Origin of the sequence: Bradyrhizobium sp. SZCCHNR2028, assembly GCF_032380995.1 — a bacterium.
Taxonomy (GTDB): domain Bacteria; phylum Pseudomonadota; class Alphaproteobacteria; order Rhizobiales; family Xanthobacteraceae; genus Bradyrhizobium.
Window position 1 is genome coordinate 1 of sequence record NZ_JAUHJF010000010.1, and the last position, 57,671, is coordinate 57,671.

The following is a 57,671-nucleotide window of genomic DNA, read 5'->3' on the forward strand; positions in this document are numbered from 1 at the left end:
CCGCCATCAGGCTGGATAGAGGACTTCCACCTCCAAGCTGTCGTTCATACTCGGCACACCACCCATGGCCCGCCTGCTGAAAAAAATGCAGGCGGCAGGTACCACAGGCAAAGCCGATCAACCGGCATTCCCTGCGCGGCGGTCTTAACGCTTCTTTCGCGCTCTCCTCGGGGACCGGCTGATTGACCCCGTCGCTCGCGCGAGGGCATGAGCCCTCGCCGCGCGCTTGACCTCGGCACCGGGAGGCCAGGACCACACGACTTCGCGTCCGTGATGCATCGTTCGTCCACATGCGCCAAGCGCACGCTGCGACATCTCACGGCCACCGCATCCCTGCCTCACGTGTCGTGACGATCGCGCGCAACGCCCCTCTCGGCGAGACAGGATGCACGCATCATGCATGATTTCTGAAAAATGGAAAGCAATTTCTTGGCTTCGCAGCGATGTGCGCGAGATCAGCTTGATTTCATGGACGAATTCGATTCGTCCGATGCGACGTGCCGTAGCCCTGGCGGCGCGCGTTTCAACCACGTGCGTACAAAGTGCCCAGACTGATTTGCCCGACGAGCGCGCAACCCTTGTTCTTCGGATCGCTTCTGGCCCGTCACGACCTTCCCGGTCGATGGCGGCGATGTCTGCGCTGGAGGCCATATCGAAGCTAATCGTGGAATGGTCGGCAGACAGCTCTTGACCAAAGCGGAACCGGCAGCCGTTATTGCGCAAGGCGATGGAGTTCGGTTGATCGGACGATGGACAGATGAAGCTGGTGAGGGTGACGCTGGTCGCGGCGTTCATGCTTGGGAGCATGCAACCGAGTCAGGCTGCCGTGCGCATTGTTTTTGATCAGGGCGGACGGATCGGAACCTATATCGACAGGTTCAAACTTTTGCGCGACTTCGGCGCGTCCGTCATCATCGACGGCATCTGCGCCGGCGCCTGCACGCTCGTGCTGGCGTACATTCCCCACGACAGCATCTGCGTGACCCCAAGAGCCGTATTCGGCTTCAGGGTCGCGGACAATCCTGGGCCCGATGGGAAGGCAATTCCCAACCCTGAAGCCACGCAGATGCTCTATGATCGTTACCCACCCGCGGTCAGGCAATGGATTACGCGGCACGGCGGCATGACCGCGCGCGCGATCTACCTTCGCGGCCGGCAACTCCAAGCGCTGTACCGGCCCTGCACCACCGATGTCGAAGGTGGACGCGGCCAGCAACGGTAGCCATGGCCAACGGATAATGCTGCGCCCGGGTCACCATGACGAGGCGATCTTACAGTGGCCGGGCTCGAGGCCACTGAAGAGTTCTTGGGTTCAAGTACCGACCCTGAAGCCGAGCCGCTTCTTGAATTGCTTGAGGACTGTAAGCGCGCCGGCGATTTTGACGGCTTTACGCCTCAACGGCAGCTTGCGCTTTATCGGCGATATTACGGGCTCACCTCGTGAGGCTGCCATGTCTGCTTTTGACCCGAAGCCGACATTAGCCGTGCTCCTCATGGACGCTCGCAAATAGCCTGCGATCTCCCGCCCTGCTATAGACCGTGACGTCTTGGGAGTACTCTGACGGGAGGCTGACATGGAAGTGGGAGACCGAGTTAAGGTCCAAGGCATGACAGGTCTGGTGGTGGCCTTGATCTCCGAAGGCAAATTCGCCGAAAGCCACCCCGCCGAGCAGTGGGCGTACCTCAAAGTTGGGACGCTGATAATGACTGATGAGGCGGGGTTGATCCACTACCCATCCTTTAACGGCATCGAGGTCGAGAGGATTGCAAGCTGATACAGGCCCGCTTCTGGCCCATAAGCGAAGTGGCGAGCCGCCACTTTGATGTCTGCTCTGGGGCGGTCAGCCGACTGGAATTGCGCAGGTCGAGTGTTTCGCATTTTGACCCGAAGCGGCATCGTGGCAAATTTCGTCTGAGCCGTGCTGGCTCTGGGTGGTCGGGTTTATTACGGTCAAGAATAAAGGGGGCGCTGGCCAAGCGCTAATGGCGTGGCTAGGATTGGCGTTTAACCTATGAACTTGGGCTGGATGATGCGCATCTCTTACTATGACATAGAAAGCAAGATAGCGGAGCTGCCGGCATGGTTTCATGATGGAGTTCCTCGCTATCTGCCTTTTGGGCCTCGCAAACTTTCAATCTATAACGATGTGTCCGTGCTCGCTCGCGTCGCCTGCCAAGCGTGCAATAGATCCTTTCTCGTCGGTATTATTCCCAAGTCTCAAGACGTCCAAGAGTTAGCGACCGACTTGGGCGTACTGAACAATCTCTCCGATGATCCGCCATTTCACGATCACCACACCGGGCAGTGCGACGGTTTGGCTATGACGTGGATCCTGCAGGAGTTGGTGGAAGTGTGGGCGCGCAATCCGGGAGGAGATTTCGTGCGTCGACACGAGTTCGAACGCATCCTACCTCCAGACTTTTTCGATAGTTGATCCTGTCTGACGCTACGCCCCTTTCTTGTGAGCGATTTGTGACCATTCTTGCGCATGTCGCCGCATGTCTGCTTCTGACCCGAAGCGGTCCTCTCGTCTCGGCGGGTTGCAAAGCAATTTTCTTGCAGCCGGTGACCGATCCCCGCCAATGCTGTATCCTGCGGACCACCAAGCTCGCTTCGATTGGAGGTCATATGCGGCGGCGCGGACTTACTGGTGGTGCGGCCGCTGGCTGGCGGCTTGAAGCGTGCGCGCAGCAGCCAAAGATGCCAGTCATCGGCGCAGCTGGGATTACGACCGAACGTTTGATTGGCTCGTGAGCAATCTCAAAGCGTCCCTGCCAAAAGCCATTCGGAGCCAGTTCGCGCCAACACTCCGGCGGGACGGGTTCTCTGGCACAAGCCGACGCTACTGGCGGCTGGTTGGCGGTCAATGTCAGGTAGTTGAAGTTCAGGGGAGCCGGTATGGCGGAAAATTCGCCGTCAATATGGGCATTCAGCCGATGTCCATACCGCTCCTCTCGGGAGAACCACCTGAGCCTAAGCGCATGCGCGAAATGGACTGCCTGTTTCGTAGGAGACTTGCGAGGCAGCCGGGTGATCAATGGTGGGACTACGAGCCAAACCAGTTGAGTATGGACGCCGCAGCACGCGACGCATGCGCAATGTATGAGCAGGTCGGCAGAGCTCAACTAGATTTCATGGCGCAGCCCACGTCGCCACTGACCACAGTGACGCCGGAAGCCTTTGCGGAGCAAACCTGCGACTTCAAGGGGTTCGGCAACACAGGCGTTCTGATGGCCTGGGCACTCGGACATATGAGAAAAGCCGCAGGCAAGAACGCGGAGGCGCAAGGGTTCGCACGGTTCGCGCTCGAAAAGATCGGCGATGGGCCAGGGGGTAGCGGATTGAAGGCAAAATTGCGCGACTTGTTAGAGGGGTCATAGGACCGATCTGTTGCAAAGAGACTTGGCGTCCGAGGAGTGTAGGCCTTGTAAACGTCACGGTGAGGCAGATGCGCAGACTTGGAGCTATCCTGATTGCGACCGTCGCCACCTCAACCGCCTGTCCCAAGGCGATCCAGCAAAGCTTGCCTCATCAACTCTCGCCAGAAGCGGCGGAACATTCCGGGTTGACACCGGTTCGCCCAAGTTCCAGTGCGCTTGGAGCCGCCACGCGTTTTCTCAGAGGGTCCGCTGATGTCATCGTCCGATGTGGTCAGGAGCGCTCACGATCGCCGCCAACGCCGGTTGCTGATCGTGCTGGCTTTGGGATTTGTCGCCTTTGGCGCCGCCGCGGCGGGCCTGTTCTACGTCTTGCAGCCCGAAACTCTCCGGATCGCCGTCGGACCGGCGGCGAGCGACGACCACAAGGTGGTCCAGGCGATGGCCGACGCCTTCGGTGAGGAAAGCAGGACCGTCCGGCTCTCCCCGATCACGACCGGCGGAGCGGCTGAATCCCTGGCCCTGCTGGCCGCCGACAAAACCGATCTGGCGGTCGGCCGCGGCGACCTCGGCATGCCGCCCGATGCGCAAACACTGGCGGTCCTGCGCAAGAACTATGTCGTGCTGTGGTCGCCCTCCGGGCGACGCGGCAACGAGCCCAAGCAGAAGGCCAGCGGCAAGATCGCAGATATCGCCCATCTGGCAGGTCACAAGGTCGGCATCATCGGGCGGACCGGAGCAAACGTCGCAGTGCTCCAGACCATTCTGGAGGGCTCCGGCGTGCAGCCCGATAAGGTTGCCACGGCTCAATTCGGGACAGACGAGATCGAGAAGCTTGCGCAAGACCCCACCCTCGATGCGTATCTCGCCGTCGGTCCGCTCGACAGCAAGATCACGGTGGACGCGATCACCGCGACCTCCCGGGCACGCGGAGCACCCACGTTTCTTCCGATCGAAGCATCGGAGGCCATTGCCCTGAAGCATCCGCGCTACGAGGCCGAGGAAATTCCAGCCAGCGTCTTCAACGCGAAACCGGCCTGGCCGGAGGACAAGGTCGACACGATCAGCGTCAATCACCTGATCCTGGCCAAGAAGGGGCTCTCCGAAGCCAAGGCGGCGGCCTTCTACCGGCAGCTTTTCGCAGTCCGCGACACGATCACGCAAGGCCTCGCCGGCGCTTCGCACATCATGAAACCCGACACGGAGAAGGAGACCGAGCCTTCCGTGCATCGAGGCGCCGCGGCGGTGATCAACGGCACGGAGCGAACCTTTCTGGACAAGTACAGCGACTACTTCTGGTTCGCCTTGCTCGTTCTTTCCGGCATCGGTTCGGCCGCCGAATGGCTGCGCCGCTATCTGAACCGGGATGAACTGGAGGACAACACCAGCGTCCGCAACCGCATTCTTGCGGCGGTGTCGGAGGTGCGCAATGCCGGCTCGGAACACGATCTGCTGACCTGGCAACGGGAGGTCGACGGGATCATCGCCGAGACCCTCAAGGGCTATGACGATGGAGCCATCGAACAGGAGGACTTGGCGGCATTCGGCCTCGTCCTCGAACTCTTCAACCATGCCGTCGCCGAAAGGCGAGCGACGCTGCAGAGCGGCGCCTCCGATCAATCATGGACGACAGGTCCAACCCTCGCCTCTCGGCGATAGGCTCGGCTCATGAGGAGGAGATTTCGTGAGTCGACACCAGTTCGAACGGACCTTGCCACCGGACTTTTCCGATGTTCTGGACGGAGGACGCCGCGTGGCGAGCGCGTAGCAGCGTCCGCAAACAGCCATCGGGCGCGACGGATCGACGCCAGTGCGATGCCGCCGCGCCGTTCAGTCGATGATGCCCGGCCCTTCGGTCATCGCGCGCGCAACGCCCTCCTTCATCTGCTTCACCACCTCCGGCGCGTGCCCCTGCCACAGGACGACCTCGGCAATGACGCGCAGCGGCGCGCGGGATCGATGAGACCGCGTCGGATTTCCCGGGAACTTCTTGTCCGTCAGGTTCGGGTCGTCGACGAACGGACCGGTGGGCTCGACGACGTAGATCCGTCCCCGTCCGTCACCGCCAGCCAACTCGGCGCCCCAGATTGCCGCGTCCAGCGTGGCCGTGAAGTAGACCCAGGACAGCGGCTCCGCGTCGGTGAAATTGGAGACATATCCGACCGCGATCATGTCGCCCGGCCGCAAATCGGCTCGCGTGCCGTGAAAGAAGGATTGTGCAAACACGGTCGCAACAGATGACATCGGTGACCTCGATGGGTTTCCAGCACTCGTCATCTGTCGCGGAGCGGCAGTCGAATGCAAATGATCGTTTCGTCGGTTGAAGACTCTGTCGGCGAGCTACCCGCCTCTCTCGTTCCGCCACCTAGCTAGTCCACCAGCGCCGCGTGGCCTGGCACGTCTCCAGGGCCCGCTGATAGCCGGCACGGGCGCGCAGCCGCGTCATGTACGCCTGCACCGTATCCCCGAATACGACACCGGCGTTCTTCCGCGCCATCTCGAGCGCGTAGCCTACGGAGATGTCCGCCGCGGTGAACGCATCGCCGGCCATGTAGGGCCCGCGCTCCAGCTGTCGCGTCACCAGGCTCAATCGGGTCGTGAACACGTTCATCGCCTGACGCGCGCTCCAGTTGTTGCGCTCGCTTTCAGGCGCAAGGTGCCGGGCTCCCGAAACGAAATAAAGCGAGGCTGCGAGGCCGGCCTCACCGAGGTGGAGAAACTGCTGGTAGGCAGGAAAAGCAACATCATGTGCCGCGGGCGCCAGCGCTGTCGGCCCATACCGCCCCAGGATGTACTCCATGATCGCAACGGACTCGACCATCGTGACATCGCCATCGCGGATCGCCGGAATGAATCCGGCGGGATTGATCGCCAGGAACTCGGCGTCGTTCTCGACCCCGCCCAGGAGGTCCACGTCCCGAAGCCGGTATGGGAGTTCCATCTCTTCCAGCAGCCATACGACACGGAAGCCTCTGCCCTCTCCGAACACCGTGATCATCGTTCGCAACCTCCTCCGTTGTCCGCTCCCAGGACGGCCCTCCGTTCGTCAGCCCGACATGCGGCCGGAGATTTTCTCAGCGGCTCCTCGAACTCCGGCTTGGCGCAGCACATCATGATCAGACTCGAAGATGAAAAGACGCACTAAAGATGTCGGCGGCTAGCCCATCCCAAACCGTCCAAACAGGTGGGAGCACAGCCCGCTTTCAGGTCTGAAGCAGAAGCAGGCGACCAAGGCCCTCAATGACTGCATTTGACCCGCAGCGGGCATCCTAAGCCTACGAAACGAGCTGGGATCAGCGGCTCGAAAGTGTTTGGATAGCCCGCCACGCTGCCTTTCGAACGTGACCGTCGACGTCCGAGGACAGCTGTGACAACACTGGTAGAATGTCAGGGACTGAAAACTTCTCGGCTAACTCGCAAGCCCATTGCCGGTGTCGGGCAAGCTCATCAACTTGGAATGCATCGAAAAGCGTTCGCCAATGGGCAGAGTGGGCTCGCTGCCGCAGGACCCAAGCAGCTTCGCGCCGAATTTCATTTTCCCAGGCGTCGTTGTAGATGCGAAACACCGTCGGAAAATCTGCATCGACCCAGATTGTACCCAGCGTGCGAATAGCGGTTTGCCGTGTCGCTTTGGATGGATTTGCCAGTAGAGCTACCACAAGCTCGTGCGCCTCTTGCAACTCCCATTGTGCGACGACTTCACACGCTGTGCGCACAACGTATTCTGATGGATCACGGAGAGCCCTCAAAATGATAGAGCGCAACTCGCGCCCATGTGGGTGACGTCCGATTGCATCAATAGCCGCCCGTCGTTCAAATTGATCTTCGAGTCCGGCTGCGTTGGCCAGTGCCTTTAGTGCCGCCGCACCTTCTTGCAAGGCGAGTTTGCGTATGACTTGGTGGGTAGTCGGCGGGTGCGCGCCGGAGGGCGAATTGCAGGACACGACAGCGTTCCAATGTAGGATTGTTCTACTGTTGCACCAAGCGGGGCAGTTCTGCAATTGGCCCAACGCGGACTTTTCAGCCGACGCTGGCGACGTCGGCTCGCAGACATTAACTGGAAAAGGCCGGTGAAGGGACCAAGGAATCAAGCTCAGCCGGCCGGAACGATCGCCCGGTCCGTCAGCCAGCCAAGTCCCTCCGCGGTCGTCGCCCGCGGCTTGTATTCGCAGCCGATCCAGCCGGGATAGCCGATCGCATCGAGGTGGCGGAACAGGAAGGCGTAGTTGATCTCGCCGGTGCCGGGCTCGTGGCGGCCCGGATTGTCGGCGAGCTGGATGTGCGCGATGCGGGCGAGATGCTTCTGCATCGTGCGGGCCAGATCGCCCTCCATGATCTGCATGTGGTAGATGTCGTACTGGACGAACAGATTGTCGGACTCGACCTCCGAGATCAGCTGCAGCGCCTGGGCGGTGCGAGAGAGGAAGAAGCCGGGGATGTCGAGCGTGTTGATCGGCTCGATCAAGAGCTTGATCCCCTGCGCTTTCAGCGCGGTCGCGGCAAAGCGCAGGTTGTAAACCAGCGTCGTATTGAGCTGACGCGGATCGGAATCGGCCGGTGCAATGCCGACGAGGCAGTTGAGCTGGCGGCAGTCGAGCGCCCGCGCGTATTCGATGGCGCGACGAACGCCGTCGCGGAATTCGTCGACGCGATCCGGCAGGATCGCGATGCCGCGCTCGCCCGCGGCCCAATTGCCGGCGGGCAGATTGTGCAACACCTGCGTCAGCCCGTGGCGCGCCAGCTGCTCGCGCAGCTCCGCCTTGTCGAAATCATACGGGAACAGATACTCGACGCCGCTGAAGCCAGCCGCCTTGGCGGCGGCGAAGCGGTCGACGAACGGAAGCTCGTTGAAGAGCATGGTGAGATTCGCAGCAAAGCGCGGCATATCATGGTCCTCGAATTGGTCCTCGAATGAGAGCGGTCGCTGCGATCAGGCCGGCAGCAAGGTGCGCGGCGGCTCGGCCGGGGTGTCGTCCACCGGCAGGTCGAGCACCTCCTCGAATTCGACGACGTTGTCGATCTCGGTCCCCATCGCAATGTTGGTGACGCGTTCGAGCACGAACTCGACCACGACAGGCACCTGGTACTCCGCCATCCATTCGCGCGCGATCGCAAACGCCGCCTGCGCCTTGTCGGGATCGGTCACGCGGATGGCCTTGCAGCCGAGACCTTCGGCGACGGCTATGTGATCGACGCCGTAGCCGCCGACCTCCGGCGCATTGATGTTCTCGAACGACAGCTGGACCTGGTAGTCCATCGAGAAGCCGCGCTGCGCCTGCCGGATCAGGCCGAGATAGGCGTTGTTCACGACGACGTGGATGTAAGGCAGGTTGAACTGGGCGCCGACCGCGAGCTCCTCGATCAGGAACTGGAAATCATAGTCGCCCGAGAGCGCGACGATCTCGCGTTTGGGATCGGCGGCGCGCACGCCGAGCGCAGCCGGCAAGGTCCAGCCCAACGGACCCGCCTGCCCCGCATTGATCCAATTGCGCGGGCGGTGGACGCTGAGGAACTGGGCGCCGCCGATCTGCGACAGGCCGATGACGCTGATGTAGCAGGTGTCGCGACCGAACGCCTTGTTCATCTCGTGATAGACGCGTTGCGGCTTGATCGGCACCTGGTCGAAATCGCTGCGCCGGAGCATGCTGCGCTTGCGGTCCTGGCACGCCGCGGGCCAGGCCTGCCGCTCGCGCAATTTGCCCGCCTTGCGCCATTCGCGCGCGACGCTGAGGAACATCTCCAGCGCCGCCTTCGCATCCGAGACGATGCCGAGGTCGGGGTTGAACACGCGGCCGATCTGGGTCGGCTCGATGTCGACATGCACGAAGGTGCGCCCTTTCGTGTAGGTCTCGATCGATCCGGTGTGCCGGTTGGCCCAGCGATTGCCGATGCCGAGGACGAAATCGGACTCCAGGAAATTGGCATTGCCGTAGCGATGGCTGGTCTGCAGGCCGACCATGCCGGCCATCAGCAAATGATCGTCGGGAATGGCGCCCCAACCCATCAGGGTCGGCACGACCGGCACGTTGACGGTCTCGGCGAACGCGACCAGCAGATCGCTGGCATCGGCATTGATGACGCCGCCGCCGGCGACGATCAACGGGCGCTCGGCGGCGTTGAGCATCTCGAGCGCCTTTTCGATCTGCTTGCGGGTTGCGGCGGGCTTGTAGACCGGCAGCGGCGCATAGGTCTCGTCGTCGAACTCGATCTCGGCGAGCTGCACGTCGAGCGGCAGGTCGATCAGCACCGGCCCCGGCCGGCCCGAGCGCATGATGTGGAAGGCCTGGCTGAACACGCGCGGCACGAGCCCTGGCTCGCGCACCGTCACCGCCCATTTGGTCACGGGCTTGGCGATCTGCTCGATGTCGACGGCCTGGAAATCCTCCTTGTAGAGTCGCGCGCGCGGCGCCTGCCCGGTGATGCAGAGGATCGGGATCGAATCCGCAATCGCCGCATAGAGCCCGGTGATCATGTCGGTGCCGGCCGGCCCCGAGGTGCCAATGCACACGCCGATATTGCCGGCCTTGGCGCGGGTGTAGCCCTCGGCCATATGAGAGGCGCCCTCGACGTGGCGGGCGAGAATGTGGCGGATCGATCCACGCCGCTGCAGCGCGGAATAGAGCGGATTGATTGCAGCTCCGGGAACGCCGAAGGCGCAGGTGACGCCTTCCTTCTCCAAGATACGCACCGCAGCATCGATCGCCCGCATCTTCGCCATCTCGCGCCTCCCTCTGGTTGATGCGCGAGCTTCGCTGCTGGCAGCTACGATCTCAATTCACTCGTCGATTTTTCCCACGATGCGGCACGCTCGGCAAAACACCGGCGGCCTCAGTTAGTTAGGACAGAAGTCAGCTGACATGTCCTAACAGGATGAGGCCTCGCGCACGCTATTCGAACAGCGGCGCGAGCTCCATCTGCGGCACCAGCACGAGGCCCTTGTCGGTGATACGAATTTCCGGAATGACCGATAGGGGAATCAGATTGAAGCCCATGTAGGGAATGGTGCAGCCCGCCTCCACCCATTCGGTCTTCAAAAGCTTGACCTCATCGGCGACCTCGGTGACGCGCTTGTCCGACAGCAGGCCTGCGATCGGCAGCGGCACCATCGCCCTCACCTTGCCATCGGCAACGACGCAGACACCGCCCTGGTGCGCGCCGATCGCGGCGACGGCCGCCTGCATGTCCGCTTCGTTGGTGCCGGCGACGATGATGTTGTGGCTGTCATGGCCGACGCTGGACGCGACGGCGCCGCGCTTCAGGCCGAAATCCTTCAAGAGCCCATGCGCGACGTTGCCCGGCGATTTGCCGTGACGTTCGATCACCGCGACGAAACAGAGGCCGTGGCGTGCGAACAGCGTCGCCCAGTCGTTGGCCGGCTCGATCGCGACCTTGTCGTGGATCAGCGTGATGCCGGGCAGCGCCGTCTTGATCGCATTGACGATGCAGGCCTTGGTGGGCAGCTCCGGCGTCAGCGTCATCTGTCTTGGCAGCTTCACCGTGGCATAGGCGGCCTTCGGGTACTGATAGCGCTGCGACAGCGCCTGATCGAGACGCGGCGTGATCCTGCCCTTGTCGACGACGAGCTCGCCGCCATACCAGGTCGATTGCGGCTTGAGGCCGTCGTCGAGCAAAACCAGATCGGCGCGGCGGCCGCCGCCGAGGCCGCCGATCTCGCCATCCATCGCAAAGCGCGTCGCGCCGTGCAGCGAGCCCATCGACCACGCCTGCTCCGGCGACATCCCCGCCTTCACCGCCTCGCGCACCACCCAGTCGAGTCCAAACAGCATGAGATCGTCGGCATCGCGATCGTCGGTGCACACCGCCGTGCGCTTATGCGAGGCGCCGAGCTCGGTGATGGTGCGGATCGCCTGCGGCAGGCTGTGCCACGGGGTCGTGGGCGGACCACCGCGCAGGAAGATCCAGACGCCGGCATCCAGGAGATCATCGGCGATGTCGCGGTCGATCGCCTCATGCGTGTCGGTGACACCGCTCGCGGCGTAGGCGGCGACGAATTCGCGGCCATAGACATGCCCGGACACCGGCCGTCCGCGCTGCAAAGCCGCCGCAAGGATGGCGTGGCTGCGCTCGTCGCCCATGCAGACCGGCACGAAATCCATCTTCTCGCCGAGCGCGACCGCCTCGGGCCAGCGATCGAACAGGCCGGCGATCTTGTCCGGCGTGAGGTCGCCGCCCGCGGTCTCCAGCGCCGCCGATGTCGCCGGCACCGTCGAGGGCACGGTGAGGAAGATCGACAGCGGCGCCTGCCGCGCATCCTCCAGCATCGCCTCGACACCGGCGACGTCCATCACATTGCCGATCTCGTGGCTGTCGCAGAAGATCGTCGTCGTGCCGTTCAGAAGCGCAGCCTCGGCATAGGCGCAGGCCGTCACCATCGAGGACTCGATGTGGATGTGCGGATCGACCAGCCCCGGCGCGATGATGCCGCCGGCCGCGTCATGGAGCGCGAAACCGCTGCCGAGCGCCTTGTGGGCACCGGCCGGCTTCACCGCCGCGACCCGCCCGCCGGTGATCCAAAGCTCACGTGCGGAAAGAATGCGCTCCGAATAGGTCGACAGCACGCGCGCGCCGGTGATCACGAGATCGGGCGCAATGCGGCCCGAAGCGACATCGGCGAGGCGCCGCGTCATCGTGTGCAGAGGGGCGACCGAGAAGCGGGTGAGTTTGGTCATGGCACGAACTCGCTGGACGTGTTGGGCGATGCACCGCGATGGTTGCGCGATGCACGCGTCCCGGCAAGCCCAAATAGATCGGCAGCCCTGACCACGGCTTGAGCAGCGGGTGAATAGCCCCCCTCCTCCCTCCCCTCGAAATATCCGCGCCTCCATTGTCCTCGGAGACGGACCGCAACATCGGATTGCCCAACGCTCGAGCCGACGAGCCAGGGAGCTCGACAGCAACTCAGGCCGGGCCGAAGCGTCCTTACGGACGCTCCTTCACAACGCGGCAATGCTCACTGCTGCTACGGCGCGCAGACGCAGTTGCAGCCGGCTGCCGTGAGCGTCATGTGCGGCTTGTTGCCTTTGGTGCAATGGTCTTGCGTAAGGACGCAATGAGGTCCACGCGGGGAGGCACGCTTGACGGCTGTGCAAGTCCCCGGGCCCGGGGCCTGGGCGAATGCCGATTCGGAGACAAATAACAGGCCGAGGGCCAAGGCACCGATGATCGGAATGCTCCCGCCCCTCCTTCGCCGATGCCACGCAGTCAAGTCGTCGCCGTGGTTGGCTGACCGCGATTTCGTCCGCACATGAGTGGCCATATCAAGCTCCCTTCGTTTGCAAGGCCTTCATAATCAGGCCGCGGCTTCAGAACGTTGGCCTGCTTCAGGGCGAACAACATTTGTCATCGCCCGACACTCCAGCTTTGCGGGACGGTCGCACCGACGCCGCTTAGCCTAGTAAGTGCAACGGCAACTTTAAATTACATTTATTAGGATAGTATCATAGAGATTGCATATCGGCAACGAGCAGAAGCGCGAAATCGCTCAACGGCACGCGAGGAAAGGGTTGAGCTGAATTTTGGACGGAAGGCGCCCCAAGCGACGAACGAGGGAATCATTCCGGTGATGGTGCACTCACCCCTCCGCCCGTGCGTTGGAGTCAGTTGCACTGTCATCGAAACGTTGCACCCTGCCGAAACATCCTGTTACCGAAACGTTCCGGCCGGCGGCGTCACGCCGCCGAGCGCCGCCGTGAGCTCGGCCGCGACATCCCGCACCATTGCTCCGATCACAGCCACCCGCTCATCGGTCAGCCGGCTCGCCAGGCCCGAGACCGAGATCGCCGCCAACGGCTCGCGGCAGGAATCGTGGACGACGGCGGCGATGCAGCGCAGGCCGATGCGCGCCTCCTCGTCGTCGACGGCATAGCCCTGGCGGCGGATGGTCTCGAGCTCGCGGAACAGGTCGCTGGCGCGGATGATGGACTTCTCGGTCAGGCGCGGCATGCCCTGGCGGTGGATGATGCCGTTGACGTCGTCGTCGGAATAGGTCGCGAGCACGGCCTTGCCCATGCCGGAGGCGACCATCGCCAAGCGGCCGCCGACCTTGGTCAGCGAGCGCATGATCTCGCGGCTCTCCAGCCGCATCAGCACCATCAGCGATTCATCGTCGACGACGGCGAGATTGGCGGTCTCGCGCGACTGGTCGCGCAGCCGGCGCAGATAGGGAATCGCCAGCGCCACGAAATTGCGCCGGCGCGTGAAGGTCGCGCCGACGGCGAAGCTCTGCGCGCCGACGTGCCATTTCGACTCCATGCGGTCGAACTGCACGAAGCGGCGCTTTTCCAGCGTCGTCAGCAATCGATGGACGGTGGAGGTCGACAAGCCCGCACGCACAGCGAGATCGCTGAGGCGATAGCCTTCATCGTCCTCGGCGAGAATCTCAAGGATCTGCAGGGCGCGTCCGACGGATTGCACGCCGCCGTCGCGGGGCTCGGCCGCGGCATCTGCGCGGGACTCAATCGTCTTGCGACGGATCACGTGGCGCCTCTTTGCACCGTCATCGAAGGCGGCGCCGTTGCAGGACGGACGGATCTTGCTTGGGTATGCCTACAAAGAAAGTGCCGCTCCGGCGAGGGGCCGGAGCGGCATTCGCGTCAGATCAATCAGAGCAGGCCGGCGCCGCGCGCCCACTTGTACTTGGCGCCGAGCACCTCGACCGGCAGCTCGGTCGAATAGGCATAGGCCGGGATGCCGTTCTGGTAGAGATATTCGGCGGCTTCCTCGACCTCGACGTCGCCGGCGAGCGAGGCGACGATCGGCTTGACGAAGCCCTTGGCCTCCATCTCCTTCTTCACCTCGACCATGTTGCGCGCGAACACCATCGGCGGGGTCACGATCGTGTGCCAGTAGCCGAGGATCAGCGCGTGGATGCGGTCGTCCGACAGGCCGAGCTTGACCGTGTTCACATAGGTGATCGGCGGCTCGCCACCGGTGATGTCGACCGGGTTGCCGGCGGCACCGAACGGCGGGATGAACTTGCGGAAGGCGGCATCGAGATCCGCGGGCATCGCCATCAGCGACATGCCGTTGTCGACGACGGCGTCGGAGAGCAGCACGCCCGATCCGCCGGCGCCGGTGATGATGACGACGTTCTCACCCTTCGGCGTCGGCAGCACCGGCACGCCGCGGGCGAATTCGAGCAACTGGCGCAGCGAGCGGGCGCGGATGACGCCCGACTGCTTGAGCACGTCCTCGTAGATCTTGTCGTTGCCGGCAAGCGCGCCGGTGTGCGACGAGGCGGCCTTGGCGCCGGCCGAGGTGCGGCCGGCCTTGAGCACGATGACCGGCTTCTTCTTGGAAACGCGCTTGGCGGCTTCGGCGAAGGCGCGGCCGTCCTTGAGGTCCTCGCAGTGCTGGGCGATCAAATTGGTGTTGGGGTCCTGCTCGAAGAAGGCGAGCAGATCGTCCTCGTCGATGTCGGACTTGTTGCCGAGGCCGACGATCGCCGAGACGCCCATCTTGGCCGAGCGCGAGAAGCCGATGATCGCCATGCCGATGCCGCCCGACTGCGACGACAGCGCCGCGTGGCCCTTGACGTCGTAGGCCGTGCAGAAGGTCGCGCAGAGATTGGCCGGCGTGTAGTAGAAGCCGTAGATGTTCGGCCCCATCAGGCGGACGTTGTACTTCTTGCCGATCTCGACGATCTCGGCCTGCAGCTCGGGCTCGTTGGCTTCGGCAAAGCCCGAGGGAATCAGCACCGCGCCGGGGATCTGCTTCTCGCCGCATTCGATCAACGCGCCGGCGACGAACTTGGCGGGAATCGCGAACACCGCCGTGTCGATCACACCGGCCACGTCCTTGACGCTCTTATAGGCCTTGTAGCCGAGGATCTCGGAGGCCTTGGGATGGATCGGATAGATCTCGCCCTTGTAGCCGCCATTGATCAGGTTCTTCATCACCGAGTTGCCGATCTTGCCGTCCTCGGCGGAGGCGCCGATCACGGCGATCGCCTTCGGCATCATGATCCGCTTCATCGCGGTGACGATTTCCTCGTTCGAGCGCGGCGCCGGACGCGGCTTGTAGTCGAAATCGACGACGATGCGGACGTCGGCTGCGATCGCGCCGTTCTTGGTCGCGAACACCGGGTTGAGGTCGAGCTCGACGATCTCCGGGAAATCGCTGACCAGCTGCGACACCTTGACGATGACGTCGGACAGCGCCTCGCGGCTGACCGCGTCGCCACCGCGCACGCCCTTCAGCATCTCATGCGCCTGGATGCCGTCGAGCATCGACAGTGCGTCTTCCTTGGTGGCGGGGGCGAGGCGGAATGTCACATCCTTCAGCACCTCGACCAGCACGCCGCCGAGGCCGAAGGCCACCAGCTTGCCGAACGATCCGTCGGTGATCGAACCGACGATCACCTCGGTCCCGCCGGTCAGCATCTGCTGTACCTGGATGCCTTCGATCTTGGCGTCGGCCTTGTACTTCTTCGCATTCGCGAGAATGGTCTCATACGCCTTCTGCGCGTCGTCAGCGGTCTTGACGCCAACGATGACGCCGCCCGCCTCGGTCTTATGCAGGATGTCGGGCGATACGATCTTCATGACGACCGGGAAACCCATGTCGCCGGCCAGCTTGGCCGCCTCGGCGGCGGATTTGGCCAATCCCTCCTTCGGCACCGGAATGCCATAGGCGTCGCAGACCACCTTGCCTTCGGGGGCGGTGAGGCTGGTGCGCTTGTCGGCCTTCACCCGATCGAGCACTTCGCGGATCGTGGCCTTGGCGTTCGGGATGGCGTCAGACATGGGGGCTTCCTCCTGGGGATTGGTCGTCGTTTATGGCATTTGGTATGCCAGAAGCAAACTTTGTCAAGCGCATCGAAGATGTGGAAACGCGGAAAAATCGGTCGCCTTGACAGTCTGGCATCTGGCATGCCAAAAATATTGGACGCAAAATGCTGTACACAGGCATCTCCCAAGGAGAGGAGATCGGTCTTGTCTACAGAGAAAACAAACAAGGCATTGCCCATCATGGCCGAGGCCGACATCGCGATCACTCGCATCGCCCCGGAGACGAGCTTCAAGAATAAGGCCTACGAGGCCTTGAAAGAAGCCATTCTCAAGATGGACATCTACGCGTCGCCCGAGCCGGTGATGCTCGACGAGCGCGCTCTGTCCGAGCGCCTCGGTGTCAGCCGCACGCCCATCCGCGAAGCGATCGCGATGCTGGAGCAGGACGGCTTCGTGAAGACCGTGCCGCGTCGTGGCATCGTCGTAGTGCGCCGGACCAAGACCGAAATCGTCGACATGATCCGCGCCTGGGCGGCGCTGGAGAGCATGGCGGCGCGCCTGATCACGACGATCGCGCGCAAGAAGGACATCAGCGCGCTGCGCGACTACTTCAAGGATTTCGGCAAGGACCGCCCGCCGCAGGAGCACATCGAGGAATATTCGAAGGCGAACATCGCGTTTCATCAGGCGCTGATCTCGCTGTCGGAATCGCCCGTGCTCGTCGACATGACCAACGACATACTCCTTCACGTGCGCGGCTATCGCCAGCTCACGATCGGGCGCACCGATCGAATCGCCGCGTCCCTGCCCGAGCATCTAGCGATCATCGAGGCGCTGGAGGAACGCAACACCGAGCTCGCCGAGAAGCGCGCCCGTGATCACACGCTGGGCCTCGCGACCTATGTCGAGACGCACGGCCAGGAACTATTCAGCTGACAGGTTCAAACAGAAGAAGACGCCGCAAAGCGCCTTCACAGACGACCAGGGAGAGAGGCGCATGGCGCAGACTGCTGTTAAGACCGAGGCACCGGACACGCACGAGGAGCTCACGGACGGCTTTCATCTCGTCATCGACGCGATGAAGCTGAACGGGATCGACACGATCTACAACGTGCCGGGCATTCCGATCACCGACCTCGGTCGTATGGCGCAGGCTGAAGGCATTCGCGTGCTCTCCTTCCGTCACGAACAGAACGCCGGCTATGCCGCCGCGATCGCCGGCTTCCTCACCAAGAAGCCGGGCGTGTGCCTCACGGTCTCGGCTCCCGGCTTTCTCAACGGCCTCACGGCGCTGGCGCACGCCACCACCAACTGCTTCCCGATGATCCTGGTCTCTGGCTCGTCGGAGCGCGAGATCGTCGACCTGCAGCAGGGCGACTACGAAGAGATGGATCAGCTCGCGATCGCCAAGCCGCTGTGCAAGGCGGCGTTCCGCGTTCTGCACGCCCAGGACATCGGCATCGGCTTCGCCCGCGCGATCCGTGCTGCCATCTCGGGCCGCCCCGGCGGCGTCTATCTCGACCTGCCGGCAAAACTGTTCGGCCAAGTGATGAATGCGCAGGCCGGCGCAGCCTCGCTGGTCAAGGTGATCGATCCGGCTCCGGCGCAGATCCCCTCCCCCGACTCGGTCAAGCGCGCGCTCGATCTGTTGAAGAACGCGAAGCGCCCGCTGATCATCCTCGGCAAGGGCGCTGCCTATGCCCAGGCCGACGAGGCGATCAAGACCTTCGTCGAGAAGAGCGGCGCGCCGTTCCTGCCGATGAGCATGGCCAAGGGCCTGCTGCCCGACCTGCATCCGCAATGCGCCGGCGCCGCACGTTCCACCGTGCTGAAGGACGCCGACGTCGTCATGCTGATCGGCGCCCGCCTCAACTGGCTCTTGTCGCACGGCAAGGGCAAGAGCTGGGGCGAGCTACCTAAGAAGTTCATCCAGGTCGACATCGAGCCGAAGGAGATGGACTCCAACGTCGAGATCGCCGCCCCCGTGGTCGGCGACATCGGCTCGGTCGTCACGGCCTTCTCCGAGGCGATGGGCAGCAACTGGGCCAAGGCACCGGTCGAGTGGACCTCTTCGGTGCAGAAGAAGCGCGAGGACAACGTCGCCAAGATGGCGCCGCGGCTGATGAACAACAACTCGCCGATGGACTATCACGGCGCGCTCGGCGTGCTCCGCACCATCATCAAGGAGCGTCCGGACGCGATCCTGGTCAACGAGGGCGCCAACACGCTCGACCTCGCCCGCGGCGTGATCGACATGTACCAGCCGCGCAAGCGCCTCGACGTCGGCACCTGGGGCGTCATGGGCATCGGCATGGGCTCGGCCATCGCCGCCGCCGTCGAGACCGGTAAGCCGGTTCTGGCGATCGAGGGCGACAGCGCCTTCGGGTTCTCCGGCATGGAGGTCGAGACGATCTGTCGCTACAATCTTCCGATCTGCGTCGTTATCTTCAACAATGACGGCATCTATCGCGGCACCGATCAGAACGCAGCGAGCGACGATCCGGCGACCACCGTGTTCGTCAAGGGCGCTCGCTACGACAAGATGATGGAAGCCTTCGGCGGCGTCGGCGTCAACGCGACCTCGCCAGACGAGCTGAAGCGCGCCGTCAACGAAGCGATGGATTCCGGCAAGCCGACCTTGATCAATGCCGTGATCGATCCTGCAGCCGGATCCGAGAGCGGCCGTATCGGCAACCTCAATCCGCAGAGCGTGCTGACGAAGAAGAAGTAAGGCCACCCGCAAGACATCACCTGCCCGCCGATGCGGGATGACCAATCGTTACGGAGAGCAACACATGACCAAGGCGCTCGAGGGCGTTCGCATTCTCGATTTCACCCACGTCCAGTCCGGACCGACCTGCACCCAGCTGCTGGCCTGGTTCGGCGCCGACGTGATCAAGGTCGAGCGGCCGGGCGTGGGTGACATCACCCGCGGCCAGCTCCAGGACATTCCCAACGTGGACAGCCTCTATTTCACGATGCTGAACCACAACAAGCGGTCGATTACGCTCGACACCAAGAACCCCAAGGGCAAGGAGGTTCTGACCGAGCTGATCAAGAAGTGCGACGTGCTGGTCGAGAATTTCGGCCCCGGCGTGCTCGATCGCATGGGCTTCCCCTGGGAGAAGATCCAGGCGATCAACCCGAAGATGATCGTCGCCTCGATCAAGGGCTTTGGCCCTGGCCCCTACGAGGATTGCAAGGTCTACGAGAACGTCGCCCAGTGCACCGGCGGCGCCGCCTCGACCACCGGCTTCCGTGACGGCCTGCCGCTGGTCACCGGCGCGCAGATCGGCGATTCCGGCACCGGCCTGCACCTCGCGCTCGGCATCGTCACCGCGCTCTATCAGCGCACCCACTCCGGCAAGGGCCAGCGCGTCACCGCCGCGATGCAGGACGGCGTGCTCAACCTCTGCCGCGTCAAGCTGCGCGACCAGCAGCGCCTCGACCACGGTCCGCTCAAGGAATACAGCCAGTTCGGCGAGGGCGTGCCGTTCGGCGATGCCGTGCCGCGCGCCGGCAATGATTCCGGCGGTGGCCAGCCGGGCCGCATCTTGAAGTGCAAGGGCTGGGAGACCGACCCGAACGCCTACATCTACTTCATCACCCAGGCCCCGGTCTGGGAGAAGATCTGCGACGTGATCGGCGAGCCGACCTGGAAGACCGATCCGAACTACGCCAAGCCCGCCGCCCGCCTGCCGCGCCTGAACGAGATCTTCGGCCGGATCGAGCAGTGGACGATGACCAAGACCAAGTTCGAGGCCATGGACATCTTGAACGAGTTCGACATCCCCTGCGGCCCGATCCTGTCGATGAAGGAAATCGCCGAGGACGAGTCGCTGCGCAAGACCGGCACCCTCGTCGAAGTCGACCATCCGACCCGCGGCAAGTATCTGTCGGTCGGCAACCCGATCAAGCTGTCGGACAGCCCGGCCGACGTCACCCGCTCGCCGCTGCTCGGCGAGCACACCGACGAGGTCCTGCGCCAGGTGCTGGGCTTCAGCGACCACCAGGTCGCCGAAATCCACGACTCCGGCGCGCTCGATCCGCCGCGCAAGGAAGCCGCGGAGTAAGCAAGCCACAGGACAGGCGCGGCGCGATTGCCGCCGCGCTTGCTGCGTCAATTCATCAAGCCGCCGGTAGACCCGGCGGCTTTTTGATTCCTCCGGTGGAAGGATTTTTCCCTTTCACCGCGATCGACGAGACCCGGACTCGGAACTGCGGCCGTCGTTCGCGCATGAGGTAGCTATCCTCATTTGGGTCCGGCACGTCGTTGACGCTTCTTCGCTCCGACCGGCACAGTTGCGGAGAAGGGAGGCGGTTGCGGGTCCGGAACGAGATTGTTGAAGTCGGCGAGGCAGGTCGCTTCCCGTGTCTTTGTACCCGCGCAGATGAGCTTGCCATCAGCCGTGTAAATCAATCTGCCGCGTTGATCTCGACCGGTCCACTCAGCCCCCTCAATTTCACAAGTCGACCGATGTAAAGGAGCAAGATCGTTTTTTCTGGCAAAGCTCGTGTCGGAGGCAATGAAGCTGACGTCGAGCCCAGCTCCCGGGTGATCTGGATGTGCTGCGACCGGATAAAATCTGAGGACGGCGCTTCGATCGTCTGTAAAGCGTCCGCCTCCGCCATACGTCGTACCCTGAGGCCACAGTCCAAGGGCATGAAGCCAGGGACTCCGGCTGATCGCGCTCCACGACGACCTGTAGTCAGTCTTCATTTTGCGTCCTTGATGGATGAACGACAGAAGCAATTTGCCGTCAGGCGACAAATCGCATTTTTCAGGATAGATGCGTCCCTTCAGCCAGGCGCCCGGATAGAACGCATCATTCTTCGTGTTCCAGCGGATGACATGAAACCAGTCCGACGGACCCCGACGGAAGACGACGGCTTCATGGGCTTCACGGGCAAATATCACAAACAGACGAGGGGCGATTTTCTTGTCAGCCACATGTGCACCCGAAGGCAGAGATCGACGCCAATTTGCTATGACGTTGATCCAGCCGCCGAGGCAGTATCAAACTGGCACCGAATTGTGAATACGGCCAAGCGGTGGTGTGGTCAGGGACTGTTGCCCGACAAACTTGCCGCACGACGCGTGACCTGGGAGCTAGGCTGCGCCTTCAAGACCAGGTCGAAGCTCGGGCGCGTCCGTCCGTCCTGGAACACAACGCCGTCCGGGCTGAAGGCGACCTTGCCGAAGCCGCCGTCAAGCGTCTGCCATTTGTATGACAGAGCGACGATGCCATAGGCCGAAACCGGCTCGACCTCGCCGGGGTCTGCGACACCATTGCCGTTGACGTCGCGCCACAGGGCGAGGCCGGCCAGTTCGTTGCCGGTCAAGACTCCGTCGCGGTCGTCGTCTAGTGCGGCCAGCGGCGCATATCCGTTGTTCCAGAACATCCAGAACGTCACGTTGCCGAACAACTGCCGTCCGCTGGTGATCTTGCCATCGCGCGTCGGGTCGCTCACCAGCCAGGCCGCTTTGGGGGTAATCCAGCTCCATTCGCGACCCAGCCCGCTGCCGTCCACGTCGAACGTCACCCGCGCGTCGGGGGCTTCGAGGTCGGCGGGAGTAAGCCCATCGGCCAGCGGCACGGCAATGGGAGTGACCGCGTACGGCAGCTTCCCCAGGGTGGCGACGCGATCCTTTAATGTCTCGATCTCGCGCTTGTCCCACACGGCGCTGAGAAGCGGGATGAGGTAGGAGGCGACTTCGCCGGTCAGCGTCTGCCCGCCGAGACCAAGCATCGTGGGGCTCTTTTCCTTCTCCCAGGCGGCGGTTGCGATCTTTCGATATAGCTTCACCGCATCGTCCTTGTTGCCGGCCTGCTCCGTCAGCCAAGCGAGGCCGAGCTGGATGACGAGGTCGTCCTTGTCCAGCTCCAGTGCCTGCTTGTAGGCTTTCAACGCGGCTTGGAGATGAGCCCAGGAGGCCGCGTTCAACGCGGGGTCAGCGGCAGACCTGACCACGCCAAAAGGAACGACCGGCGGCGCCATGCCATGGTAGGCCTTCGGCACCGCCAGCGGGTCGGCCTTCTGGGCATAGGCCATGCCATGCGCACGACCAAGGTTCACCCATGCCTCGAGGCTGGCCGGATTGTCCCTGACGATCTTTTCCAGGTTTGCAATGAGCCGGGCGACCGGGACCTGCTCCACTTCCACGGCCACAAACCTGCCGAGCGCCGGCGACGTCGTGGCAAAAACAACCAAAAGAAGCAATATACGCACGCAACAACTCCATTCTGCAGGAACCCGTTCACCGACGGCGCGAGCGGCTGGATCACGCCTGTGCCGCACACATGCCCAGCGCCGATTGGTCGTCGGTTGCCGTGGTTCGGGTTCAGAAGGGAACGAGATCTTTTACGAACCTCGCCACGAAGTACCGTGGCAGAAATACGGTGGAACACACGATGACAGTGTATAAAACTCCTTCGGGCCTCGAAGCACATGATCATTCGGCGCGTCGCGCCATCGCCGCCGGGCTGAGTTCAATGCACTGTCACCAAACCTTCGGCGATACTACGGGCTGTCCTCCTAAGCCTGCCCATGTGTGACGGAAAGCTGTCGTTGCTCAGCGAGGTTACAAGTCAAAAGGGATCGCGCCAAATGGCTGGAGCTTTCGGAGACAATGCTGACGAAGCGCGGATCGTGATCGCAAGGGTCGCCCGGCGCCTGATTTTGCGCTTCGTCGTTGCCGCGATGACCCCGGCCGTGGGTCACGCCTTTGCGCAGGGCGCATTCCCAGCGCCGCTACCGGGGCAGGCCGCCGCCCCTCCACAGTTCGACAGCGCGCCGGCGACTGCTGGCGGCCCTTCGGACGTCTGCAAGGGATTTTTTCCCTTGCGCGAGGAGGCACAGCGGCGCGGGCAGCTGATCAAGGCTGCCGCAGAGCGCCGCGCAACGCCGGAAGACGCCTGTGAACTAATTCGCAGTTTCTCTCAGGCCGAACTCAAGATGATCGAATATGTCGAAGCTCATTCGACCGATTGCAGAATTCGGCCTGACGTCGTGGATATGCTCAAGGCCGGCCACAAGAAAACCGAGACCTTGCAGACGAGAGTCTGCACGATCGCGCAGTCGGGCAGCCTAGGTCAAAGCGACGTCCTGGGGCCGCCCAAAAGAGAACCGGCTGGACCAGTTGGCGATTTCTGGATGTTTCGATAGGCAACCGCACTGCCCCATCAAAGCCTGGCGTGGCGCGAGGGCGGACGGACTCTTCCGTCCAAGTCCGATCACTTCGGACTCTGTGAACCGGGCGGATCAAATCCAGCACGCTTTCGAAACCGCTTCTCGATCATTCGGTGGCGCATCACGCGATGGATGGCTGGGCCGTATTGTTGAGCGCCAAGCGTGTCGCACGTGCTCAGCGCACATACTCCACCAGGGTGTGATCCTCCTCCTCGAGCTCGGCGTCGATGATCTCTGCGATCAGTGTTCAATCACCCTTGGCCAAACCGGCGCCGATCTTCGGATAACCGATTCGGTGCTCGGGATATCTGAGTTTCACTTCCTTCATGACCGCTCTGACGGCAGCGTAATCAACGAGAACGCCGGGCCCGCGCCAGTGGAACTGGGTGACGGTCGCCGCCGATATGGCTCCCACTTTTCGCGGCTGCCCTTCGTCGTCGACAGATCGGCCGCACAGGCCTCGGGAAAGGATCCCTTGATGCGCTTCGCAAGCCCTGCCCCATGGCGCACTGGCAATTGCAACCATGCACGATCACGTCGAAATGCCCGTCCAGCGCGAGTTTCATCAGATCCCCCTTGATGATCTTAATCGAACGCAACTCATACGGTTGCTGTGTTCCGTCGACGCGTCAGGAGCGCTTGAGCTCGGTGAAGTCGGACAGGTCGCTGCAGGATTCCGTTCCGAGAAGAATGCTGCGCATCTCCCCGTCCCGGTAGGCAAAGACGAGATTGTCCCTCACCACGATTCCGAACGCGTTCGCGCGATACAGCGCGACGCACACGGCCGGCATCGTGCCGCCGCGCAGCAGCCCGCCATAGCGCTGGTAGGGCGGCGTGATCTTGGCATCGCGCAGCACGTGGCGATAGCGGTAGAACGCCCGGATCTGCTCGGCCACCAGCGACCGGTAGTTCCTGGGCATCTCGGCCGCAACGGCGGCTGTCTCTCTCGGGTCGGGCCTCTCAGGCGGGAAAAACGCGCGCCGCTCGGCGCTACTGCACGCCATGAGCGTCAACGCACAAACGACAATGCCGCTCAGGGACGCCAACCTCTTCCCCGGCCGCCACGTTCGCCCCATGAACGCCCCCTCGATCCCTGCCAGCCCGATAGCGGGCAACTATCACTACACCCCCTCCTTCACAGTCAACGGATTTCTGGAGCAGCAATGGTCGGCTTGGAGATTTGCCGGCATGTGAGTTGACCGCACCGCCGATCCGCTCGATTCTGCTCGCATGGACGAAAACGAACTGCTCGCCCGCTTCGGTCTCACGCCGGTTGCGGAGGATCTTCCTGAAATCCGACGTCTCATCCAAGCCGAGACGGCCGACGCCGCTCGAGCCAGCAATGAGCCGTTGCTGCTGCTATGCATACAGCTGTTCTCGGCCGGCAACGCCAGTGATGCTCTTCTGATCTACGAGGCCAAGATGTCGTCGTTCGACGCAGGATGCTATGTCGACATTCAGTTCGTGTGCGGGGCTGGTCTCGAGGCCACTGAAGAATTCCTGCGTTCGAGCAGCGCCCCCGAAGCGGAAAAGCTTCTTGCCAGACTGCATCAGGCCAAGCGCGCCGGTGCTTTTGATGGTTTCACGCCGCAGCAACACCTTGCTTTCTACCGGCGCTACTACGGGCTCGCTTCCTAAGCTGCCCGTGCCTGCTTGATCCAAGCCGTGATCAACGAATGGAGGCTGACGCTCCTGCGCAGCCATGCGGCCCGACCGGCCGACCTCGAACAGACAAGCTTGCCTCAGACGCCTTCCGGCTCTTTCGAGGTTGAACGCTTACCTGCCGAATATTCCGCCCACCACGCGATGCATCGCGCCGCCGATCGCGCCGATCGGACCTCCCACATTCCGCTGATGTCGCGCGCGTCCCGTGCTGCGACGGGCCTGGCGGTCGGATTTGGCAGCCTCGGTGGCCGCGTCCATCAGCGCCTTGTGCTGGGCAGCATTGAGGAAGCCGGTCGCGGGGTAGCCGCGCTCCTCCTGCCAATGGGCAAGGGCGGCGCGGGTCGAATCGTCGAACGTCCCGTTGATCTTGGTGCCGAACCCGAGCCGGGTCAGCCCTCGTTGCACGGCGCGACGCTTCGCCTTGGTGAGGCCGATCTGATTCTCGGCCTGCTGATTGGCGTCCTGGGCAGCGATCACGGTATCGGCGGGTGCCGACGCTTCACGAGGTGTGCTGCTCAGACCAGCGTGAGCGACCTGCGCGCTTCCGGCGATCGCCAGGATGGACAGTGCCAGGATCAAGGCGCGCATGGCCTTTCCTTCGCCCTCAGGTCTGCTGATGATACGTTTCGAGGAATACAGCGCGACGGACTGAACGATCAACATCCGGCGGCGCCACTCCGCTTCATTGCAGAGTAACTGCGGCCCGGGCAGCACAGTTCCCTCACCTCGGGCCGATTGTTCCGTCGCGTTGCACGCGGGGGGATAGACGCACGGGATGGCAGCTCTCAGCAGTCGCCGAGATACCCCGACTTTGCCGGCTCGGTCCGCCAAGCAGGATCGAGCCGATCCGGTGCCCAGGTTGGGCGGCTCTTTCCATATGAAAATGCCGCCTTCAATAAGGAATCCAAATTGTGGCATTCCTGCTGCAGCGCAAAATCCTCATACCGCTATGCAATATGATCCGTTGTATCTGGCATCTGGTATACGTAAATTCTCCTCAGTCAGAACGTCGTACCGCCCAACTGATGGAGACAAACCATGGCCAAGACCGCCGCCCTCCCCCTCGTTCAGCCCGTGTCCCTGTTCGGCCGCCTGCTGGCGACCCTCGATCGTGTTCTCATGACCAGCGCCCGCGCCGCCAACCGCAACGGCGACCTGCCGTATTTCGGCCTCTGAGGCCGGCGCGCTTCGCGCGCGCAAGCAGCATCGAAGCCCAATCAAGAGCCCCGGACCTCCGGGGCTTTTGCTTTTGCGACACCCCCGCGGCCTGCGACAAATTGGCCCCGTGAGCATCCCAACCGATCTCCTCAATTGCGGTCGGTCACCTCTTCATACCAAAATCAAATCGGTCGATTTGCTGCGGATGCACGTCTTGCTGCATGACCCAGGCCGCCACCACAACTTTTGGCTGTATGGGCATTGCGAGAGAGTCCAAGGCCGACGACGACCTGAAGCGCGTCACGGTGGAGGATGACACCGGCCCGGACTCGACGGGTCAGTGGTTCGATTGGGCATAGCGGCCGGAAGAAGCCGTGCGGTCCGGGAATGAAGGGGAGAAAGCGTCGATGAAGCGTTCCATGCGCGTGGCCGTTGTGGCCGGCGTCGCCCTGATGGTGGGGCATATCCCGGCTCTGGCGGGATGGGAGCCCGTCCGGCCCGTCGAGTTCATCGTTCCGGCCGGAACCGGCGGCGGTGCCGACCAGATGGCTCGGACGATTCAGGGCATCGTCACCAAGCACAATCTGATGAAGCAGCCGCTGGTCGTCATCAACAAGTCCGGCGGTGCCGGTGGCGAAGGCTTCCTCGACGTCAAGGCGTCAGCCGGCAACCCCCACAAGATCATCATCACCCTGTCGAACCTGTTCACGACGCCGCTCGCGACCGGCATCCCGTTCAGCTGGAAGGACCTCACACCGGTCGCCATGCTGGCGCTCGACGAATTCGTGCTCTGGGTCAACGCCGACAAGCCCTACACAACCGCCAAGGACTACATCGACGCGGTCAAGCAAGGCGCGGGCATCCTCAAGATGGGCGGCACCGGCTCGAAGCAGGAAGACCAGATCATCACGGTGGCCATGGAGAAGGCGACCGGCGCCAAGTTCACCTACATCCCCTACAAGGGCGGTGGCGAAGTGGCCGTGCAACTGGTCGGCAACCACATCGACTCCACCGTCAACAATCCCATCGAAGCGGTGGCGCAGTGGCGCGGCGGCAAGGTCAGGCCGCTCTGCGTGTTCGACGACAAGCCGATGGGCTACGGCGAGCAGATCACCGACGGCAAGGCCTGGAAGGACATTCCGACCTGCAAGTCGCAGGGCCTCGACATCGAATACCTGATGCTGCGCGGCATCTTCATGTCGCCGCGGGCCACCAAGGACCAGATCGAATACTACGTCGACCTGTTCAAGAAGGTGCGGGAAACCCCGGAATGGCAGGACTTCATGAAGACCGGCGCCTTCAACACCACCTTCATGACCGGTGCGGACTACGCGAAGTGGGTTGAGACCGAAGAGAAGCGTCACGAGCTCCTGATGAAGGAAGCCGGCTTCCTCGCCTCGAACTGAGCGGCTCGCATGAGAAGCCAGGGAGGATCCGCCGGGCCCAGCCACAAGGCGGTCGAACTCGGCGTCACGCTCGCGATCGCGCTGTTCGGGATCATCGTGATCCTCGGCAGCGTGAAGGCGGGGATCAATTGGGGCGCCGAGGGGCCGCGCGCGGGATTCTTCCCGTTCTACGTCGGCCTGTTCATCATCGCGGCGAGCGCGATGAATGTCCGCAACACGCTGCGCGAGGCTGACGGCAGCGTCTTCGCCGAATGGCGTCAGCTCCGCCAGGTCATGAGCGTGGTGGTGCCGACGGCGATCTATGTCGGCGCCCTGCCCTTCACCGGTCTGTACGTCGCCTCCATGATCTTCATCGCCTGGTTCATGCGTTGGCTTGGCAAATATGGCTGGCTCACGGTGGCGGCGGTCGCGATCGGAATGCCGGTGGTGACCTATCTGATCTTCGAGCGCTGGTTCATGGTCCCCCTGCCCAAGGGGCCGGTCGAGGATTGGCTCGGACTCTGACACGAAACTCATCCGCTGAGGGTTGCAGGACCAAGCTGGCATGGAAGAACTCGCCAATCTGTTTCACGGCTTCGCAGTCGCGCTCCAACCCTTCAACATCATGGTGATGATCCTCGGGATCGTGCTCGGGGTGATCATCGGCGTGCTGCCGGGATTGGGCGGCGCCAATGGCGTCGCGATCCTGCTGCCGCTGACCTTCAGCATGCCGCCGACCTCGGCCATCATCATGCTGTCCTGCATTTATTGGGGCGCCTTGTTCGGCGGCGCCATCACCTCGATCCTGTTCAACATACCCGGCGAACCATGGTCGGTCGCGACCACGTTCGACGGCTACCCGATGGCGCAGCAGGGCAAGGCCGGCGAGGCGCTCACGGCAGCGTTCACCTCGTCCTTCGTCGGCGCGCTGTTCGCGGTCATCATGATCACGCTGATCGCGCCGCTGGTGGCCGGCTTCGCGCTTCAGTTCGGCCCGGCCGAGAAATTCGCCGTCTACTTCCTCGCCTTCTGCAGCTTCGTCGGCCTGAGCAAGGAGCCGCCGTTCAAGACGATCGCGGCGATGATGATCGGCTTCGCGCTCGCGGCCGTCGGCCTGGATTCCATCACCGGCCAGCTCCGGCTCACCTTCGGCATCACCGAGCTGCTCAACGGTTTCGACTTCCTGATCGCCGTGATCGGCCTGTTCGGCATCGGCGAGATCCTGCTGACGATGGAGGAGGGCCTGAGCTTCCGTGGCGGCAACGCGCAGATCAATCTGCGGGTGGTGCTGCACACCTGGAAGGAGATGCCGGCGTATTGGCTGACGTCGCTGCGCTCCTGCGTGATCGGCTGCTGGATGGGCATCACCCCCGCCGGCGCGACACCGGCGTCGTTCATGAGCTACGGCATCGCCAAGCGCCTCTCCAAGCGCGGCAAGAATTTCGGCCATGGCGAGATCGAGGGCGTCGTCGCGCCGGAGACGGCGGCCCATGCGGCGGGCACGGCGGCGCTGCTGCCGATGCTGTCGCTCGGCGTGCCCGGCTCCCCCACGGCGGCGGTGCTGCTCGGTGGCCTCCTGATCTGGGGCCTCCAGCCCGGCCCGATGCTGTTCGTCGAGCAGAAGGAATTCGTCTGGGGTCTGATCGCCTCGATGTATCTCGGCAACCTCGCCGGCCTGCTCGTCGTGCTGACCTGCGTCCCGGTCTTCGCGGCGATCCTGCGCATTCCCTTCAGCATCATCGCCCCGCTCATTCTGGTGCTCTGTGCCATCGGCGCCTATTCGGTGCACAGCAGCACGTTCGACGTCGTGCTGATGCTGGTGTTCGGCGTGCTCGGCTATCTGTTCAAGAAGTGCGGCTATCCGCTCGCGCCGCTGGTGCTCGCCATCGTGCTCGGCGACAAGGCCGAGGAGGCCTTCCGGCAGTCGCTGCTGGGATCCCAGGGATCGCTCGCGATATTCTTCTCCAACGGACTGGTCGGCACCATCATGGCGCTCGGGTTGATCGCGCTGTTCTGGTCGGCGATCCAGCAGGGCTACAACCGGTTGCGGGCGGTCGCCGCGTAACTCGCCCCTACTCCGATAGTTGAGCTACAAATATCCTCTGCTGCGTCGTATTGTCGCTGCAGCGATTTGCCTTGCTTCTACAGGCTTTTTTCGTCGATCGCTGGGCTACCAGCGAGCACGGGGTCGATGAATCCGCTTGTCTATTGGCATATCATATACCAAACTCCGCATAGCTGTTAGGACAAAAATAGACAGCCCTGGAGGAAACATGACGGACTTGGCTCACGCGGGGGCGCCCGCATCTGCAAGAGTAAGCGACGCCTATCGCTGGACGCAGCTCGCGGTTGGCGTCCTGGCGATGGTGATGATCGCCAACTATCAATATGGCTGGACCTTCTTCGTCCCGGATATCGCCAAGACGTTCGGCTGGGATCGCGCCTCGATCCAGTGGGCCTTCACCCTGTTCGTGCTGTTCGAAACCTGGCTCGTGCCGGTCGAGGGCTGGTTCGTCGACAAATACGGCCCGCGCATCGTCGTGCTCGTCGGCGGCGTGCTCTGCGCGATCGGCTGGATGATCAACGCCTACGCCACCTCGCTCAACGGCTACTATCTCGGCATGATCATCGCGGGCATCGGCGCCGGCGGCGTCTACGGCACCTGCGTCGGCAACGCGCTGAAGTGGTTTCCGGACAAGCGCGGCCTCGCGGCAGGCATCACGGCAGCCGGCTTCGGCGCCGGCTCGGCGCTGACAGTCGCGCCGATCCAGGCTATGATCCGCGACTCCGGCTTTCAGACCACCTTCCTGTATTTCGGTCTCGGCCAGGGCATCATCATCGTCATCCTCGCCTTCTTCCTGTTCGCGCCCAAAGAAGGCCAGGTGCCGGCCGTTGCTCAGAATACGAACCTGGTGCAGAGCCGTCGCAACTACAACCCGACCGAAGTGATCCGTCAGCCGATTTTCTGGCTGATGTACTTCATGTTCGTGATCGTCGGCGCCGGCGGCCTGATGGTGACGGCCAACCTCAAGCCGATCGCCGGCGACTGGAAGGTCGACAACATTCCGGTGACGCTGATCGGCATGACCATGACGGCGGTGACTTTCGCAGCCACCATCGACCGCGTGCTGAACGGCCTGACGCGTCCGTTCTTCGGCTGGATCTCCGACAACATCGGCCGCGAGAACACGATGTTCATCGCGTTCGGCATGGAAGGCATCGGCATCTGGGCGCTGTACATGCTGGGCCATGATCCCGTGTGGTTCGTGATCCTCTCCGGCTTCGTGTTCTTCGCCTGGGGTGAGATCTACTCGCTCTTCCCCTCGACCTGCACCGACACGTTCGGCACCAAGTTCGCCACCACCAATGCCGGCCTGCTCTACACCGCCAAGGGCACGGCCGCGCTGCTGGTGCCGATCGCGAACTACATGCAGCAATCGAGCGGCAACTGGGATCGCGTCTTCATCATCGCGGCCGGCGCCAACATCCTGGCATCGATCCTCGCGATCGCGGTGCTCAAGCCCTGGCGGAGGGTCGTGGTGCAGAAATCGACGCTCTGACGCATCCCTTCGCGCTGCAACAAAAATAAAAAGAACGCTTCCAGATCGACGACGCTCGGCATTTTGCCGAGCGTTTTCTTTTGCTTGGCGGACGATTTCGGTCTCGCTGCAAAGCAACATGTCGCACCCTGTGTCGCAGGCCATATTGCGGACTGGAATATATTATACCAGAATGGTTCGGTGCGCAGATGAGGAGCGCGCTTGCAGCGGCATCCTCCAAGAGAGCGCGTTTGGGAGGACACATGGTTTCCAGCACAGAGGCAACACCGCCTGTCCAGGCACAGTCCAGCGGCTTCCGCTGGATCCAGCTCGCAATGGGCATCGTCTGCATGGCGATGATCGCCAACCTGCAATATGGCTGGACGCTGTTCGTCGATCCGATCGACGCGAAGTTTCACTGGGGTCGCACGGCGATCCAGCTCGCCTTCACGATCTTCGTCGTCACCGAAACCTGGCTCGTGCCGGTCGAGGCCTGGTTCGTCGACAAATACGGTCCGCGCGTCGTCATCATGTTCGGCGGCGTCATGATCTCGCTAGCCTGGATGCTGAACTCCTACGCCGACTCGCTCACCCTGCTCTACGCCGGCGCCGTCATCGGCGGCATCGGCGCGGGCGCGGTGTACGGCACCTGCGTCGGCAACGCGTTGAAATGGTTTCCCGACCGCCGCGGCCTCGCCGCTGGCGCCACCGCCGCGGGCTTCGGCGCCGGCGCCGCGCTGACCGTGGTGCCGATCGCCAGCATGATCGCCTCGAGCGGCTATCAGAGCGCCTTCTTCACCTTCGGCATCGGCCAGGGGCTGGTCGTGTTCGTGCTCGCGATCTTCCTGCGGCCGCCGACGGTTGCGGCGCCGACCCGCAAGAAGCAGCTCAATCTGCCGCAGAGCAAGATCGACTACACGCCGCCGCAGGTGCTGCGCACGCCGATCTTCTGGATCATGTATCTGGTGTTCGTCATGGTGGCCTCCGGCGGCCTGATGACCGCCGCCCAGATCGCCCCGATCGCCCACGACTTCAAGATCGCCAACGAGCCGGTGACGCTCGCCGGCTTCCAGATGGCGGCGCTGACCTTCGCGATCTCGCTCGATCGAATCTTCGACGGCTTCGGCCGCCCTGTGTTCGGCTGGATCTCCGACACGATCGGTCGCGAGCACACCATGTTCATCGCCTTCGGCACGGCCGCTTTGATGCTGCTGACGCTGTCGAGCTACGGGCACAATCCGATCGTGTTCGTGCTCGCGACCGCCGTCTATTTCGGCGTGTTCGGCGAAATCTACAGCCTGTTTCCGGCGACCTCGGGCGATACGTTCGGCAGCAAATACGCCGCGACCAACAACGGCATGCTCTACACCGCGAAGGGCACCGCCTCGCTGCTGGTCCCGCTCGCGAGCCTCGTCTCCGCAAAATATGGCTGGCAGGCCGTGTTCGTGATCGGCGTCGGGCTGAACGCGACGGCCGCATTGACGGCGCTGTTCGTGATCAAGCCGCTGCGCCGCGCCTTCATCCTCGGCAAGGAGCCGGTTACCGAGCCGGTGACGCAGGACGCCCGGATGGCGTGACGCCACTGTTTCTTCCCGCGACTTCAGGAGGCGCACCACGGTGCGCCTCCTTTTTTTTGCGCCGGAGCAGGACGCTGGCGCGTCATATTCGGCAGCTCCGGCAGTGTCGCTGACGTGTTTTTTCGGTGGCCGAGCGCACGAAAAGCCGTCAAACCCGATTGACTTCTGGCATAACGTATACCAGACTTCCCTCCGTTCACTATCAACAAACGGGAGGGTGCCATGAAAGTCGGAGACATCCTGCGCAACAAGACGGCGCGCGTGATCACGGTGCGAATGAACGAGACCGTCGGCGTCGCGGCGCAGCTGATGCGCGCCAGCAATGTCAGCGCCCTCGTCGTCAAGGACGTCGTCCGCACCGAAGGCAACACCGCGGCCGGCATGTTCACCGAACGCGACGTCGTACGCGCCATCGCCGAGCATGGCGCCGCCGGCGTCAACCTGAAGGTCTCGCAGTTGATCTCGCCGCAGCGGCTGATCTCCTGCAGCACCGAGGATACGCTCGAGCACGTGCGGCACCTGATGAGCGTGCACCACATCCGCCACCTCCCCGTCATCGTCGACTTCGCGCTCGCCGGCGTCATCAGCATGCGCGACGTCTCCAGCGCCTTCGACGAAGCGGAAGCTCCGGTCGCCGCCTGACGCGTCCAGCCCGGTCAGCGGAACCGGCTCATGACTGAGAGAGTCTTGTCGGAGCAGCGCGCCGCCTGTTAGGCGGTGCGCAGAGAGGAGCGGCACAGTAAGGTCGCCGCTCATGCCGACCCGACAGGATTCCTCGCGATGAAAGCCTATGTCTACGGCGCCCAGGGCGCCGCGATCACCGATATCGCCAAGCCCGCGCCGAAGGGCACGCAGGTCCTGGTGCGCGTGCGCGCCTGCGGCCTCAATCGCGCCGACCTCGGCATGACAAAGGGGCATGTGCATGGCGCCGCCGGCGGCGTCGGCACCGTGCTCGGCATGGAATGGGCCGGCGAGGTCGCCGAGCTCGGTCCCGACGCCAGGGGCGTCAAGATCGGCGACAAGGTCATGGGCTCGGGCAGCGCGGCGTTCGCCGAATACACCCTTGCCGACCATGGCCGCCTGTTCCACGCGCCGTCGAACATGAACTTCGACGAGGCTGCCACGCTCCCGATCGCGCTGACCACGATGCACAACGCCGTCATCACCAACGGCGCTTTGCAGCCGGGCCAGCGCGTGCTGGTGCAGGGCGCGAGCTCCGGCGTCGGCCTGATGGCGATGCAGATCGCAAAGCTCAAGGGCGCCTCGCTGGTGGTGGGCTCCTCGACCGATGCGATGCGCCGCCAACGGCTCAACGAGTTCGGCGCCGATCTCGCCATCGACTCCAGCGATCCCGCCTGGGTCGATCAGGTGCTACAGGCGACCAACGGCGAGGGCGTCGATCTGATCATCGACCAGGTGTCGGGCAAGGTCGCCAATCAGAACCTTGCCGCGACCAAGGTCCTCGGCCGCATCGTCAATGTCGGCCGGCTCGGCGGCACCCATGCCGACTTCAACTTCGACCTCCACGCGGCGCGCCGCATCACCTATGTCGGCGTCACCTTCCGCACCCGTTCGATCGAGGAGATCCGTACGATCTTCGACGAAGTGAAAAAGGACATCTGGAGTGCGGTCGAGCAGCGCACGCTGCGGCTGCCGATCGACCGCGTCTTCGCCTTCGACGATATTGGCGCGGCGTTCGCGCACATGGAGGCGAACAAGCATCTCGGCAAGATCGTGGTGACCTTGTGAACGCAAGCTTCTGAGATTTAGAAGCACTCGAAACAGCGCGCGGTCCACGCCCATGGACCGCGCGATCCTGGCTTTCATGGTGCGGCCTCGGCTGCTACATCCGCCGCCATGAGAGACGCCGCCTCCCATATCGATTCCGGGAAAACCCGTGTCGCCGCGATCTCGATCGCGGCGAGCGCCAGCATGGCCGCGGCGAAGTTCATCGTCGGCATCCTGATCGGCAGTCTCGCGCTCGTCTCCGAGGCACTGCACAGCGCCGTCGACGTCGTCGCCACCGTGATCACCTGGATGGTGGTTCGGGTATCGGACCGGCCGGCCGACGACGAGCATCATTACGGCCACGGCAAGCTGGAGAGCCTGTCGGCGCTCGGCGTCATCGCCCTGCTCTACGTGCTGGCCGGCGGCGTGCTGGTGGAATCCGTCAGCCGGCTGCGCGAGGCGGCGGCGCCGCCGTCGCTGTCGGCGATTCCGTTCGTGGTGCTGCTGGTCGACATCGCCGTCAACTTCTGGCGCGCCCGCGCGCTGCACCGCGCCGCGCACGAGACCCACAGCCAGGCGCTCGCCGCCGACGCGCTGCATTTCGCCTCCGACGTGCTCGGCTCGATCGCCGTCATCGCCGGCCTCGTCCTCACCGCGCTCGGGTTCTGGTGGGGGGATTCCGCCGCCGCGGTCGCGGTCGCCCTGATGATCTCCGTGCTCGGCCTGCGGCTGGCGCGCTCCACCGTAGAAACACTGCTCGACCGCGCGCCAGAGGGTGCGGCCGAGAAGGCGCGCGCCGCGATCCGTTCGATCAATGGCGTCGTCGATGTCGAGCGGCTACGGGTCCGGCTCGTCGGCGCGACGCATTTCGTCGACGCCACGGTGCAGGTGCCGCGCACCTACCCGATCGACCGCGTGCACGAGATCAAGCGCGATGCGCAGGCCGCAGTCGATGCCAGCCTGTCCGGCGCCGACGTCACCTTCACGACGGTGCCGGTCGCGCTCAGCAACGAGAGCGTCCGCGAGCGCATCATGGTGATCGCGCGCAATTCCGGCCTCGCGATCCATCACGTCACCGTCCATGACGTCGGTGGCCGCCTGATCGTCGCGATCGACCTCGAGGTCGACGGCGACATGAGCCTGTTCGGAGCGCATGCGATCGCGCACGAGTTGGAACGCAGCATCCGCGCCGAATTCGGCGCCGACGTCGAGGTCGACACCCATATCGAGCCGCTCGAGCCCGAGCTGCCATTCGGCGTCGATGCGCCGGCGCAGCGGATCGGCGAGATCGCCGAGGCCCTGCAGCGCCTCGCCGCCGAGACCGACATGTACGACGTGCACAATGTCCGCGTCCGCAACACCGAGGCCGGCGAGATCGTCAACTTCCACTGCCGCGCCGCACCGTCGATGAGCGTGCTGAAGGTGCACGACAATGTCGACCACATCGAGCGCGGGGTGCGTCGCGCCTTCCCGAGCGTCAAGCGCGTCATCAGTCACGCCGAGCCGCCGCACGGCTGAAGCATGAAAGTCATGCTGCGTTCCCGCTTCGGACTCACTCTGCCGGCTTTTCGCCATGGCAATTCCGCATTGGATAAGATTTATTAGCTTTTGCCAAATCGTTGACTCTCGACAGCCCGACAAATCTGGATTCAAATCAACTTGATTCGGAAGCGGCTGGGGCTCTTTCGAAATTCGGGTATCCAAGAAGTTTCGGGGGTCTTCAGCATGGCGCGTGCGCATGCCGCGAACGCGTGCGTCCAATCTTCTGATTCCATCAAAGGGTTGGCGCAATCGATCGCGAAACCGGCCTATCAAAGGCTACTGACTGCTGAGCCGGTATTGCGTCGTGCTGTCCCTACTTTGATCATCGCCTTTCTCGTCACCATCTGTCTCGGCGCCTTCGTCCAGGTGCTCGACCAGAGCCGTCAGAAGCGCGGCGCGACCAAGCGCGACCTGGCCGCGATCTCCGACCTGCTCGCCGACCGCATCGGTCATCTGGCGATGCGCCCGGACCGCATCGCCCACATCGAGCATCTGCAGAGCCTGCTGCCTGACCTGATCCCCGCCTGGGGAGCGGCGGCCGGACGCCACGTGATCGTCACCGGCGCCGACCACCGCATCCTGGCCCGGGTTCCGGTCGACGCAGCGCTCGGCGAGAACGACCGCATCCTCGATCTGATCTCGACCGCGCAGCTCTTGGCCACGCCCGGCCTGCAGGGCGCGGTCACCGAGATCACCTTACCGAACGGCCGTCCGGCCTTCGCGGTGTCGCAGTTGATCAAGGCGCTGCCCGGCCGCGTCGTCGTGATCCAGGAGAAGCTCGAGCCGATCTGGGGCTCGGACGCCGCGCTCTCGGTGACCTTGTCGGCGACGACGGGCTTTGTCGTGCTGATCCTGGGCTTCGCCTTCCACTGGCAGTCGACCCGCGCCCGCGAAGGCGACCTGATCAACGACGCGGTGCGTGGCCGCATCGACACCGCGCTCAACCGCGGCCGCTGCGGGCTGTGGGACTGGGACCTGTCGCGCGGGCGCATCTTCTGGTCGAACTCGATGTTCGCGATGCTCGGCCTCGAAAACCGCACCGACCTCCTCACCTTCGGCGAGGTCAACGCGCTGGTGAACTCGGACGACATCGACCTGTTCGCGATCGCCGACCAGCTCGTCGCCGGCGGCATCCACCAGATCGACCAGAGCTTCCGGATGCGCCACACCGAGGGCCACTGGATCTGGCTCCGGGTCCGTTGCGAGCTCAGCCAAGGCACCTCCGACTCCGGCCTGCACCTGATCGGCATCGCGGTCGACGTCACCGAGCAGAAGAGCCTGGTCGAGAAGACCGTCGAGGCCGACCTCCGCCTGCGGGACGCGATCGAGACGATCTCGGAAGCCTTCGTACTGTGGGACGCCAACAACCGGCTCGTGCTGTGCAACTCGCATTTCCAGAAGCTGCACAAGCTGCCGGACTCGGCCGTCACTCCCGGCACCTCCTATGAGACCGTCATCGAGGTCGGCAAGATGCCGGAGATCCGCACCCGGCTGCACGACCACAGCCAGCAGGCGCCGGGCGGGCGCACCTTCGAGGCCCAGCTCGACGACGGCAGCTGGCTGCACATCTCCGAGCGCCGCACCAAGGACGGCGGCTACGTCTCGGTCGGCACCGACATCACCCGCATCAAGGAGCACGAGCAGAAGCTCGTCGACAACGACCTGCGCCTGCGCGCCACCGTGATCGACCTGCAGCGCTCGCAGAGCGCGCTGGAGCGCCAGGCGATCGAGCTCGCCGACCTCGCCGAGAAGTACTCGCAGGAAAAGACCCGCGCCGAGGAAGCCAACCAGACCAAGTCGAAATTCCTCGCCAACATGAGCCACGAGCTGCGCACGCCGCTCAACGCCATCATCGGCTTCTCCGAGATCATGGGCAGTGGCATGTTCGGCTCGCTCGGCTCGGAGAAGTATCAGGAGTACTGCCACGACATCCTGACCTCTGGTCAGTATCTGCTCGAAGTAATCAACGACATCCTCGACATGTCGAAGATCGAGGCCGGCCGCATGAAGCTCGACATGGAGCCGCTGGACCTCGCCAAGACGCTGGCCGAATCCCTGCGCGTCGTCTCCGGCCGCGCCCAGGACAAGAGCCTCGTGCTCGACGCCGACATCGGAGGCAGCATCCCCGTCGTCGCCGACCGCCGCGCCACCAAGCAGATCATGGTCAACCTGCTGTCCAACGCGGTGAAGTTCACCCCCGAAGGCGGCCGGGTCACGATGCGCAGCCGCGTGTTCGAGGACAAGGTCGTGCTCATCATCGCCGACACCGGCATCGGCATCCCCGCCCAGTCGCTGGCGCGGCTCGGCCGACCGTTCGAGCAGGTCGAGAGCCAGATGACCAAGACCTATCACGGCTCCGGCCTGGGGCTCGCGATCGCCCGCTCGCTGGCCCAGCTGCACGGCGGCTCGATGCGGCTGCGCTCGCGGCTGGAGTTCGGCACCGTGGTCCGCGTCACCCTGCCCCGCGACGCCCATAAGGCAACAGCGAGCATCTCCGTCGCGGCATGAGTTGCGTGCGTGGTGCCGTAGGGTGGGCAAAGGCGCGCCCGCGAGACGCGCGTTGAGCTGTGCTCTCTCGCGCGCCGTGCTCACCGATGTTCGCGACGCAGACGGTGGGCACGCGCCGCCCTGCGGGCGGCTCTTTGCCCACCCTACGCCAGCTACAAAAACGTCGTCCTGCACGGCTGCATCGACAAAGACCGCTGTCGTCCCAGCAACCTCTCGCGGTACATGACGCCCAAGGTCTGCAATCATCTGCCCTTTTCGCCGCGTGCGCTGACATCGGCCTCGCACTTAGTAAGCAACATTAGCAGAATGTGGTATTGACGCACCTGCGCATCGGCAACTAAGGCAATCGCTCCGAAATCTGGAGTGCCGAGCGTGATCATCGCCTTCATTGTCGCCGCCTTTGCCTATCGTTTCGCCATGCTCGCCGTCTCGATCCGCAACGAGAAGCGGCTGCGCGCCAACGGCGCGACCGAATACGGAGCATCGGTTTCGCGCTGGCTTGCGATCGCCCATGTCGCCTTCTACCTCGCCGCGACGACCGAGGGCCTTGTCCGCGACGCCCCGGTCGACGCCGTCAGCATCACGGGGTTCGTGATCTATCTGTTCGGTGCGGTGATGCTGTTCGTGGTGTCACGGCTGCTCGGCCGGTTTTGGACCGTCAAGCTGATGATCGCGCGGGATCATGCGCTGGTGACGCATCCGCTGTTCCGGATGGTCCGCCACCCCAACTACTTCCTCAACATCCTGCCCGAGCTGATCGGCTACGCCCTGACGCTGCACGCCTATGTCACGCTCGTGGTCGGCATGACCATCTATGCCGTGCCGCTCGTCTTGCGCATCCGGCAGGAGGAGAAAGTGATGCGGGAGAGGTTTGCGGGCTATTAGTCCTGCCACGCCACGATCACCCTCAATTCGGGGGGCGTCAATGGGAGGGCGCGAAGCGGCCTCGCTGACGATGGAAGCTGGAACTCCATATGGTTCGGGACGGCGGATTCCGGGTTCAAGGCCTATAGGTCTTGCCCCGGAACGATGGTGGCTGTCTGACACGTCGGTCGCAGAAAGCGCAATTTTGACCAAGTGCACTGCCACCGGCCTGTGCGAGTTCTCGGGTGAACATCATCACGACGGAGAACGATCAGATGCTGAAGCGTATATGGCGCGGCTGGACCAGGGCGGCGGATGCCGATGCCTATGAGGAGCTGCTGCGGTCGACAATCTTTCCGGCCATTGTGGATCAGGCAATCGAAGGATTTCTAGGCATCGAGCTGCTGCGCAGACCGCTGGAGGCCGAGGTCGAATTCGTGACGATCATGACCTTCGTCGATCAGGCGGCGGTGGTTCGCTTTGCAGGTCCAGCGCGTGACACGGCGGTGGTGCCGCCCGCGGCGCGGAAGCTGCTCAGCCGCTATGACAGCCATGCCGCGCATTATGAGCTGAAGACCACGCGCCACGCGCAAGGTCAGGGTTCCCCGACCGCATGAGAGCCCGAAGTCTGCCGATGACGCCAGCGAGGTCGGTGACGACGCCGACCGTCGCCACGGCAGCAACCTGGATTGCCTCGTTGCGCTCGCAATGACGAGAGGAGCCAGTTTGCGCCGTCATGGCGAGCGCAATCCGGGGCCATTGTTCACCGTCGGTGGTGAGACACGGCGTCAGCGGCAACTCAGCTGCCGGACATGCGCCTCACGCCTGCAGGCTCGGTGCGACCTCGCGCGCGACCTGCACCAGGGCTGCGATCAGCGGCGTCATCGGGTCACGCTGCGGGATGACGAGGCCGATCTGGTAGTTGATCACGGGATCGATGATCGGGATCGAGCGCACCTTGTCGGCGAGGCCGAGCGTCTCGGCAAGCTTGGCCGGCATCACACTGGCCCAGCGGCCGGTCTTCACATGGGTGTAGAGCACGAGCAGCGAGTTCGAGGTGAGCGTTGGCGTGACGTCGTTACCGGCGGCGCGCAGCGCGCGGTCGATGATGCGGCGGTTCTGCATGTCCGGCGTCAGCAGGCACAGCGGCACCTGCCCGACCTCCTGCCAAGTCACCTGCTCGCGATCGCCGAACATCGCGTCGGGCGCGGTCAGCAGGCGGTAGCTTTCGTTGTAGAGCGGGATGGTGCGGACACGGCCGATCGGCTCGTTCTCGATGTAGGTCAGGCCGGCATCGACCTCGAGATTCTCCAAGAGGCCGAGCACGTCGGCCGACGTGCACGACATGATGCGGAACCGGACCTCCGGATGCTTGGCGCGGAACGGCGTCGTCAGCGAGGCCACCATGCCGAGCACGGTCGGCACCGCCGCGATGCGGATCTCGCCCGACAGCTTGTCCTTGAGGCCGTTGATCTCCTGGCGCATCGCACGGAAGTCGCCGACGATCCGGCGCGCCCAATCCAGCGTTCGCTCGCCTTCGGGCGTGAACCCCTGGAACCGCGATCCCCGCTGCACCAGCATCACGCCAAGGATCTCCTCCAGCTGCTTGATGCTGGTCGACATGGTCGGCTGGGTGACGCCGCACGCCTCCGCCGCCCGGCCAAAATGACGCTCCTTGGCCAACGCCAGCAGCAGTTCGAGCTTGTCGATCAAGAGGTCGGCCTTCCAGCGGTTGAACGGCCCGGTTCCGCACGTTTTCGGCGTTGCCAGCCATGGTGAAACCCTATCACGACGAGGGGGGCGCCGACATGGTAAAACACGCCGCAGCCCTGTCGCGCGAACGCCTGTTTTTCGTCAACTTCTAGCTATCTCTCGATTGCGTTTCGCTATCGCAGCACGGGACTGCTTTATTGATATCTCGAGCAATTCCAATTTGGATGTGCGAAACGCTTGCAACGCAGAATCGGGATCAGGATGACGCCGGTGTACGAAAGTTGGGACGCGGCGCGCGGCGCCGAGATCATCGCCGAACATAGCAGCATGGAGGGCGCAACCTTGCCCATCCTCCATGCGTTGCAGGAGACGTTCGGCTACGTGCCGGAGGATGCCATTCCGATGATCGCGTCCGCCCTGAACCTGTCGCGCGCCGAGGTTTACGGCGTGTTCACGTTCTACCATGATTTCCGCGCCAAGAAGGCCGGTCGTCACGTGCTGAAGCTGTGCCGCGCCGAAGCCTGCCAGGCCGCCGGCGGTGATGCGCTCGCGGCGCGCGCCGAGGCCAAGCTCGGCGTCGCCCTCGGCAACACCACGGCTGACGAGCGCGTCACGCTCGAGCCGATCTACTGTCTCGGCCTGTGCGCAACCGCGCCGTCGGCCATGCTCGATGGACGCCTGGTCGGCCGGCTCGACGAGGCCCGGATCGATGCTCTCGTCTCGGAGGCCCAGCGATGAGCGTGCGTCTTTTTGTCCCGTGTGATGCCGGCGCGCTCGCTGTCGGCGCCGATGAGGTCGCGCAGGCGCTGCACAAGGCGGCGCTGGAGCGCAATGTCGACATCGAGATCGTCCGCAACGGCTCGCGTGGGTTGTATTGGCTGGAGCCGCTGGTCGAACTGGAGACGGCGCAGGGCCGCTTCGGCTTTGGTCCCGTGACCGCTGAGGACGTGCCGTCGCTGCTGGATGCGATCATCGCCGACAAGTCGCACAAGCTCTCGCTCGGCCTGACCGAGGAGATCCCGTGGCTGAAGCGGCAGACCCGCCTCACCTTCGCCCGCTGCGGCATCGTCGATCCGCTGTCACTCGAGGACTATCGCGCCCATGGCGGCTACAAGGGTCTCACGCGCGCGCTGACGCTGTCGCCGGATGCGGTCATTGCCGAGGTCACGACGTCGGGCCTGCGCGGCCGCGGCGGCGCCGGCTTCCCGACCGGCATCAAGTGGAAGACGGTGGCGCAGACGGCGGCCGACCGCAAATACGTCATCTGCAACGCCGACGAGGGCGACAGCGGCACCTTCGCCGACCGCATGCTGATGGAAGGCGATCCCTTCGTGCTGATCGAAGGCATGACCATCTGCGGCATCGCGGTGGGCGCCACCAAGGGCTACATCTACACGCGCTCCGAATATCCGCACGCGATCGCCACCATGACCAAGGCGATCGACATCGCCCGGAAGGCCGGCCTGCTCGGCGACAAGATCGCCGGCTCCAACCACACCTTTGATCTCGAGGTGCGCACCGGCGCCGGCGCCTATGTTTGCGGCGAAGAGACCGCGCTGATGGAAAGCCTCGAAGGCAAGCGCGGGCTGGTTCGCGCCAAGCCGCCGCTGCCCGCCCATCATGGCCTGTTCGGCAAGCCGACCGTGGTCAACAACCTGCTATCGTTCGCCGCGATCCCCTTCATCCTCAATGAAGGCGCCAAGGCCTATGCCGATTTCGGCATGGGGCGCTCGCGCGGCACGATGCCGATCCAGATCGCCGGCAACGTCAAGTTCGGCGGCCTGTTCGAGACCGCGTTCGGCATCACGCTGGGCGAACTCGTCGACGACGTCGGCGGCGGCACCCTCACTGGCCGCCCTGTCCGCGCGGTGCAGGTCGGCGGGCCGCTCGGCGCCTACTTCCCGCGTGCGCTGTTCGACACGCCGTTCGACTACGAGGCGTTCGCGGCCAAGGACGGCCTGATCGGCCATGGCGGCATCGTCGTGTTCGACGACACCGTCGACATGTCGAAGCAGGCACGCTTCGCGATGGAGTTCTGCGCCATCGAATCCTGCGGCAAGTGCACGCCGTGCCGCATCGGCTCGACCCGCGGCGCCGAGACCATCGACAAGATCCGCCGCGGCGAGCGCGTCGCCGAGAATATCGCTCTGGTCGAGGACCTCTGCGGCACTATGAAGCTCGGCTCGCTGTGCGCACTTGGCGGCTTCACGCCCTACCCTGTGCTATCAGCGCTCAGGCACTTCCGCGAAGATTTCGGACCCCAGCAGCCGCGCCTGCAGGCCGCGGAATAGGCTATCGGGAAAGGACACCGACCATGTCGCTCATCCACGAAACCGATTACGGCACGCCCCGCTCCAAGTCCGAGACGATGGTCACGCTCACCATCGACGGTCAGAGCATCACCGTTCCCGAAGGCACCTCGATCATGCGCGCGGCCATGGAGGCCGGCACGCAGATCCCGAAGCTGTGCGCGACCGACATGGTCGATGCGTTCGGCTCCTGCCGCCTCTGCCTCGTCGAGGTCGAAGGCCGTGCCGGCACCCCGGCCTCCTGCACCACACCGGTGGCCGCGGGCCTCGTCGTCCACACCCAGACCGAGCGGCTGAAGAAGCTGCGCAAGGGCGTGATGGAGCTCTACATCTCCGACCATCCGCTCGACTGTCTGACCTGCGCCGCGAATGGCGATTGCGAGCTGCAGGACATGGCCGGCGCGGTCGGCCTGCGCGACGTCCGCTACGGCAACCAGGGTGAGAACCACGTGTTCGCTGACGCCTGCGGCGAGGCCAATCCGGCCTGGCTGCCGAAGGACGAATCGAACCCCTATTTCACCTACGATCCATCCAAGTGCATCGTCTGCTCGCGCTGCGTCCGTGCCTGCGAGGAGGTCCAGGGCACGTTCGCGCTGACCATCTCCGGCCGCGGCTTCGACAGCCGGGTGTCGCCGGGCATGAGCGAGAGCTTCCTCGGCTCGGAATGCGTGTCCTGCGGCGCCTGCGTGCAGGCCTGCCCGACCGCGACCCTGACCGAGAAGAGCGTGATCGAGATCGGCCAGCCCGAGCATTCCGCCGTCACCACCTGCGCCTATTGCGGCGTCGGCTGCACCTTCAAGGCCGAGATGCGCGGCGAAGAAGTCGTGCGCATGATGCCCTACAAGGACGGCAAGGCCAATCGCGGCCATTCCTGCGTCAAGGGCCGCTTCGCCTATGGCTATGCGACCCACAAGGAACGCATCCTCAAGCCGATGATCCGCGAGACCATCGACCAGCCCTGGCGCGAGGTCTCCTACGACGAGGCCTTCAAGTTCGCAGCCGACAAGCTGCGCGGCATCCAGGCGAAGCATGGCCGCGACTCGATCGGCGGCATCACCTCGTCCCGCTGCACCAACGAAGAGACCTATCTGGTGCAAAAGCTGATCCGCGCCGGCTTCGGCAACAACAACGTGGACACCTGCGCCCGCGTCTGCCACTCGCCGACCGGCTACGGCCTTGCCACCACCTTCGGCACCTCGGCCGGCACGCAGGACTTCGACTCGGTCGAGGACAGCGACGTCATCATGGTGATCGGCGCCAACCCGACCGATGCGCATCCGGTGTTCGGCTCGCGCATGAAGAAGCGGCTGCGCCAGGGCGCCAAGCTGATCGTCGTCGATCCGCGCAAGATCGACCTCGTGAAGTCAGCGCACATCAAGGCGGACTATCATCTGCCACTGCTGCCCGGCACCAACGTCGCCATCCTGACCGCGCTGGCGCATGTCATCGTCACCGAAGGCCTCGTCAACGAGACCTTCGTGCGCGAGCGCTGCGACTGGAGCGAGTTCCAGGACTGGGCCGAGTTCGTCGCGCTCGAGAAGAACAGCCCCGAGGCGATCGCCAGCATTTCCGGCGTGGACCCGGAAGCGATCCGCGGCGCGGCCCGGCTCTACGCCAAGGGCGGCAACGGCGCGATCTATTACGGCCTCGGCGTGACCGAGCACAGCCAGGGCTCGACCACGGTGATCGCGATCGCCAACCTCGCGATGGCGACCGGCAATATCGGCCGCCGCGGCGTCGGTGTGAACCCGCTGCGTGGCCAGAACAACGTGCAGGGCTCGTGCGACATGGGCTCGTTCCCGCACGAGCTGCCGGGCTACCGGCACATCTCGGGCGACGCCGTGCGCGACCAGTTCGAGGCGATGTGGAACGTCAAGCTCAACCCTGAGCCGGGCCTGCGCATCCCGAACATGTTCGACTCCGCGATCGAAGGCACCTTCATGGGCCTCTACGTGCAGGGCGAGGACATCCTGCAGTCGGATCCCAACACCACGCATGTGGTGCAGGCGCTGTCGTCGATGGAGTGCGTCATCGTCCAGGACCTGTTCCTGAACGAGACCGCCAACTACGCCCACGTGTTCCTGCCCGGCTCGACCTTCCTGGAGAAGGACGGCACCTTCACCAACGCCGAGCGCCGCATCCAGCGCGTGCGCAAGGTGATGAGCCCGCGCAACGGCCTCGCCGATTGGGAGGTCACGATCGGTCTCGCCAAGGCGATGGGCTTCGAGATGAAGTACAACCATCCGTCCGAGATCATGGACGAGATCGCGGCGCTGACGCCGACCTTTGCCGGCGTTTCCTACCAGAAGCTCGAGGAGATGGGCTCGGTGCAGTGGCCCTGCAACGAGAAGTTCCCCGAGGGCTCGCCGATCATGCATGTCGACGGCTTCGTCCGCGGCAAGGGCAAGTTCGTGGTCACCGAGTATGTCGCGACCGACGAGCGCACCGGCCCGCGCTTCCCGCTGCTGCTGACCACCGGCCGCATTCTGTCGCAGTACAATGTCGGCGCTCAGACAAGGCGCACCGACAACGTGGTGTGGCATGGCGAGGACGTGCTGGAGATCCATCCGCACGACGCCGAGCAGCGCGGCATCCGCGACGGCGACTGGGTGCGGCTGACCAGCCGCGCCGGCGAGACCACGCTGCATGCGCTGATCTCCGAGCGCGTGGCGCCGGGGGTGGTCTACACCACCTTCCACCACCCGCTGACCCAGGCCAACGTCATCACGACAGACTATTCGGACTGGGCGACCAACTGTCCGGAGTACAAGGTCACGGCGGTGCAGGTGTCGCAGTCCAACGGCCCGTCGGACTGGCAGAAGGCCTATGACGAGCAGGCCCGCAACTCGCGTCGCATCGCCCCGATCGTGGAGGCGGCGGAGTAGCATGACCGATGCAGTGCGCATCGCGGATCGTCTGGTCTGGCGCGACGGAGCCCTCACCGAGGGCCACCGCCGCGTGCCGGAGGAGACCGCGGTCGCGCTGACCTATAATGGCGGCACCCAGGCCGTCATGATGGCGACCCCGCAGGATCTCACCGACTTCGCCGTCGGCTTCAGCCTCAACGAGGGCATCATCGCCAGCCGCGACGACATCATCTCGCTCGATGTCGTCGAGCTCACCGACGGCATCGAGCTCAGGATGTGGCTGCCGCCGGAGCTTGCTGCGCGCATGGCAGAGCGCCGGCGCAGCCTCGCCGGTCCCACCGGCTGCGGACTATGCGGCATCGACTCCATCGCGGAAGCGGTGCGGCCGGTGGCGCGCGTGCCCGCGGGCCGGCGCTTCGCACCGCGCGACGTCATGACCGCGCTCGCCGCGATCGAGCCGCTGCAGAAGCTCAATCGCGAGACCCGCGCCGTGCACGCCGCGGCGTTCTGGACGCCGGCGCGCGGCATCGTTGCGCTCCGCGAGGATGTCGGCCGCCACAATGCGCTCGACAAGCTCGCCGGCCACCTCGCGCAGGCGCGAAGCATTGCGACCGAAGGCATCGTGCTCATGACGAGCCGCGTCTCCGTCGAGCTGGTGCAGAAGGCCGCGGCTATGGGCGCCCCCGTTCTGGTCGCAGTGTCAGCACCGACCGCGCTCGCCATCCGCATGGCCGAGTCCGCGGGGATCACGCTGATTGCGGTGGCCCGCAACGACGGCTTCGAAATCTTCACCCATCCCGACCGGATCGTCGCGAGCGCCGAGACCGGCGCGCGATCAACACAGACGGACAACACCCATGTCGCATAACCCCTCCGAGCGCCTCGTCTACATGGCCAACCAGATCGGCAAGTTCTTCCAGAGCCAGGGCCAGGAGAAGGAGGTCGCCGGCGTCGCCGAGCACATCAAGAAGTTCTGGGACCCGCGGATGCTCAAGACGATCTATGCGCACCACGACGCCGGCGGCGCCGGCCTCGACCCGGCGGTCAAGGAAGCGATCGGCCGGCTGAAGCAGGCGGCGGTCGCCAAGGAAAAGGCATAGGCGGCCGGCTGTCCTACCGCGCGCCTGGTCCGGTCATCCCTCCACGAGTGCGGTGAACACGCGCCGCACCTCGGTCTGCGTTTCGCGCAGCCTCGCCTCGAGCGCCGAGAAATCCGGCGCGTCGCCCGCCCGGGTCATCACCCGCAGCAGGTCCTCGCCGGCCTGATCCGGCTTGAACTTGTCGCTGACGCACAGCCGCACGATCTGCGTCAGATCGTGATAGAGCCGCGCGGCCTGACGCAGGATCACGGCTTCAGCACGCGGTAGCACGCCGAGCCGCTCGGCATTGTCCAGCACCGCAAGCGTGCTGACATCGAGAATCTCCGGCGTCGTCGCGGCATGGACGAGCTGCAGATATTGCGCGACGAAGTCGATGTCGACCATGCCGCCGGCGGCGTGCTTGAGATCCCACAGATCGGCCTCGCCCTTCTCGGCGGCGATCGCGCGGCGCATGTCGGCGACGTCGCGCGCGATCGCGCTCCTGTCGCGCGGCCGGCGCAGCGCCGCCTGGATGATCTCCTCGATGCGCGCCCGAAACGCCGGCGACGCCGAGATCACCCGCGCGCGCGTCAGCGCCATGTGCTCCCAGGTCCACGCCTCCTGCTCCTGATAATGCGCGAAGGAATTGATGTGCGAGGCCAGCGGACCGGCGCGACCCGACGGCCGCAGCCGCATGTCGATGTCGTAGAGCACGCCGTAATTGGTGCGCGACGTGAAAGCCGAAATCAGCCGCTGGGTGAAGCGTGCAAAATAGTGCGCGCCCTGCAGCGAGCGCTCGCCGTCGGAATCCGGCGCGTCGGCATCGAAATCATACAGCAAAATCAGGTCGAGATCGGACGAGGCCGTCATCTCGCGCGCGCCGAGCCGCCCCATCGCGACGATCGCGGTCTCCTGGCCCTTGATGCGGCCATGCTGGGCGGCAAAGCGGTCGGTCACGAGATCATGCACGGTGTGCACGATGCCCTCGGCGACATCGGCGAACGCGGTGCCGGCCTGCTGCGCCGACACCGTCCCGGAGAGGATGCGCGTGCCGATCAGGAACAGGCTCTCCTGGCCGAACAGCCTGAGACGATCGAGAAACTCCTCATAGGTCCCGGCATCCTGCAGCGTCGACGCCAGCCGCTCCGACAATTCACGCCGGTCCGGGATGGCGCCGAAGAAGCGCGGATCGATCAGGCCGTCCATCAGCCGCGGCTGCCGCGCCAGCATGTCGCCGAGCCGAGGCGCCGCCCCGAGCACGAGCGCAACGAGCGCAACGAGGTCGCGGTTCTGCCCGAGCAGGGTGATCAGGCGGCCGCCAAGCTGCAGTGCCTGCAGGAAACGGTCGAACGCGACGACCGCGCGATCCGGCTCGTCGGCATGGGCGAGCCCATCGATCAGCGCAGGCAGGAAATCGGTGAACGCGGTGCGCGTCGCATCGGTGCGGAACACGCGGTACTCGCCCGCGAGCCATTGCTGCAGGGTCTTGGCGACCATCACGGGATCGCGGAAGCCCAATGCGGCAAGATGCTCCATCAGGCGCGGTTCGTCGGGACCGGCGCCGTAGTTCACCGCCGGCAGGCTGACGGTGCCGGTGGGATCGCCCTCGAACAGCCGGGCGTAGTGTCCCTGCACGACGTCGAGATGGAACAGCAGATCGGTCGCGAACCGCTCGCGGCTGTCGTAGCCGAAGAAGCATGCGAAGCGGCTCACGCCCTCGACATCGTCGGGCAGGCTGTGGATCTGCTCGTCCGCCATCATCTGCAGCCGGTGCTCGACCCGGCGCAGGAACTCATAGGCCGTGGTGAGCTCGTCACGCGCCTGCTCCGTGATCCAATTGCTGGCGGTGAGCACGTCGAGCGCCTGCAGGGTCGGACGCACCCGCAGCTCGGGGTGTCTTCCACCGGCGATCAGTTGCTGGGTCTGGGCGAAGAACTCGATCTCGCGAATGCCGCCGCGCCCGACCTTGACGTTGTGGCCCTCGACCGCGATCTCGCTGTGGCCGCGATAGACCTGCATCTGCCGCTTCATGTCGTGGACGTCGGTCAGCGCCTGGAAGTCGAGATGCTTGCGCCACACGAAGGGCGACAACTCGGCCAGCATCGCCTCGCCCGCGACGACGTCGCCGGCGCAGACCCGCGCCTTGATCATCGCGGCGCGCTCCCAGGTGCGGCCCTCGCGCTCGTAGTAGTGCAGCGCCGCCTCGGTCGACATCGCCACCTGCGTCGAGGCCGGATCCGGCCGCAGCCGGAGATCGACGCGGAACACATAGCCGTCCGCGGTGCGGCTCTGCAGCAGCCGCGCCATCGCTTGCGTCACGCGGACGAAGAACGGCTGCGGCTCGATGTCGCGCGCCAGCGAATTGACCTCGGGGTCGAAGAACACGATCAGGTCGATGTCGCTCGAATAGTTGAGCTCGCCCGCGCCCATCTTGCCCATCGCGAGCACGAACAGGCCGCTGCCCTGCTCCGGATCGTCGGCATCAACGGGCGCAAGCCGGCCGCGCACCGTCTCCAGGCGCAGCAGATACCGCAGCGCCATCTGCACCGAGGACACCGCGACGTCGGTCAGCCCCGCCGTCACCTGCATCACCGGCCACACGCCGCCGATGTCGCACAGCGCGATCAGCAGCGCCGCCTCGGATTTCAGCCGCCGCAGCAGGCTCATCACCTCGGTTTCGCTGGAGGCGGCGAACACCTCGCGGCCGGTGCGGGCGATCAGCTCGGAAAGGTGCGCCTGCGGGTCGCAGCGCAAGAGACGGTCCAGGCGATGGCCGTCGGCGCGCACGAGATCGAACAGATAGGGCGAGCACTCGGCAATCCCGAGCAGGATGGTTCGCGGCCAGCCGCCGGCGAGCAGCGCGCGGAGCGAGACGGCCAAGGACGGCTCGAGCTCGGCGAGCCACTCGTGAAGCCGGTGTTCGGCTTTGTCGGGCGCACGGACATGCGGGCCGGCAACGAAACGTTCGGCCAGCATCTGCCCGTCCGCGTTTCCCGGCGCGGAGGAGGTCATGCGGCCTTCTGTGGCACATCCTGCGCCGGCGCCGCAAGCTTCGCGGGCACGCCGGCACCGGCCGGCAGCACCAGGGTCGCGACAAGGCCCGGCCTGGCATCGCCGAGCCGGAGCTCGCCGCCATGCAGGGTCGCCACCGCGGAGGCGAGGCTGAGGCCGAGGCCGGACCCCGGCAAGGTGCGGGACGCCTCCAGCCGGACGAAACGCTCGACGGCGCGCTTGCGCTCGGCCTCGGGAATGCCCTCGCCATGATCGGTGACGCTGAGCAGCACCTGTCCGCCCTCGCGCCGCGCCTCGATCAGGATCTCGCGGCTATCAGCGGCGGCGGCGGCATCGAGCGGCAGCGCCGCCGGATTGCCGTATTTGATCGCGTTCTCGACGAGATTGGCGAGCGCCTGGCTGATCAGCTCGCGATTGCCATGCACCGGCGCGGCCGCGGCCTTGACCCGCAACGTCATCTCATTGTCCTCGGCCAGCGGCTCGTACAATTCGTGGATGCCGCCGGCGACCTCGGCCGCGTCGAACTCGACCATGTCGCCGCGCGCCTGCCCGGACTCCGCCCGCGCGATCATCAAGAGCGCATTGAAGGTCCGGATCAGGCCGTCGGATTCCTCGATCGTGCGCTCCAGCGCGGCGCGATATTCGTCCTCGGAGCGCGACTTCGCCAGCGCCTCCTCGGCGCGGTTGCGCAGCCGCGTCAGCGGCGTCTTCAGGTCATGCGCGATGTTGTCGGAGACCTCCTTGAGGCCGGTCATCAGCGCCTCGATGCGCTCCAGCATCGCGTTGAGATTTTCGGCCAGGCGATCGAGCTCGTCGCCGCTGCGCCCGACCGGCAGACGGCCGGAGAGATCGCCATCCATGATCCGCCGCGTCGTGCCGGTCATGGCATCGATCCGGTGCAGCACGCGCCGCGCGACGAAGATGCCGCCGCCGATGCCGAGCACGACCACCACCAGCACCGACCATTGCGCCGCCTTGGCAACGATGCCGAACAGGCGGCGGCGCTCCTCGAGATCGCGGCCGATCAAAAGCCGAAAACCGCTGGAGAGCTGCGTGACATAGACCAGCGCGCGGTGGCTGTGCTCGGTGCTGTCGTCGAGCCGCCGGTAGAACGTCTCCGACCAGCCGGACGAGCCCATCACGCCCGGCGCGAGCGAGCCGACATTGCCGGCGATCGCCTGCCCGGTCGGCGTTGTGATGAGATAGAGATTGGCGCCGGGCCGCAGCGCGCGGCTCTCGATCGCGCCGACGATTCCGCGCAGGCCCCAGCGGGCGAAGATGTCGGTCATCTCGCTGATCTCGGAGGTGACCGTGGTCGAGATCTGCTCGGTGATGAGGCGGCGGGTGTTCCAGGCGAAATAGCCGAGCAGCGAGGCGGCGAACAGCGCAAACAACAGCAGATAGACCAGCGTCAGCCGGAACGCCGTGGTGCGGATCAGCTTACCGAAGGCCGTCACGGATCATATACCCCGCGCCGCGGATGGTATGGAGCAGCGGGCGGTCGAACCCCTTGTCGATCTTGGAGCGCAGCCGCGAGATGTGGACGTCGATCACGTTGGTCTGCGGATCGAAGTGATAATCCCAGACGTTCTCGAGCAGCATCGTGCGCGTGACCACCTGCCCCGCGTGCTTCATCAGGTATTCGAGCAGGCGGAACTCGCGCGGCTGCAGGGTCAGCTCGTCCTTGCCGCGCGCAACCCTGTGAGAAAGACGGTCGAGCTCGAGATCGCCGACCTTGTAGGTCGTCTCCTCGGCCGGGCCGCCGTGGCGGCGCGACAGCACCTCGACGCGGGCGAGCAGCTCGGCAAAGGCGTAGGGCTTCGGCAGATAGTCGTCGCCGCCGGCGCGCAGGCCCTTGATGCGGTCATCGACCTGGCCGAGCGCCGACAGAATGAGCACCGGCGTCCGGTTGCCCTCGTCGCGCAGCGCGCCGATCAGCGACAGGCCGTCGCGCTTGGGCAGCATGCGGTCGACCACCAGCACGTCGTAATCCCCGCTTTCGGCCATGGCGAGCCCCTCCTCGCCGTCGCTGGCGAGGTCTGCGACATGTCCGACCTCGCGGAACGCCTTGACCAGATAGTCGGCGGACTCGCGGTCGTCTTCGATGATCAGGAGGCGCATTGCGGAAACGGGGGCGGTGGTCACGGTTGGTGTCCATCTACATGGACCGGCCGCGGTTTCCGTGCAAGGCGGCGTGGGCCCGGGGTTGATCGGCAGCAAAGTGGGCGGTGAGGTTGGGGGACCTCACCGCCCGAGTTCCTTCCGACGGAGGGGGGCGTTGTCCAACGGAAGGTCTGTGGAAGCGGAACTTTAAGCCCGCCCCAGGAAGAGCCGCCGACGCGGGGGCACTTGCCGGCGGCCTCCCATCTCGTAAGGGCTCTTAGCCCTTGGCCAGCGGCACCGCGACGAAGCGCGACTGGCCGCCGCTCTTCACGCGCATCAGCACGCTGTTCTTGTTGTCGGCCTTCGCGGCGTTGATGGCCTCGCGGACGTCACCGGCAGAGGTCACCGACTTGCCCGCGACCTCCAGGATGACGTCGCCTTCCTTGAAGCCGCGATCGGCGGCCGCGCTCTTCGGATCGACCTCGGTGACGACGACGCCGTCCTTGCCGGCGCCGGCGACGCTCGAAGCGGGCGCGACGGTCATGCCGAGCTTCGGCACGTCGGCGCCGCGGGTCGGGCTCGCATTGTCGCCGCCGGTGTCGGCCTTGGCCTCGATCGTGTTCGGCAGCTTGCCGAGCGTCAGGTTGATGGTCTTCTCCTGGCCCTTCTGCAGGACGTTGAGCTTGACCGAGGCGCCCGGCGCAATGCCGCCGATGGTGCGGGCGAGCTCACGCGCGTCCTTCACCGGCTCGCCATTGACCGCGGTGATGACGTCGCCGGACTGGATGCCGGCCTTCGCCGCCGGACCATTGGCCTGGGGCTCTGCGACCAGCGCGCCCTCGGCCTTCTTCATGCCGAGGCTGTCGGCGATATCCTGCGTCACCGGCTGGATCTGCACGCCGATCCAGCCGCGGCTGACCGAGCCGCTGTCCTTGAGCTGCGCGATCACACTCTTCACCGTCGAGGCGGGGATCGAGAACGCGATGCCGACGCTGCCGCCGGACGGCGAATAGATCGCGGTGTTGACGCCGACCACATTGCCGTCGACATCGAACGCCGGACCGCCGGAGTTGCCCTTGTTCACGGGCGCGTCGATCTGGATGAAATCGTCATAGGGGCCGTTGCCGATGTCGCGGCCCACCGCCGAGACGATGCCGGCCGTCACCGTGCCGCCGAGGCCGAACGGATTGCCGACCGCCAGCACCCAGTCGCCGATGCGCGGCTTGCCGTCGGCGAGCTTGGCGAACGGGAAGTTGGTGCTGCCCTCCACCTTGATCAGCGCGAGATCCGTGCGCTGGTCGGTGCCGATCACCTTGGCGCTGTAGGTCTTGCCGTCGTCGGTCGTCACCTCGACCTTGTTGGCGCCGTCGACCACGTGGTTGTTGGTCACGGCATAGCCGTCGGCGGAGATGAAGAAGCCGGAGCCCTGCCCGGTCACGGCGCGACCACCGCCGCGGCCGCCGCGGCCCGGCATGCCGGGAATGCCGTTCTCACCGCCGAAGCGGCGGAAGAAGCGCTCCATCGGCGAGCCCGGCTGGAACGGCGTATCGTCGTCGCTGTCGTCCTTGGCGACCTTCTCCGCGATGTTGACCTTGACCGAAATCACCGACGGCTTCACCCGCTCCACGATGTCGGCAAAGCCGACGGGGCGCGCGACCTTGCTGACCTCGTTGGCGACCTGCGCGTGCGCCGAGGTCGAGAACAGATCGACCGGCGCCCCCTGCGGCGACAGGCCATAGGCGGCGACGCCGAGGCCCGCGACCACGGAGGCCATCAGCGCGAACTTGCGCGCCGAGAACAGCCCGCGCCGGGGCTGGCGATAGGACGGAAGCGAGGACAGGTCGGTCGGACGGTCAGTCATACGGTTTTCTCCGCAAGCGATTTTGGTCAAGGTCTAAACTGGGGTCCCGGGCTGTGCGCCCCGTTCGCCAGTGAAGATGGGGGCCGCCGCCTTACGGCGTGCTGGCTGCGGCGTTAAACTTCTGTAATGGACGGACACGAACACTGCGGCGGAATGGCGCAGATGGTGGAGCGCGGGTGAAAAGACGTTTGCGCCCAATAACTTGCCAAAGCCTCGGCCGCCCTCTGGCCGCCATCATTTTGGCCGCTCCAACCAAAGTCGCACCCAGCGACGGCCCGACCGGGCCGCTCGGCCGGGCGATGACAGTTAGGCGAAAGCCGCCGCTCCACTCCATCCTGTCATTCCCCGCGAAAGCGGGGAATCCAGCACGCCGAGCCCTCTCGGTTCAACAATGACCGCTCCGGCGTACTGGATCCCCCGCTTTCGCGGAGGATGACAGTGGAGTGTGAGGCACACCGCCTGTCCCAATCTCCGTCATTGCGAGCGCAGCGAAGCAATCCAGGGTGGTGGGCGGGACTCTGGATTGCTTCGCTGCGCTCGCAATGACGCGGAGAGATCTCGATCCACACTATCAAACAGCACTTGGAGAACATAACCGAGAGACGAGCCCCATCATCCTCGCGACGCATCCCGCGCCCGAGCTATGCCCTTGAACTCGTGCCCTCACGTCGAGGGCACAGGGAAGGCCGGGCGCTGGCCGATCGGGATAGGGGGGAGTCTCGCGACTCCACCCCTCCCACACCACCGTACATACGGATCACGTATACGGCGGTTCGGCGGATTAAGCGGCTTTGCGGGCTGCGAGGAAAGGCAGGCCGAGTGAGGCGAACAAGGACCTTGGCAGAGCGTTGGCCAGTGCGGCGCTGTTGGCGAGCCGCCAGGGACCACGTGGGTTGCCGGCGGTTTTAAGCGCCGTCTCCCGGTCGACGCCGCGGCGTCGCAGCTCGTCGAAGCGAGTAGGACCGCACTTCCATTGGGTCCAGACGACGGCGCGCAACCGCCGCCTGATCCACTCATCGAGCTTGCGCAACACCGACGGCGTCTCGCAGAACCCGAAGTAGCCGCGCCATCCCTTCAGATACAGCGCCAGCTTCTCGATGATCTGCTCCAGGCTTCGGCCAGACTGTCGCCCCGTCAGCTCCCGAACTCTCGCCTTGCAACGGGCAATGGCCTCAGGCGCGATGCGCCGGCGCGGCTTCTTCCCCTGCGTAAAGCTGAAGCCCAGGAACTTGCGGTGGCTCGGTCTGGCGACCGCGCTCTTGGCCCTGTTCACCTTGAGCTCGAGGCGCCGTTCCAGGAATCTCTCGATGCTCGCCATCACCCGCTCGCCCGCCTTCCGACTGCGCACATAGATGTTGCAGTCGTCGGCATAGCGCACGAAGCGATGACCTCGCCTCTCCAGCTCCTTGTCCAGCACGTCCAGCATCAGGTTCGACAGCAGCGGCGAGAGCGGCCCGCCTTGCGGCGTTCCTTCCTCCGTCGGGCTGACCAGCCCTCCCTCCAGCACGCCCGCAGTCAGGAAGCCGCGGATCAGCTTCAGGAGTCGCTTGTCGGCAACCCGCTTGGCGACCAGCCCCATCAGGATGTCGTGATTGACCCGGTCGAAGAACTTCTCCAGATCGATATCCACCACGACCGCGTGCCGGGACGCAATGTAGGTCTGCGCCTTCGCCACCGCCTGATGCGCCGAGCGGCCCGGCCGGAAGCCGAAGCTCGTCTCGGAGAACGTCCGATCCCATTCGCTTTGCAGCACCTGCAGAACCGCCTGCTGGATGAAGCGGTCGAGCACCGTCGGGATGCCGAGCAGCCTGACGCCGCCCGATGCCTTCGGAATCTCGACACGCCGCACCGGCTGCGGCTTGTAGGTGCCGTCGAGCAGTTGGGCGCGGATCGCGAGCCAGTTCACCTTCAGGTAGGCCGGCAGATCATCCACGGTCATCCCGTCGACCCCCGCCGCGCCCTTGTTGCGCTTCACTCGGTCCAATGCCTTCTTCAGGTTCTCACGTGCGACGATCCTTTCCATCGACGGTCCCGCGACCGCCGTCTGATCGAGACAGGCTTTCGCCGCGCGAGCTTCGGCCGCCCCGGCGCCGGCCCGCGGGGCTTCACCCCTCGGTCCGGGGCGAGGGTTCAGATTGCTCTGAGCTTCCTGCCGCATTGGGTCGTGCGAGATCACCGCTCCACCAGAACTTCCATCGTTCGGGCCTTCGGCGGTACGCTGCCGCCTACTATGCCCTCTGCTGACTTCTGCGTCGCGTTCAGATCGCCTTGCAACGACCTCAGTCCCGTTGCCGGGACACGACGCAGATCTCCCGAGGTAAGACCGACCGCCTTCACCGCATGCCCGTCGGATCTACCACCCCGCCCCTTGATGACCGTGGACTTCGCGATTGGTGGCTCGCTCGTCCGGCCGGGTAGGCCTCACATCCGATGTTTGTTCATCGGGCCGCGGCTTTGCTCCACGCTGTCTTCAGACCCCACCTCGCGATGACGCCCTTGCGCTTCGCTAATCCTTCGCCGCCATCAGGCTGGATAGAGGACTTCCACCTCCAAGCTGTCGTTCATACTCGGCACACCGCCCGTGGCCCGCCTGCGGAAAAAAATGCAGGCGGCAGGTACCACAGGTCTGGCCGAACACGCCCGGCCCTCCCTGTGCGATGGTGTTAACGATTATACGTGATCTCCCCGGGGACCGGCTGTCTTGCCCCCGTCACCGGCGGATCATCACCACCGGCTTGGCCGCAGCATCGGGCGACCAGGACCACACGATTTCCCGTCCGCGATCCGCCGTTCGTCGGCGAGGCCAAAGCCCCGCTGCGGCAGCCCGCGTCCATCGCATTCCGAAACCCGCGTCCGTGACGATCGCGATACGCTCCCTCAGCGGAACGGAATGGGTGGAGGATAAGGGTGATTTGGGGTGCGAGGCAAGAGGATTTTTGATTTTCGGAAGTTTTGACGACATCTCCGAAGATCTGGATGACCTGGGAGGGGGGCGGAGCCAAGGATGATGGACTAAAGCTTCCAGGGCCAATCCCGCCGTAACCAGCCAAATTCTGTTCGCCACAGCTATCGATTGTCGCGGGGGAGTGAATCGCGGCGACTTTCGTGATAGTTGAGTGATAGCGGAAAGAAGGGCACACCCTTCAGTTTGGATTTGAGGCGATGCTCACAGGACTGCAAGTTCAGAATTTTAGATCGCTTCGAGACGCTTCCGTTTCCAAACTGAAGCGATTAAATTTGGTGACCGGAAGAAATGCTGGCGGAAAGACGTCCCTTCTTGAGGCAGTGTTCCTCAACTGCGGTGGGGCAAACGCGAACCTACTATTCTCAATCAACACGTTTAGGGGCGACACGGTTCTTCACGCCGAGACTGACCGGGTTTTCTCTACCTGCTTCTCCAATCTTGATATCCGCAAGACGATCACGATTTCGGCCGACGAGAA

49 protein-coding genes (1 of these 49 running past the window's edge) are annotated in these 57,671 nt (G+C 64.4%); 28 read left to right on the forward strand and 21 right to left on the reverse strand.

Features of this window, described 5'->3' with window-relative positions:
- Nucleotides 1-757: 757 nt before the first annotated feature.
- From QX121_RS17285 to QX121_RS17305, 5 genes are all read left to right on the forward strand, one after another.
- A complete protein-coding gene (locus tag QX121_RS17285) occupies nt 758-1,222 on the forward strand; it encodes a hypothetical protein (RefSeq protein ID WP_315812584.1) in 465 nt (154 codons plus the stop codon).
- 352 nt (nt 1,223-1,574) lie between these two features.
- A complete protein-coding gene (locus QX121_RS17290; RefSeq protein ID WP_315812585.1) occupies nt 1,575-1,775 on the forward strand; it encodes a hypothetical protein in 201 nt (66 codons plus the stop codon).
- Between the two features lie 237 nt (nt 1,776-2,012).
- A complete protein-coding gene (locus QX121_RS17295) occupies nt 2,013-2,435 on the forward strand; it encodes a hypothetical protein (protein ID WP_315739793.1) in 423 nt (140 codons plus the stop codon).
- Nucleotides 2,436-2,751: 316 nt separating this feature from the next.
- Nucleotides 2,752-3,381 (forward strand): DUF4304 domain-containing protein, encoded by a 630-nt coding sequence (locus QX121_RS17300; protein WP_315812586.1) that lies wholly within the window; start codon nt 2,752-2,754, stop codon nt 3,379-3,381.
- A gap of 252 nt (nt 3,382-3,633) precedes the next feature.
- Nucleotides 3,634-5,037, forward strand: coding sequence for an ABC transporter substrate-binding protein (locus QX121_RS17305; protein WP_315812587.1), 1,404 nt, complete (start codon nt 3,634-3,636; stop codon nt 5,035-5,037).
- A 171-nt stretch (nt 5,038-5,208) separates the two neighbouring features.
- On the opposite strand, the gene arr is transcribed toward QX121_RS17305, so the two are convergent.
- The 8 genes from arr to QX121_RS17340 form a co-directional block, all read right to left on the reverse strand.
- The gene (arr, locus tag QX121_RS17310) at nt 5,209-5,622 is read right to left on the reverse strand and encodes an NAD(+)--rifampin ADP-ribosyltransferase (protein ID WP_315812588.1); all 414 of its coding nucleotides are present in this window, start codon (nt 5,620-5,622) and stop codon (nt 5,209-5,211) included.
- Nucleotides 5,623-5,743: 121 nt separating this feature from the next.
- Complete coding sequence (locus QX121_RS17315; protein WP_315812589.1) at nt 5,744-6,376, reverse strand: glutathione S-transferase family protein; 633 nt, start codon at nt 6,374-6,376, stop codon at nt 5,744-5,746.
- Nucleotides 6,377-6,671: 295 nt separating this feature from the next.
- On the reverse strand, nt 6,672-7,322 hold the full coding sequence (locus tag QX121_RS31655; RefSeq protein ID WP_409999347.1) for a HEAT repeat domain-containing protein: 651 nt from the start codon (nt 7,320-7,322) through the stop codon (nt 6,672-6,674).
- Between the two features lie 149 nt (nt 7,323-7,471).
- Nucleotides 7,472-8,263: a hydroxypyruvate isomerase gene (gene hyi, locus QX121_RS17320; protein WP_315812590.1), complete on the reverse strand. Its 792-nt coding sequence runs from the start codon at nt 8,261-8,263 to the stop codon at nt 7,472-7,474.
- Between the two features lie 45 nt (nt 8,264-8,308).
- Nucleotides 8,309-10,096, reverse strand: a complete 1,788-nt coding sequence (gene gcl / locus QX121_RS17325) for a glyoxylate carboligase (protein WP_315812591.1) — start codon at nt 10,094-10,096, stop codon at nt 8,309-8,311.
- A 169-nt stretch (nt 10,097-10,265) separates the two neighbouring features.
- Nucleotides 10,266-12,068 carry an adenine deaminase gene (locus QX121_RS17330; RefSeq protein WP_315812592.1) on the reverse strand — a complete coding sequence of 601 codons (1,803 nt, stop codon included), beginning with the start codon at nt 12,066-12,068 and terminating at the stop codon, nt 10,266-10,268.
- 973 nt (nt 12,069-13,041) lie between these two features.
- A complete protein-coding gene (locus QX121_RS17335) occupies nt 13,042-13,875 on the reverse strand; it encodes an IclR family transcriptional regulator (RefSeq protein WP_315739804.1) in 834 nt (277 codons plus the stop codon).
- A gap of 125 nt (nt 13,876-14,000) precedes the next feature.
- On the reverse strand, nt 14,001-16,142 hold the full coding sequence (locus QX121_RS17340; RefSeq protein WP_315739805.1) for an acetate--CoA ligase family protein: 2,142 nt from the start codon (nt 16,140-16,142) through the stop codon (nt 14,001-14,003).
- Nucleotides 16,143-16,367: 225 nt separating this feature from the next.
- Here QX121_RS17340 and QX121_RS17345 point away from each other — a divergent pair, with 225 nt between their 5' ends.
- From QX121_RS17345 to frc, 3 genes are all read left to right on the forward strand, one after another.
- Nucleotides 16,368-17,063 (forward strand): GntR family transcriptional regulator, encoded by a 696-nt coding sequence (locus tag QX121_RS17345; protein ID WP_409998125.1) that lies wholly within the window; start codon nt 16,368-16,370, stop codon nt 17,061-17,063.
- A gap of 61 nt (nt 17,064-17,124) precedes the next feature.
- Nucleotides 17,125-18,858, forward strand: a complete 1,734-nt coding sequence (gene oxc / locus QX121_RS17350) for an oxalyl-CoA decarboxylase (protein ID WP_315812593.1) — start codon at nt 17,125-17,127, stop codon at nt 18,856-18,858.
- A gap of 64 nt (nt 18,859-18,922) precedes the next feature.
- The gene (gene frc / locus QX121_RS17355) at nt 18,923-20,200 is read left to right on the forward strand and encodes a formyl-CoA transferase (RefSeq protein WP_315739807.1); all 1,278 of its coding nucleotides are present in this window, start codon (nt 18,923-18,925) and stop codon (nt 20,198-20,200) included.
- A 179-nt stretch (nt 20,201-20,379) separates the two neighbouring features.
- On the opposite strand, the gene QX121_RS17360 is transcribed toward frc, so the two are convergent.
- Together QX121_RS17360 and QX121_RS17365 are read right to left on the reverse strand one after the other, a co-directional pair.
- Nucleotides 20,380-21,078, reverse strand: coding sequence for a hypothetical protein (locus QX121_RS17360; protein ID WP_315812594.1), 699 nt, complete (start codon nt 21,076-21,078; stop codon nt 20,380-20,382).
- Nucleotides 21,079-21,188: 110 nt separating this feature from the next.
- Complete coding sequence (locus QX121_RS17365; protein WP_315812595.1) at nt 21,189-22,358, reverse strand: tetratricopeptide repeat protein; 1,170 nt, start codon at nt 22,356-22,358, stop codon at nt 21,189-21,191.
- 378 nt (nt 22,359-22,736) lie between these two features.
- Between QX121_RS17365 and QX121_RS17370 the strand changes: the two genes are divergently transcribed.
- Complete coding sequence (locus QX121_RS17370) at nt 22,737-23,294, forward strand: hypothetical protein (protein ID WP_409999348.1); 558 nt, start codon at nt 22,737-22,739, stop codon at nt 23,292-23,294.
- Between the two features lie 271 nt (nt 23,295-23,565).
- On the opposite strand, the gene QX121_RS17375 is transcribed toward QX121_RS17370, so the two are convergent.
- Nucleotides 23,566-23,844, reverse strand: a complete 279-nt coding sequence (locus tag QX121_RS17375; protein WP_315812596.1) for a hypothetical protein — start codon at nt 23,842-23,844, stop codon at nt 23,566-23,568.
- A 103-nt stretch (nt 23,845-23,947) separates the two neighbouring features.
- A complete protein-coding gene (locus QX121_RS17380; protein WP_315756450.1) occupies nt 23,948-24,238 on the reverse strand; it encodes a hypothetical protein in 291 nt (96 codons plus the stop codon).
- 310 nt (nt 24,239-24,548) lie between these two features.
- Here QX121_RS17380 and QX121_RS17385 point away from each other — a divergent pair, with 310 nt between their 5' ends.
- Nucleotides 24,549-24,956: a hypothetical protein gene (locus QX121_RS17385; protein WP_315812597.1), complete on the forward strand. Its 408-nt coding sequence runs from the start codon at nt 24,549-24,551 to the stop codon at nt 24,954-24,956.
- Nucleotides 24,957-25,094: 138 nt separating this feature from the next.
- On the opposite strand, the gene QX121_RS17390 is transcribed toward QX121_RS17385, so the two are convergent.
- Complete coding sequence (locus QX121_RS17390; protein WP_315756575.1) at nt 25,095-25,571, reverse strand: peptidoglycan-binding domain-containing protein; 477 nt, start codon at nt 25,569-25,571, stop codon at nt 25,095-25,097.
- Between the two features lie 450 nt (nt 25,572-26,021).
- Between QX121_RS17390 and QX121_RS17395 the strand changes: the two genes are divergently transcribed.
- The 8 genes from QX121_RS17395 (at nt 26,022) to QX121_RS17430 (ending at nt 34,391) form a co-directional block, all read left to right on the forward strand.
- Nucleotides 26,022-26,159 carry a hypothetical protein gene (locus QX121_RS17395; protein ID WP_315739810.1) on the forward strand — a complete coding sequence of 46 codons (138 nt, stop codon included), beginning with the start codon at nt 26,022-26,024 and terminating at the stop codon, nt 26,157-26,159.
- Nucleotides 26,160-26,560: 401 nt separating this feature from the next.
- Nucleotides 26,561-27,547: a Bug family tripartite tricarboxylate transporter substrate binding protein gene (locus QX121_RS17400; protein WP_409998124.1), complete on the forward strand. Its 987-nt coding sequence runs from the start codon at nt 26,561-26,563 to the stop codon at nt 27,545-27,547.
- Nucleotides 27,548-27,556: 9 nt separating this feature from the next.
- Complete coding sequence (locus QX121_RS17405; RefSeq protein WP_315739812.1) at nt 27,557-28,051, forward strand: tripartite tricarboxylate transporter TctB family protein; 495 nt, start codon at nt 27,557-27,559, stop codon at nt 28,049-28,051.
- A gap of 40 nt (nt 28,052-28,091) precedes the next feature.
- Nucleotides 28,092-29,591, forward strand: coding sequence for a tripartite tricarboxylate transporter permease (locus QX121_RS17410; protein ID WP_315756453.1), 1,500 nt, complete (start codon nt 28,092-28,094; stop codon nt 29,589-29,591).
- A gap of 208 nt (nt 29,592-29,799) precedes the next feature.
- Entirely contained in the window at nt 29,800-31,086 is a 1,287-nt protein-coding gene (gene oxlT, locus QX121_RS17415) for an oxalate/formate MFS antiporter (protein WP_315739814.1), read from the forward strand.
- A gap of 242 nt (nt 31,087-31,328) precedes the next feature.
- On the forward strand, nt 31,329-32,642 hold the full coding sequence (oxlT, locus tag QX121_RS17420) for an oxalate/formate MFS antiporter (RefSeq protein WP_315812598.1): 1,314 nt from the start codon (nt 31,329-31,331) through the stop codon (nt 32,640-32,642).
- Between the two features lie 222 nt (nt 32,643-32,864).
- Entirely contained in the window at nt 32,865-33,284 is a 420-nt protein-coding gene (locus QX121_RS17425) for a CBS domain-containing protein (RefSeq protein ID WP_315812599.1), read from the forward strand.
- Between the two features lie 138 nt (nt 33,285-33,422).
- Nucleotides 33,423-34,391 (forward strand): zinc-binding dehydrogenase, encoded by a 969-nt coding sequence (locus QX121_RS17430; protein ID WP_315812600.1) that lies wholly within the window; start codon nt 33,423-33,425, stop codon nt 34,389-34,391.
- 74 nt (nt 34,392-34,465) lie between these two features.
- On the opposite strand, the gene QX121_RS17435 is transcribed toward QX121_RS17430, so the two are convergent.
- Nucleotides 34,466-34,594, reverse strand: a complete 129-nt coding sequence (locus tag QX121_RS17435; protein WP_315739817.1) for a hypothetical protein — start codon at nt 34,592-34,594, stop codon at nt 34,466-34,468.
- Between QX121_RS17435 and QX121_RS17440 the strand changes: the two genes are divergently transcribed.
- Both QX121_RS17440 and QX121_RS17445 read left to right on the forward strand, forming a co-directional pair.
- Entirely contained in the window at nt 34,575-35,888 is a 1,314-nt protein-coding gene (locus QX121_RS17440; RefSeq protein WP_315785200.1) for a cation diffusion facilitator family transporter, read from the forward strand. The two genes, QX121_RS17435 and QX121_RS17440, sit on opposite strands and share 20 nt — an antisense overlap.
- A 207-nt stretch (nt 35,889-36,095) precedes the next feature.
- Nucleotides 36,096-38,420, forward strand: coding sequence for a PAS domain-containing sensor histidine kinase (locus tag QX121_RS17445; RefSeq protein ID WP_315812601.1), 2,325 nt, complete (start codon nt 36,096-36,098; stop codon nt 38,418-38,420).
- A gap of 242 nt (nt 38,421-38,662) precedes the next feature.
- Here QX121_RS17445 and QX121_RS17450 read toward each other — a convergent pair whose 3' ends face one another.
- Entirely contained in the window at nt 38,663-38,809 is a 147-nt protein-coding gene (locus tag QX121_RS17450; RefSeq protein ID WP_315812602.1) for a hypothetical protein, read from the reverse strand.
- Between QX121_RS17450 and QX121_RS17455 the strand changes: the two genes are divergently transcribed.
- Both QX121_RS17455 and QX121_RS17460 read left to right on the forward strand, forming a co-directional pair.
- On the forward strand, nt 38,793-39,305 hold the full coding sequence (locus QX121_RS17455) for an isoprenylcysteine carboxyl methyltransferase family protein (protein ID WP_315739821.1): 513 nt from the start codon (nt 38,793-38,795) through the stop codon (nt 39,303-39,305). The genes QX121_RS17450 and QX121_RS17455 overlap by 17 nt on opposite strands.
- A 254-nt stretch (nt 39,306-39,559) precedes the next feature.
- Nucleotides 39,560-39,901 carry an antibiotic biosynthesis monooxygenase gene (locus QX121_RS17460; protein WP_315812672.1) on the forward strand — a complete coding sequence of 114 codons (342 nt, stop codon included), beginning with the start codon at nt 39,560-39,562 and terminating at the stop codon, nt 39,899-39,901.
- 202 nt (nt 39,902-40,103) lie between these two features.
- On the opposite strand, the gene QX121_RS17465 is transcribed toward QX121_RS17460, so the two are convergent.
- Nucleotides 40,104-40,997, reverse strand: a complete 894-nt coding sequence (locus tag QX121_RS17465) for a LysR family transcriptional regulator (RefSeq protein ID WP_315739822.1) — start codon at nt 40,995-40,997, stop codon at nt 40,104-40,106.
- Between the two features lie 261 nt (nt 40,998-41,258).
- Between QX121_RS17465 and QX121_RS17470 the strand changes: the two genes are divergently transcribed.
- The 5 genes from QX121_RS17470 to QX121_RS17490 are packed head-to-tail and all read left to right on the forward strand — an operon-like array spanning nt 41,259 to nt 47,273.
- A complete protein-coding gene (locus QX121_RS17470; RefSeq protein WP_315739931.1) occupies nt 41,259-41,735 on the forward strand; it encodes a formate dehydrogenase subunit gamma in 477 nt (158 codons plus the stop codon).
- On the forward strand, nt 41,732-43,288 hold the full coding sequence (locus QX121_RS17475) for an NADH-quinone oxidoreductase subunit NuoF (RefSeq protein ID WP_315785187.1): 1,557 nt from the start codon (nt 41,732-41,734) through the stop codon (nt 43,286-43,288). The genes QX121_RS17470 and QX121_RS17475 overlap by 4 nt, the downstream gene beginning before the upstream one ends.
- Before the next feature lie 23 nt (nt 43,289-43,311).
- Nucleotides 43,312-46,191: a formate dehydrogenase subunit alpha gene (gene fdhF / locus QX121_RS17480; RefSeq protein ID WP_315812603.1), complete on the forward strand. Its 2,880-nt coding sequence runs from the start codon at nt 43,312-43,314 to the stop codon at nt 46,189-46,191.
- A gap of 1 nt (nt 46,192) precedes the next feature.
- The gene (gene fdhD, locus QX121_RS17485; RefSeq protein ID WP_315812604.1) at nt 46,193-47,041 is read left to right on the forward strand and encodes a formate dehydrogenase accessory sulfurtransferase FdhD; all 849 of its coding nucleotides are present in this window, start codon (nt 46,193-46,195) and stop codon (nt 47,039-47,041) included.
- Entirely contained in the window at nt 47,031-47,273 is a 243-nt protein-coding gene (locus QX121_RS17490) for a formate dehydrogenase subunit delta (RefSeq protein WP_315777578.1), read from the forward strand. The genes fdhD and QX121_RS17490 overlap by 11 nt, the downstream gene beginning before the upstream one ends.
- 33 nt (nt 47,274-47,306) lie before the next feature.
- On the opposite strand, the gene QX121_RS17495 is transcribed toward QX121_RS17490, so the two are convergent.
- From QX121_RS17495 to ltrA, 5 genes are all read right to left on the reverse strand, one after another.
- On the reverse strand, nt 47,307-50,264 hold the full coding sequence (locus QX121_RS17495; RefSeq protein ID WP_315812605.1) for a bifunctional [glutamine synthetase] adenylyltransferase/[glutamine synthetase]-adenylyl-L-tyrosine phosphorylase: 2,958 nt from the start codon (nt 50,262-50,264) through the stop codon (nt 47,307-47,309).
- Complete coding sequence (locus QX121_RS17500; RefSeq protein ID WP_315812606.1) at nt 50,261-51,721, reverse strand: sensor histidine kinase; 1,461 nt, start codon at nt 51,719-51,721, stop codon at nt 50,261-50,263. Before QX121_RS17500 ends, QX121_RS17495 begins: the two co-directional genes overlap by 4 nt.
- Nucleotides 51,705-52,385, reverse strand: coding sequence for a response regulator transcription factor (locus tag QX121_RS17505; protein ID WP_315739932.1), 681 nt, complete (start codon nt 52,383-52,385; stop codon nt 51,705-51,707). The genes QX121_RS17500 and QX121_RS17505 overlap by 17 nt, the downstream gene beginning before the upstream one ends.
- Nucleotides 52,386-52,644: 259 nt before the next feature.
- A complete protein-coding gene (locus QX121_RS17510) occupies nt 52,645-54,228 on the reverse strand; it encodes a Do family serine endopeptidase (RefSeq protein ID WP_315777576.1) in 1,584 nt (527 codons plus the stop codon).
- A 781-nt stretch (nt 54,229-55,009) separates the two neighbouring features.
- A complete protein-coding gene (ltrA, locus tag QX121_RS17515; protein ID WP_409997696.1) occupies nt 55,010-56,386 on the reverse strand; it encodes a group II intron reverse transcriptase/maturase in 1,377 nt (458 codons plus the stop codon).
- A gap of 1,004 nt (nt 56,387-57,390) precedes the next feature.
- Here ltrA and QX121_RS17520 point away from each other — a divergent pair.
- On the forward strand, nt 57,391-57,671 hold the beginning of the coding sequence (locus QX121_RS17520) for an AAA family ATPase (protein ID WP_315812607.1). It continues 799 nt past the right edge of the window; only the first 281 of its 1,080 coding nucleotides appear in the window; it begins with the start codon at nt 57,391-57,393; its stop codon lies beyond the right edge, outside the window.

Coding starts and splice junctions, on each gene's coding strand:
- QX121_RS17505 (WP_315739932.1), bottom strand. CDS start 52,385: ATGCGCCTCCTGATCATCGAAGACGACCGCGAGTCCGCCGACTATCTG.
- QX121_RS17470 (WP_315739931.1), top strand. CDS start 41,259: ATGACGCCGGTGTACGAAAGTTGGGACGCGGCGCGCGGCGCCGAGATC.
- fdhF (WP_315812603.1), top strand. CDS start 43,312: ATGTCGCTCATCCACGAAACCGATTACGGCACGCCCCGCTCCAAGTCC.
- gcl (WP_315812591.1), bottom strand. CDS start 10,096: ATGGCGAAGATGCGGGCGATCGATGCTGCGGTGCGTATCTTGGAGAAG.
- QX121_RS17475 (WP_315785187.1), top strand. CDS start 41,732: ATGAGCGTGCGTCTTTTTGTCCCGTGTGATGCCGGCGCGCTCGCTGTC.
- QX121_RS17295 (WP_315739793.1), top strand. CDS start 2,013: ATGAACTTGGGCTGGATGATGCGCATCTCTTACTATGACATAGAAAGC.
- QX121_RS17405 (WP_315739812.1), top strand. CDS start 27,557: ATGAGAAGCCAGGGAGGATCCGCCGGGCCCAGCCACAAGGCGGTCGAA.
- QX121_RS17510 (WP_315777576.1), bottom strand. CDS start 54,228: ATGACTGACCGTCCGACCGACCTGTCCTCGCTTCCGTCCTATCGCCAG.
- QX121_RS17330 (WP_315812592.1), bottom strand. CDS start 12,068: ATGACCAAACTCACCCGCTTCTCGGTCGCCCCTCTGCACACGATGACG.
- QX121_RS17445 (WP_315812601.1), top strand. CDS start 36,096: ATGGCGCGTGCGCATGCCGCGAACGCGTGCGTCCAATCTTCTGATTCC.
- QX121_RS17435 (WP_315739817.1), bottom strand. CDS start 34,594: ATGAACTTCGCCGCGGCCATGCTGGCGCTCGCCGCGATCGAGATCGCG.
- QX121_RS17375 (WP_315812596.1), bottom strand. CDS start 23,844: ATGGTTGCAATTGCCAGTGCGCCATGGGGCAGGGCTTGCGAAGCGCAT.
- QX121_RS17440 (WP_315785200.1), top strand. CDS start 34,575: ATGGCCGCGGCGAAGTTCATCGTCGGCATCCTGATCGGCAGTCTCGCG.
- frc (WP_315739807.1), top strand. CDS start 18,923: ATGACCAAGGCGCTCGAGGGCGTTCGCATTCTCGATTTCACCCACGTC.
- QX121_RS17430 (WP_315812600.1), top strand. CDS start 33,423: ATGAAAGCCTATGTCTACGGCGCCCAGGGCGCCGCGATCACCGATATC.
- oxc (WP_315812593.1), top strand. CDS start 17,125: ATGGCGCAGACTGCTGTTAAGACCGAGGCACCGGACACGCACGAGGAG.
- ltrA (WP_409997696.1), bottom strand. CDS start 56,386: ATGCGGCAGGAAGCTCAGAGCAATCTGAACCCTCGCCCCGGACCGAGG.
- QX121_RS17345 (WP_409998125.1), top strand. CDS start 16,368: ATGGCCGAGGCCGACATCGCGATCACTCGCATCGCCCCGGAGACGAGC.
- QX121_RS17450 (WP_315812602.1), bottom strand. CDS start 38,809: ATGAAGGCGATGATCACGCTCGGCACTCCAGATTTCGGAGCGATTGCC.
- arr (WP_315812588.1), bottom strand. CDS start 5,622: ATGTCATCTGTTGCGACCGTGTTTGCACAATCCTTCTTTCACGGCACG.
- QX121_RS17490 (WP_315777578.1), top strand. CDS start 47,031: ATGTCGCATAACCCCTCCGAGCGCCTCGTCTACATGGCCAACCAGATC.
- oxlT (WP_315739814.1), top strand. CDS start 29,800: ATGACGGACTTGGCTCACGCGGGGGCGCCCGCATCTGCAAGAGTAAGC.
- oxlT (WP_315812598.1), top strand. CDS start 31,329: ATGGTTTCCAGCACAGAGGCAACACCGCCTGTCCAGGCACAGTCCAGC.
- fdhD (WP_315812604.1), top strand. CDS start 46,193: ATGACCGATGCAGTGCGCATCGCGGATCGTCTGGTCTGGCGCGACGGA.
- QX121_RS17290 (WP_315812585.1), top strand. CDS start 1,575: ATGGAAGTGGGAGACCGAGTTAAGGTCCAAGGCATGACAGGTCTGGTG.
- QX121_RS17285 (WP_315812584.1), top strand. CDS start 758: ATGAAGCTGGTGAGGGTGACGCTGGTCGCGGCGTTCATGCTTGGGAGC.
- QX121_RS17400 (WP_409998124.1), top strand. CDS start 26,561: ATGCGCGTGGCCGTTGTGGCCGGCGTCGCCCTGATGGTGGGGCATATC.
- QX121_RS17460 (WP_315812672.1), top strand. CDS start 39,560: ATGCTGAAGCGTATATGGCGCGGCTGGACCAGGGCGGCGGATGCCGAT.
- QX121_RS17370 (WP_409999348.1), top strand. CDS start 22,737: ATGGCTGGAGCTTTCGGAGACAATGCTGACGAAGCGCGGATCGTGATC.
- QX121_RS17410 (WP_315756453.1), top strand. CDS start 28,092: ATGGAAGAACTCGCCAATCTGTTTCACGGCTTCGCAGTCGCGCTCCAA.
- QX121_RS17315 (WP_315812589.1), bottom strand. CDS start 6,376: ATGATCACGGTGTTCGGAGAGGGCAGAGGCTTCCGTGTCGTATGGCTG.
- QX121_RS17495 (WP_315812605.1), bottom strand. CDS start 50,264: ATGACCTCCTCCGCGCCGGGAAACGCGGACGGGCAGATGCTGGCCGAA.
- QX121_RS17425 (WP_315812599.1), top strand. CDS start 32,865: ATGAAAGTCGGAGACATCCTGCGCAACAAGACGGCGCGCGTGATCACG.
- QX121_RS17305 (WP_315812587.1), top strand. CDS start 3,634: ATGTCATCGTCCGATGTGGTCAGGAGCGCTCACGATCGCCGCCAACGC.
- QX121_RS17395 (WP_315739810.1), top strand. CDS start 26,022: ATGGCCAAGACCGCCGCCCTCCCCCTCGTTCAGCCCGTGTCCCTGTTC.
- QX121_RS17380 (WP_315756450.1), bottom strand. CDS start 24,238: ATGCCCAGGAACTACCGGTCGCTGGTGGCCGAGCAGATCCGGGCGTTC.
- QX121_RS17340 (WP_315739805.1), bottom strand. CDS start 16,142: ATGTCTGACGCCATCCCGAACGCCAAGGCCACGATCCGCGAAGTGCTC.
- QX121_RS17385 (WP_315812597.1), top strand. CDS start 24,549: ATGGACGAAAACGAACTGCTCGCCCGCTTCGGTCTCACGCCGGTTGCG.
- hyi (WP_315812590.1), bottom strand. CDS start 8,263: ATGCCGCGCTTTGCTGCGAATCTCACCATGCTCTTCAACGAGCTTCCG.
- QX121_RS17390 (WP_315756575.1), bottom strand. CDS start 25,571: ATGCGCGCCTTGATCCTGGCACTGTCCATCCTGGCGATCGCCGGAAGC.